At 45.7% G+C, this 40,671-nt stretch carries 36 protein-coding genes and 3 tRNA genes; 3 read left to right on the top strand and 36 right to left on the bottom strand.

Annotated features, from left to right (window positions below):
- The 14 genes from ACQY6Q_RS13570 to recA form a co-directional block, all read right to left on the bottom strand.
- On the bottom strand, positions 1 to 1,246 hold a 1,246-nt coding region (locus tag ACQY6Q_RS13570), incomplete at its 3' end, for a M16 family metallopeptidase (RefSeq protein ID WP_427982180.1).
- A gap of 17 nt (positions 1,247 to 1,263) precedes the next feature.
- Positions 1,264 to 1,680, bottom strand: a complete 417-nt coding sequence (locus tag ACQY6Q_RS13565) for a YqaA family protein (RefSeq protein ID WP_427982179.1) — start codon at positions 1,678 to 1,680, stop codon at positions 1,264 to 1,266.
- Between the two features lie 20 nt (positions 1,681 to 1,700).
- On the bottom strand, positions 1,701 to 2,312 hold the full coding sequence (locus tag ACQY6Q_RS13560) for a beta-phosphoglucomutase family hydrolase (protein WP_427982178.1): 612 nt from the start codon (positions 2,310 to 2,312) through the stop codon (positions 1,701 to 1,703).
- A 466-nt stretch (positions 2,313 to 2,778) separates the two neighbouring features.
- Positions 2,779 to 3,909, bottom strand: coding sequence for a sodium ion-translocating decarboxylase subunit beta (locus ACQY6Q_RS13555; protein WP_427982177.1), 1,131 nt, complete (start codon positions 3,907 to 3,909; stop codon positions 2,779 to 2,781).
- Between the two features lie 13 nt (positions 3,910 to 3,922).
- Positions 3,923 to 5,710 (bottom strand): sodium-extruding oxaloacetate decarboxylase subunit alpha, encoded by a 1,788-nt coding sequence (gene oadA, locus ACQY6Q_RS13550; protein WP_427982176.1) that lies wholly within the window; start codon positions 5,708 to 5,710, stop codon positions 3,923 to 3,925.
- A gap of 20 nt (positions 5,711 to 5,730) precedes the next feature.
- Positions 5,731 to 5,973 (bottom strand): OadG family protein, encoded by a 243-nt coding sequence (locus ACQY6Q_RS13545; RefSeq protein ID WP_427982174.1) that lies wholly within the window; start codon positions 5,971 to 5,973, stop codon positions 5,731 to 5,733.
- A 338-nt stretch (positions 5,974 to 6,311) separates the two neighbouring features.
- Positions 6,312 to 6,388, bottom strand: a tRNA-Arg gene (locus ACQY6Q_RS13540).
- Positions 6,389 to 6,442: 54 nt separating this feature from the next.
- Positions 6,443 to 6,519, bottom strand: a tRNA-Arg gene (locus ACQY6Q_RS13535).
- A gap of 11 nt (positions 6,520 to 6,530) precedes the next feature.
- Positions 6,531 to 6,623 (bottom strand) — tRNA-Ser (locus ACQY6Q_RS13530).
- Positions 6,624 to 6,835: 212 nt separating this feature from the next.
- Positions 6,836 to 7,015 (bottom strand): carbon storage regulator CsrA, encoded by a 180-nt coding sequence (csrA, locus tag ACQY6Q_RS13525; protein ID WP_016402827.1) that lies wholly within the window; start codon positions 7,013 to 7,015, stop codon positions 6,836 to 6,838.
- Positions 7,016 to 7,124: 109 nt separating this feature from the next.
- Positions 7,125 to 8,339 carry an aspartate kinase gene (locus tag ACQY6Q_RS13520; RefSeq protein WP_427982171.1) on the bottom strand — a complete coding sequence of 405 codons (1,215 nt, stop codon included), beginning with the start codon at positions 8,337 to 8,339 and terminating at the stop codon, positions 7,125 to 7,127.
- A 30-nt stretch (positions 8,340 to 8,369) separates the two neighbouring features.
- A complete protein-coding gene (gene alaS, locus ACQY6Q_RS13515; protein WP_427982170.1) occupies positions 8,370 to 10,994 on the bottom strand; it encodes an alanine--tRNA ligase in 2,625 nt (874 codons plus the stop codon).
- 142 nt (positions 10,995 to 11,136) lie between these two features.
- Positions 11,137 to 11,586 (bottom strand): regulatory protein RecX, encoded by a 450-nt coding sequence (locus tag ACQY6Q_RS13510; RefSeq protein WP_427982168.1) that lies wholly within the window; start codon positions 11,584 to 11,586, stop codon positions 11,137 to 11,139.
- Between the two features lie 37 nt (positions 11,587 to 11,623).
- On the bottom strand, positions 11,624 to 12,670 hold the full coding sequence (recA, locus tag ACQY6Q_RS13505) for a recombinase RecA (protein WP_427982167.1): 1,047 nt from the start codon (positions 12,668 to 12,670) through the stop codon (positions 11,624 to 11,626).
- A 168-nt stretch (positions 12,671 to 12,838) separates the two neighbouring features.
- Between recA and mutS the strand changes: the two genes are divergently transcribed.
- Positions 12,839 to 15,400, top strand: a complete 2,562-nt coding sequence (mutS, locus tag ACQY6Q_RS13500) for a DNA mismatch repair protein MutS (RefSeq protein ID WP_427982166.1) — start codon at positions 12,839 to 12,841, stop codon at positions 15,398 to 15,400.
- A gap of 58 nt (positions 15,401 to 15,458) precedes the next feature.
- Here the strand turns inward: mutS and rpoS are convergent, their stop codons facing one another.
- The 14 genes from rpoS to rlmD form a co-directional block, all read right to left on the bottom strand.
- Positions 15,459 to 16,403 carry an RNA polymerase sigma factor RpoS gene (gene rpoS, locus ACQY6Q_RS13495; protein ID WP_427982165.1) on the bottom strand — a complete coding sequence of 315 codons (945 nt, stop codon included), beginning with the start codon at positions 16,401 to 16,403 and terminating at the stop codon, positions 15,459 to 15,461.
- 56 nt (positions 16,404 to 16,459) lie between these two features.
- Complete coding sequence (locus ACQY6Q_RS13490; protein WP_427982164.1) at positions 16,460 to 17,263, bottom strand: peptidoglycan DD-metalloendopeptidase family protein; 804 nt, start codon at positions 17,261 to 17,263, stop codon at positions 16,460 to 16,462.
- Between the two features lie 4 nt (positions 17,264 to 17,267).
- Positions 17,268 to 17,846 (bottom strand): YqaA family protein, encoded by a 579-nt coding sequence (locus ACQY6Q_RS13485; protein ID WP_427982163.1) that lies wholly within the window; start codon positions 17,844 to 17,846, stop codon positions 17,268 to 17,270.
- Positions 17,843 to 18,478 (bottom strand): protein-L-isoaspartate(D-aspartate) O-methyltransferase, encoded by a 636-nt coding sequence (locus tag ACQY6Q_RS13480; protein WP_427982162.1) that lies wholly within the window; start codon positions 18,476 to 18,478, stop codon positions 17,843 to 17,845. Before ACQY6Q_RS13480 ends, ACQY6Q_RS13485 begins: the two co-directional genes overlap by 4 nt.
- The gene (surE, locus tag ACQY6Q_RS13475) at positions 18,478 to 19,236 is read right to left on the bottom strand and encodes a 5'/3'-nucleotidase SurE (RefSeq protein ID WP_427982182.1); all 759 of its coding nucleotides are present in this window, start codon (positions 19,234 to 19,236) and stop codon (positions 18,478 to 18,480) included. Before surE ends, ACQY6Q_RS13480 begins: the two co-directional genes overlap by 1 nt.
- The gene (gene truD, locus ACQY6Q_RS13470) at positions 19,214 to 20,269 is read right to left on the bottom strand and encodes a tRNA pseudouridine(13) synthase TruD (RefSeq protein WP_427982161.1); all 1,056 of its coding nucleotides are present in this window, start codon (positions 20,267 to 20,269) and stop codon (positions 19,214 to 19,216) included. Before truD ends, surE begins: the two co-directional genes overlap by 23 nt.
- Positions 20,270 to 20,749 carry a 2-C-methyl-D-erythritol 2,4-cyclodiphosphate synthase gene (gene ispF, locus ACQY6Q_RS13465; protein WP_427982159.1) on the bottom strand — a complete coding sequence of 160 codons (480 nt, stop codon included), beginning with the start codon at positions 20,747 to 20,749 and terminating at the stop codon, positions 20,270 to 20,272.
- Positions 20,746 to 21,453, bottom strand: coding sequence for a 2-C-methyl-D-erythritol 4-phosphate cytidylyltransferase (gene ispD, locus ACQY6Q_RS13460; RefSeq protein ID WP_427982158.1), 708 nt, complete (start codon positions 21,451 to 21,453; stop codon positions 20,746 to 20,748). The genes ispF and ispD overlap by 4 nt, the downstream gene beginning before the upstream one ends.
- A gap of 25 nt (positions 21,454 to 21,478) precedes the next feature.
- Positions 21,479 to 21,763, bottom strand: a complete 285-nt coding sequence (gene ftsB / locus ACQY6Q_RS13455; protein ID WP_427982157.1) for a cell division protein FtsB — start codon at positions 21,761 to 21,763, stop codon at positions 21,479 to 21,481.
- Between the two features lie 377 nt (positions 21,764 to 22,140).
- Positions 22,141 to 23,442: a phosphopyruvate hydratase gene (gene eno / locus ACQY6Q_RS13450; protein ID WP_427982155.1), complete on the bottom strand. Its 1,302-nt coding sequence runs from the start codon at positions 23,440 to 23,442 to the stop codon at positions 22,141 to 22,143.
- 61 nt (positions 23,443 to 23,503) lie between these two features.
- Entirely contained in the window at positions 23,504 to 25,135 is a 1,632-nt protein-coding gene (locus ACQY6Q_RS13445) for a CTP synthase (protein ID WP_427982154.1), read from the bottom strand.
- Positions 25,136 to 25,269: 134 nt separating this feature from the next.
- Complete coding sequence (gene mazG, locus ACQY6Q_RS13440) at positions 25,270 to 26,082, bottom strand: nucleoside triphosphate pyrophosphohydrolase (RefSeq protein WP_427982152.1); 813 nt, start codon at positions 26,080 to 26,082, stop codon at positions 25,270 to 25,272.
- A gap of 20 nt (positions 26,083 to 26,102) precedes the next feature.
- On the bottom strand, positions 26,103 to 28,322 hold the full coding sequence (gene relA, locus ACQY6Q_RS13435) for a GTP diphosphokinase (protein ID WP_427982151.1): 2,220 nt from the start codon (positions 28,320 to 28,322) through the stop codon (positions 26,103 to 26,105).
- 49 nt (positions 28,323 to 28,371) lie between these two features.
- Complete coding sequence (gene rlmD / locus ACQY6Q_RS13430; RefSeq protein ID WP_427982149.1) at positions 28,372 to 29,682, bottom strand: 23S rRNA (uracil(1939)-C(5))-methyltransferase RlmD; 1,311 nt, start codon at positions 29,680 to 29,682, stop codon at positions 28,372 to 28,374.
- Positions 29,683 to 29,776: 94 nt separating this feature from the next.
- Here rlmD and barA point away from each other — a divergent pair, with 94 nt between their 5' ends.
- Positions 29,777 to 32,560, top strand: a complete 2,784-nt coding sequence (gene barA, locus ACQY6Q_RS13425) for a two-component sensor histidine kinase BarA (protein WP_427982148.1) — start codon at positions 29,777 to 29,779, stop codon at positions 32,558 to 32,560.
- A gap of 60 nt (positions 32,561 to 32,620) precedes the next feature.
- Here the strand turns inward: barA and ACQY6Q_RS13420 are convergent, their stop codons facing one another.
- The 8 genes from ACQY6Q_RS13420 to lepA are packed head-to-tail and all read right to left on the bottom strand — an operon-like array spanning position 32,621 to position 39,082.
- A complete protein-coding gene (locus ACQY6Q_RS13420; protein ID WP_427982147.1) occupies positions 32,621 to 32,920 on the bottom strand; it encodes a hypothetical protein in 300 nt (99 codons plus the stop codon).
- Between the two features lie 14 nt (positions 32,921 to 32,934).
- Positions 32,935 to 33,309 (bottom strand): holo-ACP synthase, encoded by a 375-nt coding sequence (acpS, locus tag ACQY6Q_RS13415; protein ID WP_427982146.1) that lies wholly within the window; start codon positions 33,307 to 33,309, stop codon positions 32,935 to 32,937.
- A gap of 3 nt (positions 33,310 to 33,312) precedes the next feature.
- Entirely contained in the window at positions 33,313 to 34,053 is a 741-nt protein-coding gene (pdxJ, locus tag ACQY6Q_RS13410) for a pyridoxine 5'-phosphate synthase (RefSeq protein ID WP_427982145.1), read from the bottom strand.
- A gap of 22 nt (positions 34,054 to 34,075) precedes the next feature.
- Positions 34,076 to 34,783: a DNA repair protein RecO gene (gene recO / locus ACQY6Q_RS13405; RefSeq protein WP_427982144.1), complete on the bottom strand. Its 708-nt coding sequence runs from the start codon at positions 34,781 to 34,783 to the stop codon at positions 34,076 to 34,078.
- Between the two features lie 2 nt (positions 34,784 to 34,785).
- A complete protein-coding gene (era, locus tag ACQY6Q_RS13400) occupies positions 34,786 to 35,685 on the bottom strand; it encodes a GTPase Era (protein ID WP_427982143.1) in 900 nt (299 codons plus the stop codon).
- Complete coding sequence (gene rnc, locus ACQY6Q_RS13395) at positions 35,682 to 36,356, bottom strand: ribonuclease III (RefSeq protein WP_427982181.1); 675 nt, start codon at positions 36,354 to 36,356, stop codon at positions 35,682 to 35,684. The genes era and rnc overlap by 4 nt, the downstream gene beginning before the upstream one ends.
- Before the next feature lie 10 nt (positions 36,357 to 36,366).
- Positions 36,367 to 37,281, bottom strand: coding sequence for a signal peptidase I (gene lepB, locus ACQY6Q_RS13390; RefSeq protein ID WP_427982142.1), 915 nt, complete (start codon positions 37,279 to 37,281; stop codon positions 36,367 to 36,369).
- 1 nt (position 37,282) lies between these two features.
- Positions 37,283 to 39,082 carry a translation elongation factor 4 gene (gene lepA, locus ACQY6Q_RS13385; RefSeq protein WP_427982140.1) on the bottom strand — a complete coding sequence of 600 codons (1,800 nt, stop codon included), beginning with the start codon at positions 39,080 to 39,082 and terminating at the stop codon, positions 37,283 to 37,285.
- Between the two features lie 447 nt (positions 39,083 to 39,529).
- Between lepA and ACQY6Q_RS13380 the strand changes: the two genes are divergently transcribed.
- Positions 39,530 to 40,671, top strand: a 1,142-nt coding sequence (locus ACQY6Q_RS13380; protein ID WP_427982139.1) for a cytochrome ubiquinol oxidase subunit I, incomplete at its 3' end; no start/stop codon positions are given.

Below are 40,671 nucleotides of genomic sequence, written 5' to 3'. Positions count from 1 at the left end.
CATAGGCCAACTGAGTAACCACGTCGGCTACGCTTTCTAAACTATAAATGGTTGAAGCCTTAAGAGAAGAGCGTACCCGCTGTAAGTCCGCCTGACTCACACCTCGTGCAGCGAAGTCATCAATGGCTTGATCAACATCCTTCATCAGCTCAGCCAGCGTTAAGCCCGACTGAGGATTCGCTCGAACATAAATAGCCAAGGTACAGGCTATTTCTCGACAATAATGGGAGCTACCAGCCGATAAGGCTTTACCGCTCTCCACTAAAGATTGATGCAATAACGAGCTTTTCCCGCCGCCGAGAATTTCCGAAAACATATCTAAAGCTACTTCATCTTCGGCACCGGCATACACCGTAGGATAACTAATATACAACAATGGAATATGGACTCGGTCTTCCAAGGAGATATAACGTGTTTGCGTTAGCTGGGCTGGCCAAGGGGTAACTTTAGGTACTTCAGGGCCGCTGGGAATAGTGCCGAAATACTTGTTCACCCACTCAAGAGTTTGAGCTTCGTCGATATCACCACCAATGCTAAGCACGGCATTATTTGGGCCATACCAACGTAAGAAGAAAGCCTTCAAATCGTTTACATCAACTCGATTTAAGTCTTCAACATAACCGATGGGTTGCCAAGAGTAAGGATGATCGCGGGGATATAGAGCCTCGCCCACCCGCTCAGACAACAAGCCATAGGGCGCGTTATCAACTCGTTGGGCTCGCTCGTTTTTCACCGTATCACGTTGTATTTCAAATTTCTTCTGACTTACCGCATCAAGCAAGAAGCCCATTCTATCGGCTTCTAGCCAAAGTACTTTTTCCAGCTGATTGGCTGGCACAGTCTGGTAGTAGTTGGTACGGTCTTGAGTGGTGGAGCCATTCATGGTTCCACCGGCTTCGTTAATAATTCGAAAGTGCTCTTGGTCACCAACGTGTTTAGAGCCTTGGAACATCATGTGTTCAAAAAAGTGAGCGAAACCAGATTTACCCTGTTGCTCTCGGCTAGAACCAACATGATAAGTCACATCCACATGGACTAAGGGCGCACTCTGATCTTGATAGAGTAAAACGGTAAGGCCGTTAGCCAGACGGTATTTTTTATAGCCTATCTGCAGTTCACTGCCATTGGCCTCCGCCTGCTCAACCAAACGCATCCCCGAAGGTAAGCTTGGCTCATTAGCTGGGGTAACATAAGCGCAAGCCGCTAAGGCAAGCACTCCTAATAGGCTAAACCACTTCAATCCCATGTTTACTCTTTTTAACATCAATTAACTCCAGCATAGGCATTAGCTAATACCACCAATATTGAATAACGCGCTAATTTCCCAATTAACATCAATAAGCTACTTTGCACTACTGGCAATTTAGCCGCGCCAGCCACAAAACATAACACATCGCCCACTAGCGGCAGCCAACTCAGTAACAATACCCATACACCAAATTTATTCACCCAAGGTTTAGCCTTAGCTTGTTGGGCTAAATCCGGTAGAAAGGCAAAGCGCCGATGGGCAAAATCGAACAAGCCCCAGCCCATAGCAAAGGTAATTAAACCACCTAAGGTATTACCGATACTCGCCACCAATAGCAAACTTAACCACTGCTCAGGATATTGGCTAAGCAGCCCTAACAATAACACTTCAGAACTACCGGGTAAGATGGTGGCCGACGACAGGGCACTCAAAAATAGCGCTAACAGCACCGCTACAAGGGCTCGACGAAATAGTTAGCGGGCCATAGCTCTCTAACATCTACATAGGCCATCCCTGCGGCTTGTGCCGCCGCAATACCCGCATCGGCATCTTCAAAGACTAAGCAGCGCTGTGGTGCCACCTGCATCAGTTCGGCACACTTTAAAAAAGTATCGGGGGCGGGTTTATGCCGAGCCACTAGATCGGCTCCAACAATCGCCTGCAACTGCTCAGCAATACCTAACTTATTCAGCAGCATCTCTGCTTGTTGCTGACTAGCTCCGGTACCTACCGCCATCAGCTTTTCACCTAAGTAATGCTCGAACACTTTTATTAAAGGGGTAACCTGTACCTCTTGATTCACTAGCTGATGATAACGTTGCTCTTTAGTCTCTGAGATTAAAGCCACGTCAAGATCTTGAATATTGGCCTGCTCAGCTAAGATTTCAACCGTTTGCTCGGTGGGTTTACCACTCATAGCCAACATTTGCTGCGCAGTAAAAGGAATATTGAACTTGTTTAAAGCATACACCCAGGCTTTTTGGTGCTGCCCCATAGAATCAATTAAGGTGCCATCCATATCAAAAATGAAGGCATCATATTCGACGTATTGCTCTAGTTGCATAAACACTCTTTGTTAAAAATTTTGGAGGAATAACAATTATTATCAGCATCATAACAATAAGCCCCACCATCAAGCACGAGTTGTTTATGGCTTTTTTGGCTGTTCCCAAGCCGTGATAAGCTGCTTAGCACCGCTATAGACTAAAATAATCTCTGTGAGGCGAGACGAAGTTGCTAAGTAAAGCGCTTCTTTTATCGGTTAATACGAGTAAACTAAATACCATCAATCACTTACGTGAACAGGTAGCGCTATGGTTCGGTTTTTTTTAGTACCTTTAATTCTAACCATTTTATGGACACTGTTTTTGTTTCATTATGGCTTAAGCTTTAAACAGGGTTTGAAGGGTTATTATTGGATCATTGGCGTCAGTTGCGCTTTAATTGGCTTTTTTAGTCTGATGATATGGATAACTCATTAGCAAAAAAAAAAAGCTTGCCGAAGCAAGCTTTTGATTAATCTCTCAAGTTTATCCTACCCAAGAGAGTAGAACCCCGGCCGCTACCGCACTACCTAATACACCAGCCACGTTGGGCCCCATTGCGTGCATCAATAAGAAGTTATGAGGGTTTGATTCTAAACCGACCTTGTTTACCACCCGCGCCGCCATTGGTACAGCAGAAACCCCAGCGGCACCAATTAACGGGTTAATCTTGCCACCACTTAAGCGACTCATTAGCTTAGCCATCAATACCCCAGAAGCAGTACCAATAGCGAAGGCTACCGCGCCTAAAGCAAGAATACCTAGGGTTTCTACGGTTAAGAACTTATCGGCAGAAAGCTTTGAGCCCACCGCAAGACCAAGGAAAATGGTCACCGCATTAATCAACTCATTTTGAGCGGTTTTACTAAGGCGATCCACTACACCACTTTCGCGCATCAAGTTACCTAGGCAGAACATTCCTACTAAAGGAGTTGCCGCAGGTAGGAACAAAATGGTCAAGCCAAGCACTGCAATCGGGAACAAGATTTTCTCGCGCTTACTTACCGGACGCAGTTGCTCCATTTGAATGGCGCGTTCTTCCTTGCTGGTTAGTGCTTTCATGATTGGCGGCTGAATAATTGGCACTAAAGCCATATAAGAGTAAGCCGCCACAGCGATTGCGCCGAGTAGATCAGGTGCCAACTTAGAAGCTAAGAAAATCGCCGTAGGACCATCGGCCCCACCAATAATGGCAATTGCAGATGCGTCAGCCAAGGTGAAATCAAAGCCTGGAATAGTGTTTAGCAAAATAGCCCCAAATAAGGTGGCAAAAATACCAAACTGAGCAGCCGCGCCTAGTAACAACATCCGAGGGTTAGCGATCAAAGCGCCAAAATCGGTCAGCGCCCCCACCCCCATGAAAATCAATAAGGGGAATACGCCGGTTTCAATACCCACATGATAGATGTAGTAAAGTAAGCCACCTTCCTCGGTGAATCCGGCATTGGGAATATTTGCCAGCACCGCACCAAAGCCAATTGGCAGCAGCAACAAGGGCTCGAATTTGCGTACAATTGCCAAATAAAGCAACAGCAAACCCACCGCCATCATCACCAATTGACCGAGCTCGAAATTAGCTAACCCGGTCTCAAGCCATAACTTCTGTAATCCTTCCACTTTTATGGCTCCCTTAAGCGATGCTCAGTAGGACTTCGCCCACTGCAACCGCATCACCTTCTTTAACTAACACCTGCTCAACCACACCGGTTTTTGCAGAACGGATTTCCGTTTCCATTTTCATCGCTTCCATAATCAGCAGCACGTCACCTTCTTGCACTTTAGCACCCGGTTGCACCACCACTTTAAAGATATTTCCGGCTAGCGGGGCTGGAAGCTCTTCAGCACTACCAGAAGCGGCACTGGCGACAGACTCACTGGCAACATTAGCAGAACTTGGAACTGCAGCTACGCCGTCAATTGAGCCTTCAGGACCCACATCAACAGTATAAAGTTGTCCATCTACTCTAACCGAGTAAGTTTCAACGCCACCGGCTTTAGCGGGTTTTGCAGCAACAGCCTTAACATCATCAGCACTAGGTACCGGCTCAAAGGCATCAGGATTGCCACGATTTGCTAAAAACTTCAAACCAATCTGTGGGAACAAAGCATAAGTCAGCGCATCATCGATTTTAGCCTCTGCCAAAGCAAAGCCTTTTTCGTTAGCCAATTGCTCTACTTCGGCTTCCAGGCGCTCCATTTCGGCCTCAAGTAAATCAGCAGGACGACAGGTGATCGCTTCTTCGCCGTTTAATACACGAGCTTGTAGCTCGCGGTTTAGCTCACCCGGCGCTTTACCGTACTGACCACTTAGGATACCAGCAGTTTCTTTGGTGATGGTTTTGTAACGCTCACCAGTAAGAACGTTAATCACTGCCTGAGTACCCACAATTTGTGAGGTGGGGGTGACCAAAGGAATGTAACCAAGATCTTTGCGCACTTTAGGAATTTCAGCCAGTACTTCATCAATCTTATCTGCAGCGCCCTGCTCTTTCAGCTGGCCTTCCATATTGGTAAGCATGCCGCCAGGTACTTGGGCAATGAGAATACGCGAATCCACGCCTTTTAAGCTGCCCTCGAACTTCGCATATTTCTTACGCACTTCTCGGAAGTAGGCTGCGATGGCTTCCAATTTAGTTAAATCCAAGCCGGTATCACGTTCTGTACCTTGGAGCATCGCCACAATAGTTTCTGTTGGGCTATGGCCGTAAGTACAGCTCATTGAAGAAATCGCCGTATCGATAATGTCGATACCCGCTTCAATCGCTTTCATATGAGTCGGTAGACTTAAACCAGTAGTGGCATGGCAGTGCAAAGCTAACTCTACATCGGTTTCGGCTTTCAAGCGTTTGATCAGCGTTTCTGCTTCGTAAGGCTTAAGTAAGCCAGACATGTCTTTAATGGCAATAGAATGACAGCCAATGTCTTCTAGACGCTTCGCTAGGTCTACCCAGTTCTCGATAGTATGGATCGGGCTAGTAGTGTATGAGATGGTTCCCTGAGCATGGGCACCGCAATCTAGCGCCGCTTTAACCGCCGTTTGGAAGTTACGAGGATCATTCATCGCATCAAAGATACGGAATACGTCCATACCATTTTTAACCGCTCGCTCAACGAAACGCTCTACTACGTCATCGGCGTAGTGACGGTAACCCAATAAGTTCTGCCCACGTAACAACATTTGTTGCTTGGTATTGGGCATCGCCTTTTTCAACTCACGCAGGCGCTCCCATGGGTCTTCACCTAAGTAGCGAATGCAGGCATCAAACGTGGCACCGCCCCAAGTTTCTAGAGACCAATAACCAATTTGGTCGAGTTGCTCAGCAATAGGTAACATATCTTCGATGCGAAGACGCGTTGCTAACAATGATTGATGCGCGTCGCGCAATACAACATCAGTTAATGCAAGTGGTTTAGACATTGCCTTAAATCCTCTTTAAGTTATTTGGCCTTCCGGTACTGTTGAACGGCAGCAGAAATTGCGGCTACCACGGCGGCGTTATTGGCAGGTTGGGTCGATTTTGGCGAGGCCGATCTAGGCTCGGCAATTTCTGCAATAGGAGGGGCGATTTTAGCCAAGCCCTTTACCGCAACAATTAATAGCGATAAGAAGCAAAATACGGCGATCATCCCGACCCCCATTAACGTTGCCGCTTCGACTAGCAGCTCGGTCAAATCCATCATAATTTACAATCCACGTCCTTTAAGATTGGCGTAAGAATTACACGCAAATCAATAAAAATCAAACCTGAAAGCTGAATAATTATTCAAATGTATATCATTGTTAACCGGATTATATCGATAAGATGCTCTACCACTACTATCGAAATAATCTTACATCAGTTAAAAATACCAAACCTTAACATTTGCGCAACATACAGTTAACGCACATCAGGTGGCTTTCCAGAAGGACTAATTTATCAGTTCGAAACAACGAAAAGTAGTCTTCGTGATCACAAGTGGAAAAATTCAAGATGAATAAATGATGAATAACAACAAGCGAGTAGTAGATTAAAATAAGATGGCGCGCGTGGAAGGATTCGAACCTCCGACCGCCTGGTTCGTAGCCAGGTACTCTATCCAGCTGAGCTACACGCGCGTGGGGTATAACAAGCCTAGAAGATATTTACCTAAGCTTCAAATAAAAAAGAAATGGCGCGCGTGGAAGGATTCGAACCTCCGACCGCCTGGTTCGTAGCCAGGTACTCTATCCAGCTGAGCTACACGCGCGTTGAAATCGATGGCGGTGAGGGAGGGATTCGAACCCTCGATAGGGCTACAAACCCTATACTCCCTTAGCAGGGGAGCGCCTTCGGCCACTCGGCCACCTCACCGCGATTTCGGATGCAGATATTACTGCTTCAAAAAATATAGTCAAACCTTTTTTGTTACTTTTCTCTCGTTCGTTCAGCTTTCGAACAGTTCGCAAAGTTTTTGACTAATAACTGGCTAATATGCCATCGCTAAACAAATTAGCAGTTAGTAAAAAAACAAAAGGAAGCCAATGGCTTCCTATGTGCTTTAGCATTAAATTGACGATACAGGCTTAAGCACCGGCGCTTTTTTCTGCTTGAATGCGCATATAAATTTCTTCACGGTGAACCGATACTTCTTTCGGTGCATTCACACCAATACGTACCTGATTACCTTTTACACCGAGTACAGTTACGGTTACTTCATCCCCAATCATCAAGGTTTCGCCAACACGGCGAGTCAAAATTAGCATTAATATCTCCTTAAATTGATATTTTTTTGTTCTTTAGTGACTTGTCACTTAGCTACTATTCTGTGGCAATTACTCCATAGACTAGCCTGTTTAAGCTTCAGAGTCATTATTATTGGTCTAGGTTATAGGCGGTATGTAGTGCGCGTACCGCCAGTTCCAAATACTTCTCGTCTACCACTACCGATACTTTGATTTCAGAAGTCGAGATTAGTTGCATATTAATGCCCTCGTTACCTAAAGTTTCAAACATGGTTTTGGCAACACCAGGATGGTTCATCATGCCAACTCCAACAATGGAGATCTTGGCTAAAGAGTCTTTTCCTTGAACGTCACGAGCGCCTAGCTCTTGAGCTGTTTGCTCTAAAAGCTGCTTGGCTCGTTTGTAATCATTACGATGCACCGTAAAAGTAAAGTCTGCGGTATTATCACCCATCGAGTTTTGAATGATCATATCCACATCGATATTTGCGTCGCCAATCGGCGCCAAAATAGATGCCGCTACCGAGGGTTTATCAGGCACACCCAATATGGTTAAGCTTGCTTCATCTCGATTAAACGCGATGCCTGAAATGACCGGTGACTCCATTTTATTTCCCTCGTAACTAATTAAGGTCCCCTGACCTTCGGTAAAACTAGATAATACTCTTAATGGTACGTTGTATTTACCGGCGAATTCTACCGCGCGGATTTGTAGCACCTTGGCCCCTAAGCTAGCCATTTCTAACATTTCTTCAAAAGTAATGCTGTCTAGCCTACGGGCTTTCGGCTCTACTCTTGGGTCTGTGGTATACACACCATCAACGTCAGTGTAGATCTGGCACTCATCGGCCTTTAGGGCAGCAGCAATGGCCACCGCCGTGGTATCTGAACCACCACGCCCCAAGGTAGTAATATAGTTGTCAGGACTACGTCCTTGGAAACCAGCAATTACCACCACTTTGTTTTGTTTTAAGTGGCCGTGAATATTATGATCATCAATATGGGTGATGCGAGCTTTACCATGAGCATCATCGGTATGCATACGAATTTGGTCGCCAGTCATAGATATGGCATCGCAACCTCGTTTCTGCAGCGCAATACTGAGCAGCGCAATGGTGACTTGCTCACCGGTTGATACCAATACGTCCTTTTCACGCTCGCAGGCATTCTCATCGATTTCTTTTGCCAAGCCCAATAAACGGTTAGTTTCACCAGACATAGCCGAAAGCACGACCACAATGTCATCACCCGCTTCCTTACAACGAATAACTCGCTCTGCTACCGCTTCGATACGTTCAAGCGTGCCAACCGAGGTACCACCATATTTTTGAACAATTAGTGCCACTTGCTTTCCTTTTACTTAACACTTAGCCAATTACAACTGCTCACTGAGCCACTGTTTAACGTTTTCCAGAGCTTTAGGTAAACCGTCTGCCTGATTACCACCAGCCTGTGCCATATCAGGTCGACCACCACCTTTACCGCCTACACATTGTGCCGCGATATTAACCATTTCACCGGCTTTCACTCGAGCCGTTAGATCTTTAGTTACCCCGGCCACCAAACTGACCTTGCCATCATTCACTGCGGCCAGAAGAATAACACCACTCTCCAGCTTCACTTTGAGTTCATCGACGCTGCTGCGTAGAGCTTTACCTTCAACGCCTTCGAGGTGGGCCAATAATACTTTCACACCATTAATGGTTTGTATTTGATCTGTCGCATTATTACTCGCTGCACTGGCTAACTTCGCTTTCAGTTGGCTAATATCTTTTTCCAACATTTTATTGCGGTCAACCAATTGCATTACTTTTTCGCCGATGTTGAACTGATCACCTTTTACCAAGTTAGCGGCTTTTTCGGTTTCTTCGGCCAAACGGTGAATCAAATCAATAGCAAATTGGCCAGTCACCGCTTCAATACGGCGAACCCCAGCTGCGATACCCGCTTCACTGGTGATTTTAAAGAAGCCAATGTCGCCGGTATGATTAACGTGAGTGCCGCCGCAAAGTTCTGTGGAGAAATCCCCCATGCTCACTACGCGTACATCGTCGTCATATTTTTCGCCAAACAGTGCCATTGCTCCGGCTTGTTTGGCTTCGTCTAAATTCATCACTTTAGTAATGACCGGTAAATTTCGACGAATTTGCTGGTTAACTAAGTGCTCAACCTGACGAATCGACTTCATCGACACCGCTTCAAAATGAGAGAAGTCAAAACGCAAGCGCGCCGCTTCAACCAACGAGCCCTTCTGCGCAACATGCTCGCCTAAAGTTTGACGCAAGGCGGCGTGTAATAAATGGGTGACCGAGTGGTTTAACGCGGTATTCCAACGACGACGAGAATCAACACTCGCTTTCACTTCCAAAGGCAGGGATAACGCTGCGCCTTGCACATAACCCTTATGTACAAAGGCTTTACCAATCTTAACCGTGTCTTGAACCACAAAGCTTCCGCCCGAGTAAATCAGCTCACCCGCATCACCAGCCTGACCACCAGACTCGGCATAAAATGGGGTTTTATCCAATACTACTATGGCGTGTTCGCCTTCGTTTAACTGGCTTTGTGATTGACCATCACGGTAGATATCAATGATGTTAGCCTGAGCTTCTAAGTGCTGATAGCCCAAAAATTCGGTCTCAGCATCGATCACTAGATTATCGTTATAGTCGGTGCCAAAATTACTCGCTTGTTTGGCTCGCTCGCGTTGCGCCTGCATCGCGGCTTCAAATTGCGCCTCGTCGATGGTCAGCTCGCGCTCTCTGGCAATATCGGCGGTTAAGTCAGCCGGAAAACCATAGGTATCATAAAGCTTAAACACTAACTCACCAGGAATAACCTTACCTTCAAGCTCATTAAGAGCCTCATCCAAGATCATCAAACCGCGATCTAAGGTTTTGGCAAACTGCTCTTCTTCAAGCTTCAGTACTCGCTCAATCACCGGCAACTGCGTTTGCAGTTCTGGGTAAGCTTCGCCCATCTCTTTCACCAATGCTGGCAATAACTTGTAGAAAAAGGCTTCGCTGGCACCGAGTTTATTACCATGGCGAATCGCACGACGAATAATTCGACGTAATACATAGCCACGCCCTTCATTTGCGGGCATCACACCGTCGGCAATCAAGAAACCACAAGAACGAATATGGTCAGCAATCACTCGTAACGATTTGTTCTCTAAATCTTTAGTGCCAATGATCTTAGCCGCCGCCGCGATAAGATTTTGGAAAATATCGATTTCATAATTGGAGTGTACGCCCTGCAAAATGGCAGCAATACGCTCCAAGCCCATCCCGGTATCCACTGAAGGATTAGGTAAAGGATCCATGCGACCGTCGGCTTGACGGTTGAATTGCATGAAAACTACGTTCCATATTTCAATAAAGCGGTCGCCATCTTCCTCGGGACTTCCTGGAGGACCACCCCAGATATGTTCACCGTGATCGTAGAAAATTTCAGTACATGGACCACAAGGACCGGTATCGCCCATCTGCCAAAAGTTATCTGACTCAAACTTCTTATCCGGTGATTTATCGCCGATGCGTACGATGCGATCTTTAGGCACACCAATTTTGTTTGCCCAAATATCGAAGGCTTCATCATCGCTTTGGTAAACCGTTACCAATAGTTTTTCTTTTGGTAGCTTAACGACTTCAGTTAAAAACTCCCAAGCGTAGCCAATCGCGTCTTCTTTGAAGTAGTCGCCAAAGCTAAAGTTACCGAGCATTTCAAAAAAGGTATGATGACGCGCGGTATAACCAACGTTCTCTAAGTCGTTATGTTTACCACCCGCTCGAACACAACGCTGCGAAGTGGTAGCTCGGCTGTAGTTACGCTTATCGATGCCAAGGAAAACATCTTTAAATTGATTCATCCCCGCATTGGTAAACAATAAGGTGGGATCGTCATGGGGAACCAATGAACTACTGGCAACTATCTGGTGATTTTTGCTGTTAAAGAAGCTTAGAAAGGCCTCTCTCACTTCAGCTGAAGTCATCTTCATTAAACTCTTTCCTGGGGGTTCGTAGCAACTCGAGTGCTTAGTCAATACCAAGGCAACTCGTTGATTAACGCTATTAAAGGTGAAATCGTAATTAATCGCGACAATATATCACGCAGACCCTTGCAGGCAAAGTGTTCAGGGCTTATTGCTGAGCTTGTTCACTAAACAAGATATTGATTAAGTCGGCGTCAAAACCGCGACGAAACAGGTAGGCTCGGCATTTTTGCTGTAGCGGACCACGCTCTGGCAGCCCCTGCTTGAATTTTCGACAAAAGCTGAGTTCTAAAGCTTGATACCAGTCCCACTCAGGATCGCTCAGCACTTTAGCCACTAGCTCGCCGCTAATACCCTTTTGCCGTAAATATTGGCGAATATAATTGGGGCCATAACCCTTAGCAAGACGAGCCCGTGTCAATGACTGAGCATAGCTTTCATCATCTAGCCAGGCATTTTGCCGAGCGTAATCTAGCGCATCGCTGATTTCGCTTTCATCGAAACCTTTTTGCTGAAGCTTTTGCGACAATTGCTGCTGGCTATAAGAGCGCCTTGACAGCAAATCGATGGTGGTATGTAGAGCACTTCTCCTGGTCATAACAAAAAGGAGCCTTGCGGCTCCCCTCATGAACTGTTTATGCCTCTTCGTCCACAGGCGCTTCAGCCACTGGAGCTGGCGGCTCGGGAACAACATCTTTATTTAGAAGGTTATTACGAATGGTCATTTCAATTTCTTGAGCAACTTCTGGATGCTCTTTCAGGTAATTAGAGGCATTGGCTTTACCTTGGCCAATTTTATTGCCTTTGTAAGAGAACCAAGCGCCAGCCTTATCAACCAGTTTCTCTTTTACACCTAAATCGATTAACTCACCATAACGGTTAAAACCTTCACCATACATGATTTGGAATTCGGCTTGCTTAAATGGAGGCGCAATTTTATTTTTCACCACTTTAACGCGGGTTTCGTTGCCCACCACTTCATCACCGTTTTTAACCGCACCAATACGACGAATATCTAAACGTACCGAAGCGTAGAACTTAAGCGCATTACCACCAGTGGTCGTTTCTGGGTTACCAAACATTACACCAATTTTCATACGAATTTGGTTAATGAAAATACACATACAATTGGTTTGCTTGAGTGTACCGGTTAACTTACGCAAAGCCTGCGACATTAAGCGAGCTTGTAAGCCTACGTGGCTATCACCCATATCGCCTTCAATTTCTGCTTTAGGTGTTAAAGCTGCCACCGAGTCGATAACAATCATGTCTACAGCACCAGAGCGAGCTAACATGTCGGTAATTTCTAGCGCCTGTTCACCTGTATCCGGCTGAGAAACCAATAAGTTATCAACATCTACACCTAACTTTTTAGCGTAAATAGGATCGAGGGCGTGCTCGGCATCAACAAAGGCACATACCTTACCCGCTTTCTGAGCTTGGGCGATGGCCTCTAAAGTTAATGTGGTTTTACCTGAGCTCTCAGGGCCATAAATCTCAATCACCCGGCCCATAGGTAAGCCGCCAGCGCCCAAGGCGATATCAATAGATAAAGAACCAGTAGAAATAGTTTCTATATCCATGGTACGGTTGTCGCCGAGCTTCATGATTGAGCCTTTACCAAATTGCTTCTCAATTTGGCCTAGGGCCGCAGCTAATGCCTTTTGTTTATTCTGATCCATATCGCCCTCGTAGGTGCTATAAACTATCTTAATGAACAGTAGTATACTGGGTATTCATACAGTATCAAGTTTATTCCATAAAATTCGTAAAAGAGTTTTGCCTAATTCACTAGCAGCTTTTATCCTAGCTGTTTCGTTTTGCCACAACCAATTCATACAACTAGCCTAATGACAGAAACAAATCTAGAAAAACACACACCAATGATGCGCCAATACCTAAGCTTGAAGGCGCAACATCCAGAAATTTTACTATTTTATCGCATGGGTGATTTTTACGAATTGTTTTACGATGATGCCAAACGCGCTTCAGAGCTGATGGACATCTCCCTCACCAAGCGAGGTCAATCCGCAGGCACCCCGATCCCAATGGCTGGCATTCCTTACCATGCCGTCGAGAACTATCTTTCTAGATTAGTACAGCTAGGTGAATCAGTAGCCATTTGCGAACAGGTGGGTGATCCAGCCACCAGCAAAGGGCCGGTTGAACGTAAAGTGGTTAGAATCATCACCCCAGGCACGGTCAGTGATGAGGCTTTGCTCCAAGAAAAACAAGAAAACTTTTTAGTCAGCGTGGTTAACCAACAGCAAAACATTGGTTTGGCCTATTTAGATATTGCCAGCGGCCGCTTCGTGATCAACCAGTTTACTGGAGAACAACAGCTTCAAGCGGAACTACAACGCTTAAATCCTGCCGAGCTACTTTATCCCGATAATTTTGAATACTCGGCTTATTTAGCTAATTACAAAGGCCTACGTCGTCGTGGTGAATGGGAGTTTGACCTTGCCACCGCAGAAAAAGTGCTCAATCAACAGTTTGGTACACAACACTTAGACGGTTTTGGCGTATCTGAATACCCCTTAGCCTTAGCCGCCGCTGGATGTTTGATGCAGTACGTACAAGATACTCAACGCACTGCCTTGCCGCACATCAATGCGATTATCGTAGAAAACCAAAGCCAGTTTATTCAACTGGATGCCGCTAGCCGTAAAAACTTAGAGCTGACTCGCAATCTATCGGGCGGTATCGATAATACCTTAAGTTCTGTGCTTGATCGCAGTTCCACGCCTATGGGCAGCCGTTTGCTTAATCGCTGGATCCATCAGCCTCTGAGAAACCAACAACAGGTAAGTCAGCGCCAAGATTGCATCGCCGAAATTCTCAAGCAAGACCTCTATCTAGAGCTGCAAAGCCAGCTTAGGTCCATCGGTGACATAGAGCGGATCCTTGCTCGTTTAGCTTTGCGTTCGGCTCGACCTCGTGATTTGGCGCGTTTGCGCAATGCCTTTGTGCAACTTCCCCAATTGCAAGCTAGCTTACAAGCTTGCACTGCTTTAAGCCCCTTAGCCAAAGCGATTAGTCAGTTTCCGGAAATTGTCGACTTACTGCAACGCGCCATTATCGATAATCCGCCGGTACTAATCCGTGACGGCGGCGTGATAGCCGAAGGCTACCATCAAGAATTAGACGAGTGGCGAAGCTTAAACGATGGAGCCACTCAATTTTTAAGTGATATTGAACAGCGAGAGCGTGAACAAACTGGCATCGCCAACTTAAAAATTGGCTACAACAAAGTACATGGTTTTTACATTGAAGTAAGCAGAGCGCATTCAGAGCAAGTGCCTGAGCACTACATTCGTCGGCAAACCTTAAAAAATATGGAACGTTACATCATTGCCGAATTAAAAGAGCATGAAGAAAAAGTACTCGCCAGCCAAGGCAAGGCGCTAGCCTTGGAAAAACAGCTTTATGAACAATTACTCGACTTACTGCTCCCTCACTTAAATAGCATGCAACAGAGTGCTCAAGCTATCGCTCAATTAGATGTATTGTGTTGCTTGGCAGAGCGGGCAGAAACCCTTAACTATGTTCGCCCTAATTTTGTCTCTCAACCAAACATTACTATTCAAGCCGGACGCCACCCGGTGGTAGAGCAAGTCAACGATACTCCCTTTATCGCCAACCCACTGGAACTCAATGATCAACGTAAGTTATTGATAGTGACAGGCCCCAATATGGGTGGTAAATCGACTTACATGCGCCAAACCGCCTTAATATGTTTAATGGCCTACATTGGCAGTTACGTTCCAGCAGACAGTGCAGAACTGGGGCCCATAGATAAAATTTTCACCCGCATTGGTGCCTCCGATGACTTAGCGAGTGGCCGTTCTACCTTCATGGTGGAAATGACCGAAACCGCCAACATATTGCACAATGCCACCGCTAACAGTCTGATTTTGATGGATGAAATAGGCCGAGGCACCAGCACTTACGACGGCATGTCGCTAGCATGGGCGGTAGCTCAAGCCTTGAGTAAACTTCATTCACCGACGCTATTTGCTACCCATTATTTTGAACTGACACAATTGCCAGAACTATTAAGCGGCGTTGCCAATGTTCACCTTGATGCGATAGAGCACCAAGATACCATTGCCTTCATGCATCAGGTTCAAGATGGTGCCGCCAGCAAAAGTTATGGTTTACAAGTAGCAGCTCTTGCCGGTATTCCTAAGCCAGTGATCCAACAAGCAAAAGCCAAACTGAAACAGTTAGAATCACTACAGCCAAGTGAGCCCAAGCTTACAACTGAAGAGATGGGTGAGCAATTAACTATCGAGCTAAATGAAGCGGAACATCCCATCGTTGAACAGCTCAAGCAACTTGACCCCAATGAGCTATCTCCAAGGGCGGCGTTAGAACTGCTGTTTCAACTCAAGCAGCAAATTGACTAAGTTCAGTCATAAAAAAAGGAAGCTAGGCTTCCTTTTTTGTTAGGTTTAAACGCTATCGTTATACTTTAAATAAAGAGTCTATTGATAGGTTTTGCAGTGAAAGTATGTCACGTAGACGGCGTAGGGCTTCAACTTGTATTTGTCTTACTCGCTCACGAGTTAGACCAATTTCGCGCCCAACATCTTCTAAAGTAGAGGCTTCGTAGCCCAATAAACCAAAGCGGCGAGCCAACACTTCACGCTGTTTACTGTTTAATTCTTCCAACCAACCAACAATGCTATTTTTCATGTCGTCGTCTTGAGTCTTATGCTCTGGACCGTGGTCGTTTTCATCAGAAATAATATCTAACAGCGCCTTATCGTTATCGCCACCAATTGGTGTATCGACCGAACTGATCCGCTCGTTTAAGCGCAACATCTTAGTCACATCTTCAACAGGACGGTCAAGGGTTTCGGCAATCTCTTCAGCGGTAGGTTCATGGTCGAGACGATGCGCCAACTCACGAGCGGTACGTAAATAAACGTTGAGTTCTTTTACTACATGAATGGGTAAGCGAATAGTACGGGTTTGATTCATTATCGCCCGCTCTATAGTTTGGCGGATCCACCAAGTGGCATAGGTTGAAAAACGGAAGCCACGTTCAGGATCAAATTTCTCTACTGCTCGAATTAGACCGAGATTTCCTTCCTCAATTAAGTCTAACAATGCTAAACCGCGATTATTGTAACGGCGGGCAATTTTCACTACTAAGCGTAGGTTACTTTCAATCATCCTTTTGCGCGCAGCTTCATCGCCTCTTAACGCTCTACGAGCATAGAGAACTTCTTCTTCTGCAGTGAGTAGGGGAGAAAATCCGATTTCGCCAAGATAGAGCTGGGTTGCATCTAAGCTCTTGGACGCATCGGCTTGCATCATGTCATCTTTTTCAACAACGTTGTCTGAATTTTTAGCATCGTCCGTTGAAATACTTTTTAGTTTTACAGCAGTTTTTTCTTGGGTCATAGCATAACCTCCCTGAACAATACCTGATTGCTATTATTATGTGTTTGCAATCTAGGCTAGAGTGCCGGCAGATACTTCTGTGGGTCTACCGACTTTCCTTTGAAACGAATTTCAAAATGTAATCTCGTATCGGTTGTTCCTGTATCGCCCATATCGGCGATATGTTGCCCTACTACTACTTGCTGTTTTTCTTTTACACGTAATCGACTGTTATGAGCATAAGCACTTAAAAAGTCATCGTTATGTTTTATTATTATTAGTTTACCGTAACCCCTTAATGCACTACCGGCATAAACCACTCTACCAGGCGCTGAGGCGACGATTTTTTGCCCTTGCCTACCACGAATATCCAAGCCTTTATTGCCGTTTTCTCGGTCCGAGAACCCTTTGATGACCTTGCCCTTTGTAGGCCATACCCAAGTTTTTACCGGACTAGATGAACTATTCGTTTTAGTCACTGGCGAGGTTTTAGCGTATGCCTTTGTTGACGTTGATTCAAGTTTTTTTGGTGAATTATTGGCCGTATTAACTTGCGGCTTCGCTGTTTTATGCTTGTTGGTTTTGACATTACGAAACTTAACTCCGCTCCCCTTCAAATTAATGGTTTGTCCAACATAGATTGTATAGGGAGCCGAGATATTATTTCTTTTTGCCAATTCTTCGGGGTCGAGCCCAGCTCGCCAAGCAATTGAGTATAAGGTCTCGCCTTTTTTCACTTTGTAAGAAGAACCGCTCAGTACCCCCCGGTTCTCGGCATTATAAGTACCCGCATTTGCCACTGGCGCAGGGCCACCTTCCCGACTACATCCTTGCAGTGAGGAAAGCAACACCATGACAATAACAAAATACAGGTTTTTCATGTGCTTATTTTAGCAACAAGTACGCTACCACAGCTAAAATCACCACCAACCAACCTAACACTTCAACATATTTACGAAGTTGCGCTTCCATTCTAGGCCCACCCCACATCATTAAACCTGCTACTAAATAGAACCGTAGACCACGGCCAACCAAAGAGACTAGCAAGAATGGAAGGAAGGCCATATTTAATACCCCGGCAGTAATGGTAAATACTTTATAGGGAATAGGCGTGAAGCTCGCAACAAAGATGACTAAGACCCCCCAGCGGTCAAACCAGTCAAAAGCAACCTGCATCTTATGCTGATAACCTACCGACTCAACCAATGGAACCACTAGCGGATCATAAAAAAACTGCCCTAGTCCATACCCTAATGCTGCACCTAAAACTGAAAACACCGTGGCTAACATAGCAAAATGTAGTGCTTTACTGGGCCTAGATAAAGCCATTGGCGCCAGCATGACATCTACTGGAATAGGCCAAAAGATAGACTCAATAAAACTCATTCCCGACAAATAACGCTCGGCATGGCGATGCTCAGACCAAATCATCACTTTATCGTATAAGGTACTAAATATTTTCACGCTAACTCACCATTGATTAAAGGAACAAACCGAACCGGTTCTAAATTATGTTGGGTAAATCCTTGAGCTTGTTTTTCAATTAAAATTAGCGATTGTTGTTGCTCACCCACCGGAATAATCATCCGACCGCCAGTATTCAACTGCTCCACCAACGCTTCTGGAATAGCGCTCGCTGCGGCGGTAACAATAATGGCATCAAACGGGCCTTTACTCGCCCATCCCTGCCATCCATCACCATGCTTAGTGGCAACATTATGCAAATCAAGCAATTTCAATCTGCGCTTGGCCTGAAATTGCAGAGTTTTAATCCGTTCAACAGAAAACACCTGCTCCACTAATGAGGCTAGTACTGCGGTTTGGTAGCCGGAGCCAGTACCGATTTCAAGCACTTTACGTGGCGCTCCTTGCATTAAATGCTCGGTCATTTTAGCCACAATATAAGGCTGAGAGAGCGTTTGCCCCTGACCTATCGGCAGGGCGGTATTATCCCAAGCCTGATGGGCTAAAGCTTCATCAATAAAGTACTGCCTTGGCAATTTAGCCATTGCAGTCAATACGGCCTCATTACGAATGCCATGTTGGCGCAACTGCTCAACCAGTCGCAAACTGTTGGGGCTTTCGCCAAATTGCATTACTTTGTCTCCCAATCCTTTATCCAAGTATCTAGTTTGCCAATAAAGCCATGTGCTGTCATATCTATTGTCACCGGAGTAATCGATACGTAAGCCTCTGCAATTGCTGCAAAATCAGTACCCTCTCCAGCGTCTTGCATCTTCCCCGGGGGGCCTAACCAGTAAATATCATGACCACGTGGATCTTGCTGCTTAACCATCACTTCGGCTCGATGGCGACTGCCTAAACGAGTAATCTTAAAACCCTTGAGCTGCTCAAAGGGCAAGTCCGGTACATTCACATTCAATATTTGATTGCTAGGTAACGCGTGTTTGCGCAATTGCTCGACTAGTTTTACCGTCACCTTAGCCGCGCTCTCGTAGTGGCGCCCCTTGCTACCGACCAAAGACACCGCAATAGCAGGTAGTCCTAAGTTGCGCCCTTCCATTGCGGCAGCCACCGTGCCTGAGTACAACACGTCATCGCCGAGATTAGCCCCGGCATTAATCCCTGACACTACCAATTCTGGTGGCTCTGTAACTAACTCATTAATCGCTAAATGAACACAATCGGTAGGCGTGCCTTTAACCGCTATTTTGTTTTCTTCTAGCTTTACAATACGCAGTGGGTTTTCCAACGTTAATGAATTACTTGCACCACTGCAATTACGATCAGGGGCAACCGTTAGAACATCCGACAACTCAGCTAAAGCCTCGGCCAAACAGCGGATGCCTGGAGCATGTACGCCGTCGTCATTACTCACTAATATGGTCATTATTAAGCCCTTCACAATCGACAATTTCTCGTAAAATGCTGGTCGCGTAATTGCCAGCACTAAGATAAAAGCTCAATAGCAAATCAGGCCCGTCTACAGCAACTTTAAATTGCTGCGGTTTAAGCGCTAGAGCACGCCGTTCCATTTTCAAACCCGCATCGCTGAGTCCACTCACTAACTCAGGCAGCTCGGCTATCATACTATTTTCTAGCTCTGCGGCCTCGGCCACACTAGCTAAATCGCCCTTGCCCACCATTGGCGCGGAAAGCTCTAGTTCACCCTGTTCAAAACGTTGCTGAATATCTTCATCTAATTGGTCGGCAACAAAGTAGGCGTTACTGGAGGTGAATTTCATCACATCACCGCTCAGCAGTTGGCTAAACAGCCCCTTCTTGATCCGTTGGCTAACACAATGGTTAAACACCAAGCTGCGCGCGGCCGATAAATACAAACTGCGTTTTTCTCGACTACGGATGCGCCTCCCGGCAAACAGGCTCAAGGCTTGCTCAATATTACCGCCGTCTCGACCAAAGCGCTGCTGACCAAAATAGTTAGGCGCCCCCTGTTCAGCGACCAAATGAGCGCGCGCCACCGCTTGTTCTATATCAGAGACATCACGTAGGCGGATCTCAAAGTTGTTGCCCGACAACGCTCCCCGTTTTAATTTTCGATTATGCCGCTCAATAGCAACAATCTTGACGCCTTCGGCCAAATTTTCGGGTAAGTCAACGTTAGCTTTTCCGGGTAATTGAATGCTGAACCACTGAGTGGTGAGGGCATGGCGGTCTTTTAGCCCAGCGAAACTCACCACCTTAGGACTGACTTGGCAATGCTCGGCTAACAATTTAGCTACCCAAGCGGTATTTTCTCCCCGCTTTTCCACTTTCACCATCATATGCTCACCATCACCGCTAAAGCTAAATGGCAGCACTTCATCAACTTTAAAGTCTTCGTCTTGTTGTTTGAGTATGCCAGTCCATTGCGGTTGGCCATGTAAATACTGTTGTTGCTTAAGAAGTTCTAAATAATGGCTCAATTAAAAGGCCTCCAACAAGACAACCGCATGGCAAGATATGCCCTCTTTGCGACCTTCAAAACCCAACTGTTCTGTAGTCGTCGCCTTCACATTCACTTGGCTAAGTTGAGCATGCAGATCGTCGGCAATATGCTGACGCATAGCTGCGATGTGTGGCGCCATCTTAGGAGCTTGAGCCACAATGCTGACATCAAGATTACCCAACTTATAACCGTGTTGTTGCACCAAGTCTTTTACATGACGTAGCAAGACTCGAGAATCGATGCCAGCATAGCTTGCATCGGTGTCGGGGAAATGATGCCCAATATCCCCTAAAGCCAAGGCTCCCAATAAGGCATCGCAAATGGCATGTAAGGCCACATCGCCATCGGAGTGGGCAATAAAACCTTGCTCATAAGGAATAGTGACACCGGCAATCACTAAGGGACCGGTGCCACCAAAGCGGTGCACATCATAACCATGCCCAATACGAATACTCATGTAATTTCCTCATCTGTTTGTTGGCTTAAGTACCACTGCGCTAAAGCCAAATCTTCTGGATTGGTGACTTTAATATTATCGCTACGTCCTTTTACTAGAGCTACCGAGTAACCGGCCCATTCCATGGCCGAAGCCTCATCAGTTACCGTTTGCCCTTGACTCAAAGCGCTGCTGATATTGTCACGTAGGCTTCCCGCCTGAAACATTTGTGGAGTTAAGGCATGCCACAGTTGTTCTCGAGGAACGGTATTGACGATTTGCTGCTGCGCATTGCCGCGCTTCATCGTATCTTTTACCGGATAAGCTAAAATCGCCCCTTGTTGAGCAGCCTCAACCTGAGCAATCAACTTAGTAATATCTTGATGGCTAATACATGGCCTAGCCGCATCGTGCACTAATACCCATTCATCAGCGGCGAGCTTAGCTAAGCCAGCCAGAACTGAATCAGCACGCTGCTCCCCACCAACGACACATAACACCTTATGTGCTTGTGAGACAGAAAGCGTTTGATACCAGCAATCATCGGGATGAAGAACTAATACCACTTGTTTAATTAAAGGGTGCGCAAGAAAAGTGTCAAGAGTCGTTTGTAAAATCGTCTTTGAGCCTAAACACAAGTATTGCTTGGGAACGCTGGCTTGCATTCGCGAACCAATACCCGCTGCTGGCAGCAAGGCTGTATATTGTTTTGTTGGGGAACTCATTTATTGTTTTACTCAGAGCAAACCATTATTTAGTTGATGAGCTAGGAATCAGGCGATAAAAGGTCTCACCTTGTTTAATCATGCCTAACTCGTTTCGAGCCTGTTCTTCCACTGCATCTAAACCATTACGCAGATCTGCTATATCAGCGACCAATATTGCATTACGCTGCACCAGTTCTTGATTGGCGATTGCTTGTTTAGCGACCTCATCGCGTAAGGCAAAATAATCATTCAAAGAATTTTTGCCAAACCAAAGTTGGTATTGTAACAACATAACAATCAATATAAGTAAAATTTTAAACGAACGCATGGCCCCTCCCCGACACAGATAATCCCACAAAGCAGCGGCTTACTCCATAAGCGCTGGTGTATTTATCAGTATCTCGGCCAAAAAATCCACTAAAGCGACGATTTATTATCAAGTCATTATGTCTTACAACTTTAACAGCGTTGCATAAAAGCAGCTTTATCAGCTAGCGCTTGCCCATTGGCCTTGCAAAGGAACAATACCGACAGACTAGGCTCGCCATCAAACAAGCAAAAAAAATCCCCGCCGGAGCGAGGATTCATTATCAAGTCATTAAGCCTTGCAGCTTACGCTGCAAGCTAATTAAGCTTGACCTTTAAGTTCTTTAAGAACGTTGCATAAATGCAGCTTTATCAGCTAACGCTTATGCTGCAAGCCGATTAAGCTTGACCTTTAACTTCTTTAAGACCGTTGTAAGGAGCTTTATCACCTAGCGCTTCTTCGATACGGATAAGTTGGTTGTACTTAGCGATACGGTCAGAACGGCTCATAGAACCAGTTTTGATTTGGCCAGCAGCAGTACCAACAGCTAGATCAGCAATAGTTGCATCTTCAGTTTCACCTGAACGGTGAGAGATTACAGCGGTGTAGCCTGCGTCTTTCGCCATTTTAATTGCAGCTAAAGTTTCAGTTAAAGAACCGATTTGGTTGAACTTGATTAGGATAGAGTTAGCAATACCTTTCTCAATACCTTCTTTCAAGATCTTAGTGTTAGTAACGAACAAATCGTCACCTACTAATTGGATCTTGTCACCTAGAAGTTCAGTTTGGTGCTTGAAGCCATCCCAATCTGACTCGTCTAGACCGTCTTCAATAGAAACGATTGGGTATTCAGCAACTAGGCCAGCTAGGTAGTGGTTAAACTCTTCAGAAGTGAAAGTTTTGCCTTCACCTTTCATGTTGTAGTTACCCGCTTCTTTGTCGTAGAACTCAGAAGCAGCACAGTCCATAGCTAGAGTTACGTCTTTACCTAATTCGTAACCAGCTAGCTCAACAGCTTCTTTAATAGCAGCAAGAGCAGCAGCGTTAGATTCTAGGTTAGGAGCGAAACCACCTTCATCACCTACAGCAGTGCTCATGCCTTTAGACTTAAGAACTTTAGCTAGGTTGTGGAATACTTCAGCACCAATGCGTAGGCCTTCTTTAAGAGTAGGAGCGCCAACTGGCTGAATCATGAACTCTTGAATGTCTACGTTGTTGTCTGCGTGCTCACCACCGTTGATGATGTTCATCATTGGAAGAGGCATAGAGAATACGCCAGGAGTGCCGTTTAGTTCAGCGATGTGCTCGTATAAAGGCATTTTCTTAGAAGCTGCGGCAGCTTTAGCTGCAGCTAAAGATACGGCTAAGATAGCGTTAGCGCCAAAGTTAGCTTTGTTTTCAGTACCGTCTAGGTCGATCATGATTTGGTCTAGTTCAGCTTGAGCAAGAGCATCTTTACCTACTAGCGCTTCAGCGATTGGACCGTTAACAGCGGCAACTGCTTTAAGTACACCTTTACCTAGAAAACGTGCTTTATCTCCATCACGTAATTCTAGAGCTTCGCGAGAACCAGTTGATGCACCAGAAGGAGCAGCGGCAAGGCCCACAGAACCGTCAGCTAAGTGAACTTCAGCTTCAACAGTTGGGTTACCACGTGAATCAATGATTTCACGACCTAGTACTTTTACGATATTAGCCATTACTAATTTCCTCTATATTAATGAACTTCTAACTCTCAAAAAACATACTCGCTAATTGATTTTAGCGAGCTTTATTAAATTCACCAGCTGCTTTCACAAAGCCCGCAAATAATGGATGCCCATCACGCGGAGTTGAAGTGAACTCAGGGTGGAATTGTGCCGCAATAAACCAAGGGTGGTCTGGATTTTCAATAATTTCTACCAATTTTTTATCGGAGGAAAGACCAGTAACACGCAAACCTTTTGCAGTTATTTTAGGCAGTAAAGTATTGTTTACTTCATAACGGTGGCGGTGACGCTCATAAATCTCCAAGCTGCCGTATAACTCAGCTACTTTAGAACCTTCTGTCAAATGACATAGCTGCGCGCCTAAACGCATCGTTCCGCCCAAATCAGAATCTTCACTGCGAGTTTCTAACTTACCGTCTTCATCGATCCACTCGGTAATCAAACCCACCACAGGGTATTTCGATTTAGCATCAAATTCGCTTGAATGAGCCCCTTTCAAACCCGCCACATTACGGGCGTACTCGATAAGCGCCACTTGCATACCTAAACAGATACCAAGATAAGGTACTTTGTTTTCACGAGCGTACTGAGCGGCTAAAATTTTGCCCTCTACGCCACGTTCACCAAAACCACCTGGAACCAAAATGGCATCGAGATCCTTAAGGATGTCGGTACCCTTAAGCTCAAGATCTTGCGAATCCACATATTGAATTTTCACACTTAAACGGTTCTTTAAACCACCATGTTTAAGTGCTTCGTTGACCGACTTATAAGCATCGGGCAACTCAACATATTTACCCACCATACCAATCACAATTTCATTGGTTGGGTTGGCTTCTTCATAAATGACTTGTTCCCATTCGCTAAGGTCAGCTTCTGGGCAGTCAATGCCAAAACGCTCGGTCACTAAGGCGTCTAGGCCTTGTGAACGTAGTAAGGCTGGAATTTTGTAGATACTGTCAACATCTTTTAGTGAAATAACCGCACGATCAGGCACGTTGGTAAACAAGGCTATCTTAGCCCGCTCGTTAGCAGGAATAGCACGGTCACTACGACAGATCAGAATGTCTGGCTGAATACCAATAGAACGTAACTCTTTCACCGAGTGCTGGGTTGGCTTAGTTTTAACTTCACCCGCAGCACCTAAGAAAGGAACCAAAGTAAGGTGCATGTACATTGCACGCTCACGACCAATTTCGGTGCCTAACTGACGAATTGCTTCAAGGAAAGGTTGAGACTCGATATCACCCACGGTGCCGCCAATTTCAACAATGGCCACATCGACCCCTTCACCACCTGCGACAACGCGCTCTTTAATCGCATTCGTGATATGGGGAATAACCTGAATGGTGGCGCCTAAATAATCGCCACGACGCTCTTTACGTAACACATCTTCATAAACCCGACCCGTTGTAAAGTTGTTACGCTTAGTCATTTTGTTACGAATAAAACGCTCGTAGTGACCTAAATCTAAGTCGGTTTCAGCGCCATCTTCAGTTACAAATACTTCGCCGTGTTGGATCGGACTCATGGTGCCGGGATCAACGTTAATATAAGGGTCTAGCTTCATAATGGTCACATTAAGACCACGAGCTTCAAGGATGGCGGCCAACGATGCTGCGGCAATACCTTTACCCAAAGAGGAGACTACGCCTCCAGTGACGAAAATGTACTTTGTTGTCATGTCTAACCTGAGAAGTTGGATGTGTTAAGGGCGTATCTGCGATACTTGGACGGGGGCATAGTATAGCAAAGCCTCTGTAACACCACAATCTATGTCACTGTATCAAGACTAAGATTTAGCGGTTTTGTTGTAAATCAATTTTTGTAATTTTCTTTCACTTTATCCCAGAGCAAATCCATTTCTTCTAGGCTCATTTGCTCAAGCGACTTGCCTGAAAGCACCGCTAATTGCTCTACACCTTGAAAGCGTTGAGTGAATTTAAGGTTGGCCTGACGCAATAAGTCTTCTGCATCAAACTCTGTCACTCGAGCCAAATTTACGCAAGAAAACAACAAATCACCAATTTCCTCCGCCAGATTTTGTTGGTCTTCCAGCGCTAAAGCCTGCTCAACTTCTGCCAGCTCTTCGCGGATTTTAGCCAGCACGGGGGCCACACTAGGCCAATCAAAGCCCACATGAGCACAACGCTTCTGTAACTTCTGAGCACGACTGAGTGCGGGCAAGGCTAAAGGAACATCGGCCAATACACTAGTTGGCGTAGCGCTTTTACTGGCGCGCTCTTCAGCCTTTAGTTGCTCCCAGTTTCGCCCTATAGCGGCCTCGTCGGCAAACTGTTGCTCGCCAAACACGTGCGGGTGGCGACGGAGCAATTTCTCACAGATCCCGTCAATAACATCGTGGAAATCGAAGCGAGCCTGCTCCTTGGCAAACTGAGCGTAAAACACCACTTGAAATAACAAGTCGCCCAGTTCTAAACGTACCTCAGAAAAATCATCCTCGGCCAGCGCTTGCTCTATCGCATCGGCTAACTCGTAAGCTTCTTCAATGGTGTGAGGAACAATACTTTGCCAGTGTTGTTTTTGGTCCCAAGGACAGCCTTGTTGTGGGTCACGCAATTGTTGCATTATCGCCAGCAAGGTATCGATGGTATAAGGGCGGCTCAACATAAATATTATTCGCTCTTTGCTTAACGTAAACGACGCGCTTCAATAATGTGATTGAGTTGATTAATCTTACTCAATACACGCGTTAGCGTTTCTAGGTTATATACCTCCACTTCCATATCGATGGTGGCCGTTTGGCTCTTCACATCGGAGTGGCTTTGCATCCCTAGCACATTCACTTTGTCGTTGGCTAGCACCGTGGTGATATCACGCAGCAATCCACTACGATCATTAGCAATGATACGAATGGTAAGGTTGTATCCACCGGAATAATCCTCCCCCCAAACCGCATCAATAACTCGCTCTGGCGCTCTACTCTCTAGCTCATTTAATTGCTCACAATCGACACTATGAATAGAAATACCTCGCCCCTGAGTAATAAAACCTTTGATGTCATCACCCGGGATCGGCTGACAACAACGAGCAATATGAGTCATTAAATTACCCACACCATCCACCACTATCGAGTCTTTAGCACGTTTCTTCTTGTGCCCATGGTGTTCGGCTTTTTTGGTAATGGTTTCCAGTGCTTGGCGGTCTTGCTCTTCGGCGCTGGGTTTGTGCAAGGTAGCCTGCAGATGATGAATCAGCTGGCTAAGCTTCACATCACCGGCCCCCACCGCGGCAAGTAAGTCTTCTACGTTTTTTACATTGAAACGTTCAACACAAAGTTCAACGTCACTCAGTTTAAAGCCATGGCGATTTAACTCGGCTTCTACCAAGTCTTTACCGGCTGCTTGGTTCTTATCTTTATCCTGTTTCTTAAACCAGGTCGCAATTTTATTTCTAGCCCGCGAAGACTTAACATAACCCAAGTTAGGGTTTAGCCAATCGCGACTCGGACTAGACTCTTTTTGAGTAATAATTTCAACTTGTTCACCAGTACTAAGCTGATAAGTAAATGGCACGATTCTGCCGCCAACTTTGGCGCCGATGCAACGATGCCCCACTTGGCTATGTACATAATAGGCAAAGTCTAAGGGCGTAGAACCAGCCGGTAGGTCGATAACCTCACCACTGGGGGTAAATACATACACGCGGTCGTCAAACACTTGTGAACGCAGCTCTTCCAACATCGCGCCATTTTCGGCGATGTCATCTTGCCATGCGAGTAATTTACGCAACCAGGCAATTTTGTCTTCAAAATCACTGCGACCACTGCTACCACCCTCTTTGTATTTCCAATGTGCCGCCACCCCCAACTCAGATTCTTCATGCATTTGCTTAGTACGGATCTGTACCTCAATGGCCTTACCTTCTGGACCTATCACCACGGTATGAATAGACTGATAACCGTTGGGCTTGGGGTTAGCTACGTAATCATCAAACTCGCTGGGGATATGGTGCCATGAAGTATGCACGATGCCGAGTATGGCGTAGCAGTCTTGAAGTTTTTCAGCCACGATACGAATAGCGCGCACATCAAATAGCTTATCGAAGGACAGGTCCTTCTTCTGCATTTTTCGCCATATGCTGTAGATGTGCTTGGGCCGCCCGTAGACTTCAGCTTGAATATTAGCGTCGGCAATATCCTGCTGAAGCTTACTAACAAAATTTTCTATATATTGAGTGCGAGCTAGGCGCTTTTCGTCTAGCTGTTTGGCAATTTGCTTATAGGTTTCTGGATGCAGATAACGGAAGGTAAAATCTTCCAACTCCCACTTCAACTGCCCAATACCTAAACGGTTGGCTAAAGGCGCATAAATATCTTGGCTTTCTTTGGCCGCTAGGACTCGAATGTCCTCTTCTTCATTTTTAACCTCGCGTAAGTAACAAATCCGCTCTGCCAGCTTAATCACAATGGCACGTACGTCACCCACCATCGCCAACAACATGCGTCTTACGTTATCTATTTGCGCCGAAGATAGCGTTCTGCTTTTTCCGGTACGCAAAGCTTTCATGCCATCCATCTGCGCCGCGTCAAATTGTAATTTGACCACTTCTTCGGAAAATTGCTGACCCAACTTATCCTGAGTTAATAAGCCCTGTTCAACAAAGGGAAATAATAAGGCTGCTTCTAGCGTGGGCAGATCCATATTTAAGGTGACAAGAATTTCCACCATTTCCTTGCCCTTAGATAAACAGCGATGAATCAGCTGTTTGTCTGCGTCTAAGGCCCGGTAATAGTTACAGGCAGCAAACAGATGCTGTTGGTCCTCTACTGCGATATCTAGGCTCGCGACCCATTGACTTTCATCGAAGAGTAGTTGTTGATTAAGATGAGTTTCTCTGACCGAGACCATACAACTCTGTTCCTTTCTATCTGTGACAAGCGGTAAAGCAAAAAATTGATCAGCGCTCAAACAAGGCCATTGTTTCAATGTGCTCAGTATGAGCAAACATATCCACCAGCGCTAACTTTGTTAAACGGTAACCCGCTTGTTTCATTTCTCTTGCATCTCGAGCAAGCGTAGCAGGATTGCATGAGACATATACTACGGTGCTTGGACTAAGCTTGGCAACCTGTGTGATCGCTTGTTTTGCACCTGCGCGAGCTGGGTCTAATAACACTTTATTAATCTTATAGCCTTGCCAAAGCTGCGCGGTGTCAGGCTGCTCTAAGTCACCGCTAAATGCCACGACATTGGATAAACCATTGGCTATAGCGTTACGTGTTACTTGCTGAGCCATCTCTTTTAGCCCCTCTACCGCCACCAGCTGTTTTACCTGTTGAGCAATCGCCAAACTAAAGTTGCCAATTCCAGAATACAGATCTAACACACTATCGTTGGCTTGCAGGTCTAACCAATCCAGCGCAGTGCTTACTAAACGTTGATTCATTTCGCCATTTACTTGAATGAAATTACCCGGGGTAAACCCCAAGTTTAGCCCTTGTTCATCAAGCGAGTAGTAGCAAGCATCGCCACACAACCAAGATTGTTGGTCATTACTTGCCAACACTATGGCTAACTGCTGGGCTTGAGCAAACTCGAGTAGTTGCTGCTGAAGCGTTGGATTCAAATCCTGAGTCAGCCTAATTCGACACACCGTTTGCGGCTGACAGGCGATCAGCTCAATATGGCCTAAACCGACTTTTTTCGGCCAAGATGAAACCAGTGTTTGTAATGGCGCAATTAACGCCGATAATTGAGGCTCTAACACGGGGCATTCACTCACCGCCACCAAATTTTTACTGGCTTTTTGGCGAAAGCCCAACTGCCAACCGGCGTTTTTATCAAACCAAGAACTTAAGCGACATACGCGACGATAAGCCCATTCACTAGCAAATAAGCTGTCTATTTCGGGTAGCTGAGAATAAGTCGACAGACGAGACAACAGCTCTGTCACCGCCTGTTGCTTATAGTCGCGCTGTCTTTGCACCGACAAATGTTGAGCACTGCAGCCGCCGCACTGCTGATAAAAGCCACAGGCTGGCTCAATCCGCTCTGGCGATGAACTCAAACGTTTTAATAATTTAGCAGGGCCAGACTTAGCACTAGGCAAAATGTCCACTCGCTCGCCGGGCAATACACCATCGACAAAATAAGTTTGTCCTTGGCATTTCACCACCCCTTTTAAATGATGGTCTAAGTCGAGAACTTGCTGATCTCGCAAGGCCTTAATTGTGGTAGTTTTGGGTTTAGCTTTAAAAAATTGCGCCATAGATGAGACTTATTTAATCGGTGAATACAAAAAGGACTGGGCTTATGTCATCATAAGCGGTTGGAACCATGTCATTTTCCCATAAGAAACGTTTATGACCAAATATGGCTTACGCGCCCGCGTCTATATTCTCACTATTATACCGACTCTTGTCGTAGGTATCTTGTTAGCGAGCTATTTCACCTTTAATCGAAATCAACAACTCGACAACTTTGTTATTGAACAAGGGGTAAATGTCATCGAGCCGCTAGCCATTGCCGCCGAAATTGGCCTAAGCCGCTATAATCGTGAAAAAGTCAAAGCCTTAATAAGCGTGACCCATCGTAAAATGTCACCCTTGATTAAAAGTATTGCAGTGTATGACAAACACAACCAACTGTTTGTTACCAGTAACTACCACCGTAATATTCGCTTGCTGCAAAGCGATCCTAAACTGCCCTTGCCACAATCCACTCAAGTTGAGATTTATCCAGACAGAATCATCTTACGCGCGCCCATTTGGGCTGAAGCCGAAGGAAGCTTCGCCGCTTTTAGCGATGGCAAACCCGAGCTACTGGGTTACATCTCGATGCAATACAACAAAGACCGAGCCTTATTATTGCAATTTAGGGATACCACCGTAGCGCTGTTTATCGTGCTGTTTGGGGTATTAATCAGCGTCTTGTTTGCTTTTCAACTGAGTAAACAGGTTACCCAACCGATTACCAACATGGTAAAAATTGTTGATAGGATCCGCCAAGGACGCTTAGATGCCCGAGTAGAAGGCAGTTATACCGGTGAATTAGGCTTGCTGAAACACGGTATTAACTCGATGGCAAAATCGTTAGCCGAATACCATGAGGAAATGCACCAAAGTATTGACCAAGCTACGAGTGACTTGCGCGAAACCTTAGAGCAAATCGAAATCCAAAATATTGAATTAGATATCGCTAAAAAAGAAGCTCAGCAAGGAGCCAAAGCCAAATCTGAATTTTTAGCTAACATGAGTCATGAGTTACGCACGCCGTTGAACGGGGTGATTGGTTTTGCTCGCCAGCTATTAAAAACACCACTGAATAACAATCAAGCCGACTACTTACTGACCATAGAAAAATCGGCCAACAACTTGTTGGCCATCATCAACGACATTCTCGATTTTTCAAAGTTAGAAGCAGGTAAACTGAAGCTGGAGCGGATTGAGTTTAACTTTCGTGACACCATTAATGATGTAGTCACCCTGCTCGCGCCTAGTGCACAGGATAAACACCTAGAACTCAACCTACTCATCGACCCCGATGTGCCCGAAGGCTTACGTGGTGATCCCTTACGCCTACAACAAATATTTACCAACCTGTTAGGTAATGCGATTAAATTCACCCATCAAGGTGAAATCACCGTCACCATCAGTTTGCTGAAAAAACAAGGCCAGCAAGTGGTGTTAAAGGCCAGCGTCCAAGATTCGGGCATTGGCATATCCAAAGAACAGCAAACTCAGCTGTTCCAAGCATTTAAACAAGCCGATACCAGCATCAACCGAGAATATGGCGGCACTGGCCTTGGCCTAGTGATTACCCAGAAACTGGTACAGCAAATGGGCGGTGACATTACCCTTGAGTCAGAGCCTGAACAAGGTTCGAGCTTTAGCTTCGATGTACATTTAGAACTCGCCAACATGGTATTGGGGGCCCCTCTGCCGCTAAAAGCGCTACGCAAGCTGTCACTGCTGAGTTACGAGCCTCATCACCTTAGCCAAAAAGTCATTACCGGGCTGGCCAAACAGTGGCAACTCAATCTGCAAAGCGCCTCAACTCCAGAGCAGTGGCAACAGGCCTTGGCACAGTTTAACGGCATTGCTGTGATTGGCCATAGTGATTGGAACTCGCTAGAGCCACTTTACCAAAAGATCACTCAAGCCAAACAAAAGGAGCTGGAGGTGATTGTATTAATTAACTCCAGTGACCCAGATGTACATCAAGCCATTATTGATGCCGGAGCCAAATACTGCTTAAGCAAACCGCTCAACCACCGTAAGTTCGCGCAGGCCTTAGTCGATGACTTACAAGAGGATGTGCGAGTTATCTCGCCCATCTCCCGCGCTTCTAGAGCGAAGCTACAACTGAAAGTACTAGCGGTGGATGATAATGCGGCCAACCTTAAACTCATAACAGCAATGCTAAATGAGTTAGTTGGCCAAGTAGACACCTGCAGCAATGGCTTGGAAGCGATAACTAAAGCAGAAGAACAGCACTACGACTTGATCTTAATGGACATTCAAATGCCGATTTTAGATGGCATTAGCGCCACTCAGAAAATCCGTAAACAAAGTCGCAATCAGCACACGCCGATTATCGCGGTGACCGCCCATGCGCTCGCGGGAGAAAAGGAACAACTGCTAGCCCAAGGTGTAGACGATTACTTAGCCAAACCGATTGACGAGTCGTCGCTAGAGAAGTTGATCCACCGTTGGCAACCTAACGCTAAGCAGCTCACAACCAACAATAACGGAGTAATGGCAACACCCACTACTAGCCTTGAGTTTGAAAATAGTAGTCTGTCTTGGGAACTCGCCATGCAGCGTGCAAACAATAATCAAAGTCTCGCCTTAGATATGTTTAGCATGCTGCAGGAAAGCTTTGATGAAATTGAGCCGGCGATTCAACAGCTGCTCAATCAGCAACTAGATGTGGATGAGTTTGTGTTGATAATTCATCGTTTTAGAGGAGGCTGTGCCTATAGCGGCTGTCAGCGTCTAGAAGATTTGTCAGCCACCATTGAAGACAGCTTGCGCCAAGCTCATCAAGTGACAGAGATAGAGCCTGAGCTACTGGAGTTAAGCGACGAAATAGACAAGGTAAAACAGGCCGCAATCCAACTCTACCAGCAATTGAATGAGAGCTAATTGCGCAAATTAACATGAAAAAAGCCGCTAGTTGCGGCTTTTTATTGTATTAGTTACGGCTTATATATCCTGTTGGCCCTGTTGTTCCTTTAAGAAACGACCCGTTAAGACTTGCCCGCGATTTCGCTTACAATACCAATTGTAAAAAGGGTAACTCACCAAACCAAATAGCGCTGTCACCAAGGCATTACTAAAAGGAGAGATGATCATCGGCAATAGCGCCTGAAAAATATTTCCCCCTTGCAACACGGTAAAAATCAATAAAGCAAAACCGGCTATCACCCCAACGCCAAAGCCAACTAAAGCCAACAATTTCATTAAACCAAACAGGTCTAACTGAACTCGATACTTTTCAATCAATCTACTTCTCCAAATTAGCGTTCTAATATCACGGTTGCCACCGCGTAATCACGCTCATCACTAATACTAATTAACTGGTTCTTCACACCCAGTTGCTGCGCTAACACTAAAGCTGCGCCGCTGAACTTTAACTCTGGCTTACCTTGGTCATTATTACCAATTTCGATTTGCTGAAAGCCAATGCCTTTAGCAATACCGGTACCCAAAGCCTTAGCGGCTGCTTCTTTTGCCGCAAAACGCTTAGCTAAAAATCGGGCGGGTTCAGCCATTTGTTCATAATGCTGCAGCTCTACAGCAGTTAATACTCGCTTGGCCAAAGCCTGCATTTTCCGACTGCCAGCAATCCGCGAGAGTTGAACAATGTCTGTACCCAAGCCCACTAGCGCCATAGCTTAAGCACAACCTTTACGCGCTTGTATCATCAGCGTTTTCATTTCGCTCACGGCTTTTTCCATACCCACGATCACTGCTTTAGCAATAATGGCATGGCCAATATTCAGTTCGATAATTTCTGGCAAAGCGGCAATTGGCGATACGTTGTGATAATGCAAGCCATGACCAGCATTCACCTTTAAGCCTTTATCAGCAGCGTAACTCGCTGCGGCAGCGATTTTCTTCAGCTCGGACTGCTGCTCTGCCTCGTTTTCTGCATCAGCGTAATGACCGGTGTGCAGCTCAATAAATGGGGCACCAGTAGCAATAGCGGCATCGATCTGGTCGTAATCGGGGTCAATAAATAAGGAAACATGAATCCCCGCCTCATTCAACTTAGTGACCGCTTGAGTGATTTTTTCCACATGAGTAACCACATCCAATCCACCTTCAGTGGTCAGTTCTTCACGCTTTTCAGGCACTAGACAAACAAAATGCGGCTGATGCTGGCAAGCGATTGCAACCATTTCATCGGTTACTGCCATTTCCAAATTTAAACGAGTTTGTACCGTCTGGCTCATCACAGCCACATCACGATCGATAATATGACGGCGGTCTTCGCGCAAATGAATGGTAATCCCATCAGCCCCTGAGAGCTCGGCAATACCCGCTGCAAGTACTGGGTCAGGATAGCTAGTTCCGCGCGCTTGGCGCAGAGTGGCGATATGGTCAACATTAACGCCTAATAATATATCACTCACGTGTTTTCCTTCTTCAATGGGGTCATTCATTACCCCGATTGGTCGTTTTAACTTGATTAAATAGTTTTCGGCTCTTTAGCTCTTTGCCATTTAATAGCTGAGCTATGGCAATTCGACAAAAGCGTTTAGCACATAATAAGTGTTCTGGCTGCTGCGGGTCAAAGTCCAGCAACATTTGCAATTCGCGATGATTGAATTCCACCTTCGCCGTATTCGCGCGGCTCGGCACAAAACCCCGATTCAGCTGGTACTGATACGCTTGCTGCTCCACTAACGGGTCGGGTAAGGCAATGGCAAAACCCAATTCGGCCATTAACAACAACTCAAACTCACGTAAACAGGCTTCCAAAGGTTGTTGCTTAGCCAGTGCCATTAAACTGTTTTGGTACTGCTCGTACAACACAGGGTAAGCATTATTATCTTCCAGCAAGTAATACAGCAGTTCATTGAGATACAGCGCACTGTATAAGTAATTACCAAACAATGGTAAAGCCAAGTTGGCGGCCTCGGCTTGCTTAAAATTACGCAAGCTGCCTCGCCCGGAGAATTCCACTAATAATGGCACCGCTGGCTGCAAGATACCCCGCCATTTAGAATTTTTAGCCCTTGCCCCTCTGGCAACAGCACTGACTTTGCCGTATTCGAGACTAAATAAATAAACCAATAAGCTGGTCTCTCTATAAGGCCGCGTATGTAAAACGAAGGCGGGGCTTAGGGCCGCTTGGGGCAAGTTTATTCGTCTCCGTAACCAAGACTACGTAAGGCGCGCTCATCATCAGCCCAGCCCGACTTCACTTTAACCCACATTTCTAAAAACACTTTGTTATCAAATAAGCGCTCCATATCTAAGCGCGCTTCTTTACCAATGGTTTTAAGTTTTTCACCTTTATTGCCAATAATCATCCGTTTTTGGCTAGGGCGCTCCACCAAAATTAAGGCATTAATTTGATAAACACCATTTTCCTGCATCTTAAACTGTTCAATCTCTACCGTGGTGGAGTAAGGCAGCTCTTGACCGGTAAAACGCATCAGTTTTTCACGAACAATTTCTGCCGCCATGAAGCGTGATGAACGATCGGTAATGTAATCTTCAGGAAAGAAGTGCACGTTTTCCGGCAGACTTTGTTGTGCCCATTCACGTAACTGCTCTACATTTTTTCCGTGCTTAGCAGCAATCGGTAAAATATGAGAAAAGTCGAATTTATCCTGCATCATCTGCATGTGCGGAAATAGCACTTCTTTTTCTTGCACGTTATCGACTTTATTTATCGCTAATACCACTGGCACTTTTAGATGGCGCAACTTGCCTAATACCAGCTCATCATCGGCCGTCCACTTGGTGCCTTCCACCACAAATATCACCATTGATACGTCACCCAAAGAGCTAGTGGCGGCGCGATTCATTAAGCGGTTAATCGCTCGCTGCTCCTCAATATGTAGCCCAGGAGTATCAACAAAAATGGTTTGGTAAATACCATCGGTATCGATGCCTAAGATCCGATGCCGAGTGGTTTGGGGTTTCTTTGAAGTAATGCTGACCTTTTGCCCTAAAATGGCATTGAGCAGGGTCGATTTTCCCACATTGGGTCGCCCAACAATGGCCACAAAACCACAACGAGTATCATAATTCATAGCAAACGCTCCAGTACCAATTCGGCTGCCACTTGTTCGGCTTTACGACGACTGGTGCTGGTACCCACCAGCGGTTCATCTAAACCTTCTACGTAACAGCTCACGGTAAATTGCTGGTTATGCGCCTCACCTTTGATTGCCACCACCTGATAGTCAGGTAATGCTTGTTTACGCGCTTGCAGGATTTCCTGTAAGCGTGTCTTGGGATCTTTTTGACTAAGCCCAGGCTTAATGGTGTCTAAACGTTGTTGATACCAGGTCAACAACATGGCTTTAACGGTATCGTTGCCACTATCTAAATAAACCGCACCAATAATCGCTTCTACCGCGTCAGCTAAGATTGACTCTCGACGAAAACCGCCGCTTTTAAGCTCACCAGGACCCAATTTAATGTAGTCCCCTAGCTCAAAGTTACGGGCCAACTCCGCCAAGGTTTTGCCTTTTACTAAGGTAGAACGCATCGGACTTAAATCGCCTTCCGACACCTCGGGAAAACGCCGATATAACTCATCGGCAATCACCCAGCTCAGAACAGCATCGCCAAGAAACTCAAGGCGCTCATTATGCACCCCTCCAGCGCTGCGATGAGTTAAGGCCAAATTCAATAAACTCTCGTCTTTGAAGGTATAACCAATTGCTCGCTGTAGTCGTTGTGGATTTACACTATTCATCATTTACCTACTAGTTGATTGCACCGATGCGATTAAAGCGCACCCCTGTTGGTACCCATCCTGGTAAAATTGAATCTTCCCCACGCTCAAATTCAAAGCTGATCCAAATTGCTACAGCTTTACCGACCAAATGCTCCTCAGAAACAAAGCCCCAGTAGCGACTATCGGTACTGTTGTCACGGTTATCACCAAAGGCTAAATAGTGGCCAGCAGGCACAATCCACTCGTCTCGCTCAGTGCCCGCTTGCTGATAAAAGTACTGCACTCTGTCTGGTGCAGCTGGATTAATCAGCACTTCGTGGGTCACTTCACCCAATTGCTCACGGTAATTTTCCAGTGGCATAGAGCCTTGTTTAAAACGTCCAGAGACTTCAAAGTCTAGTGGCACGGCGGCCAATTCAGGACAAGGTTCGGCTTCACACTTAGGTTGAATAAATAGCTGCTTACCACGATAAATAATCCGGTCGCCGGGCAGTCCCACTACGCGCTTAATGTAATCAATACGGGTATCTTGTGGGTACTTAAACACCACCACATCACCGCGCTTAGGCGAGCCAGTTTCCAATAAAGTTGTGCGAGTTACCGGGTCTTTTAAACCGTAAGCAAACTTCTCCACCAAAATGAAATCGCCCACTAGCAGCGTTGGCATCATTGAACCCGATGGAATTTGAAAAGGCTCATAAATAAACGAGCGTAATACCAACACGATGGCAATTACCGGAAATACCGAACGGCCATTCTCTACCCAGCTTGGCGCACTGGTAATTTTTTGCTCTGCATCACTAGGCAATTCACCACCGGCAGCCACTCTTGCGTCCTCTAGCTTAAGGGCGCGTTGCTTTTCCCAGCGAAATTTATCCATTACCCAAATCACACCCGTGATAAACGTTGCAATAACCAGTAATAGCGGAAATAGAGTTGCCATGTTAATCCTTACCTATGTGTAGTACGGCTAAAAACGCAGACTGAGGCACTTCCACGTTACCTACTTGCTTCATCCGTTTCTTACCTTCTTTCTGTTTCGCTAACAGTTTCTTCTTACGGCTTACGTCACCGCCATAACACTTGGCGATTACGTTTTTACGCAATTGTTTAACCGTTGAGCGAGCAATAATGTGCATGCCGATAGAAGCTTGAATAGCAATATCAAACATCTGCCGAGGGATCAGCTCCTTCATTTTATCCACCACTTGGCGACCACGGGTTTCAGAATGGTCTTTGTGGGTAATCAAGGCTAAGGCATCCACCCGATCGCCGTTAATCATAATATCCACACGCACCATGTTAGCGGCTTGGAAATGCTTAAAGTTGTAATCTAAAGATGCATAACCACGGCTGGTTGATTTCAACTTATCGAAGAAATCTAACACCACTTCGGCCATGGGTACTTCATAAGTGAGCGCCACTTGTTTACCGTGATAAGCCATGTTCTTTTGCAAGCCACGTTTTTCCACACATAGAGTAATTACATTACCTAGGTATTCTTGTGGTACCAAAATATTCACTTCGGCGATCGGTTCACGAATTTCCGCTATGTTATTGGTTGGCGGCAATTTGGCCGGGCTATCAACGTAAATAACCTCACCATTGTTCATTTCCACTTCATAAATAACCGTGGGCGCAGTGGTAATCAAATCCAGATCGTATTCACGCTCCAGACGCTCCTGAATGATTTCCATATGTAACATACCAAGGAAACCACAGCGGAAACCAAAACCTAAGGCGGTTGAGTTTTCTGGCTCATAAAACAATGAGGCGTCGTTTAGGCTCAATTTAGCCAGCGCGTCACGGAAGTTTTCATACTCATCAGAACTGGTAGGGAACAAACCGGCATATACCTGCGGCTTCACCTTTTTAAAACCCGGCAAAGCTTTAGTCGCACCATTTTTTTGCGTGGTTAAGGTATCCCCTACTGGCGCCCCCAAAATTTCTTTAATTCCCGCTACGACATAGCCCACTTCACCGGTTCTTAATATTCCGGTATTGGTTTGCTTAGGTGTGAATATACCCACCTCATTTACCACATAGGACTGACCGGTTGACATTACCATCATTCGTTCGCCGGATTTTAATTGCCCATTCTTGATTCGCACCAAAGACACCACGCCTTGGTAGTTATCGAACCAAGAGTCGATGATCAAGGCTTGCAGCGGCGCATCGGAATCACCTTCTGGCGGCGGCACATCGCGTACAATGGTTTCTAATACATCTTCAATGCCTAAGCCAGTTTTGGCCGAACATACGGTAGCATCGGTGGCATCAATACCTACAATATCTTCGATTTCTTCTGCTACGCGGTCGGGGTCGGCCTGAGGTAAGTCAATTTTATTGAGAACCGGAATAACTTCTAAGTCCATTTCCATCGCGGTATAGCAGTTTGCTAGTGTTTGCGCTTCTACCCCTTGGGCTGCGTCAACTACCAGTAAAGCACCTTCACAAGCCGCCAAAGAGCGCGAGACTTCATAAGTAAAATCTACATGCCCTGGGGTATCAATAAAGTTAAGCTGATAGGTTTCACCGTCTTTGGCGGTGTAATCCAAGGTGACACTTTGTGCTTTAATGGTAATTCCGCGTTCACGTTCTAGATCCATCGAGTCTAAAACTTGCGCTTCCATTTCTCGGTTGCTTAATCCGCCACAATGTTGAATTAGCCGATCTGACAGGGTCGATTTGCCATGGTCAATATGAGCAATAATCGAGAAGTTACGAATGTTCTTATTTATCAAGATATTACCTTTGTAAAATCATCAATGAGCGAAGCAAAGCTCAGCTTTCTAAAAAATGCAGCAATCGCGCATTATATCGTTGCTGCGGATACTAGCACAATCCATGCTGAACCAAAAAAAAAGCGTGATTATTTAAGCAAATTTCAGCACTGCCTAATTTCAGCCAAAAGCCCACAACGGTTAACCTTGAACCAGAGATGAACGTGATAAATCCTTTTATGTTTGATTTATCAATTTGTGCTACAGCTATAAGCCGGATTGAGCTAAACTGGGTACGCGTTTTTAGCTCATCAAATCAAAATAAACAGATTGAATTTTTTACGAAAAACGCAGCCAAAATGATCTAGATCAATTAATTCAATCGCAACAAGATAGCTAATTCTCTAGCAAACCGATAAATTAGGTAACCCTAATACAAAGGACTCAATTCACCCTCGGAGTTGATTTATGGATATTGTTGAACTCTCGCGTTTGCAGTTTGCTTTTACTGCAATGTACCACTTCCTGTTTGTCCCACTCACCTTAGGCATGACCTTTCTGCTCGCCATTATGGAATCCGTTTACGTGATGACCGGCAAGCAGATTTACCGCGACATGACCAAGTTTTGGGGTAAATTGTTCGGAATTAACTTCGCCTTAGGTGTAACTACCGGTTTAGCCATGGAGTTTCAATTTGGCACCAACTGGTCTTACTACTCCCATTATGTGGGTGATATCTTTGGTGCGCCTTTGGCCATTGAAGGTTTAATGGCATTTTTCCTTGAGTCCACCTTGGTGGGCTTATTCTTCTTTGGCTGGGACCGCCTATCGAAAGTGCAACACTTAGCGGTCACTTGGCTAGTAGCACTGGGCTCTAATCTATCGGCGCTGTGGATCCTGATCGCTAATGGTTGGATGCAAAACCCCGTGGGTGCCGAGTTCAACTACGATACCATGCGCATGGAGATGACCAGCTTCGCCGAAGTGGTATTTAACCCAGTAGCACAGGTGAAATTTGTCCATACCGTATCAGCGGGTTATGTCACCGGCTCAATGTTCGTATTAGCGATTTCCGCTTGGTACATGCTAAAAGGGCGTGATTTGGCTTTTGCCCGCCGCAGCTTCGCCATTGCTTCGGCCTTTGGCCTAGCATCGGCAGTTTCGGTGATAGTGTTAGGTGATGAATCAGGCTACGAGTTGGGTGATGTACAGCAAGTAAAACTGGCGGCAGTAGAAGCGGAATGGGACACGCATCCAGCCCCAGCAGCCTTCACTTTGTTTGGTTTACCCAATAGCGAAACCGAAACTACCGATTATGCAATTAAAATCCCTTATGCCCTCGGCTTAATTGCCACTCGCTCCATCGACGAAGAAGTGACTGGCTTAAAAGACTTAAAAGCCATTCACCGTGAGCGCATCGTGAATGGGCAAACCGCCTATGGCTTGTTACTGAAACTGCGTGCAGGTGATAAGAGTGAAGCCACGGTAGCCGCCTTTGAACAAGTGAAACAAGATTTAGGCTACGGCTTATTACTCACCGCCTATACCGACAACCCAGCCACTGCTACCGAACAGCAAGTCCAAATGGCGGTGGATAACAGCATTCCTAA

This window comes from Agarivorans sp., assembly GCF_050295395.1.
Taxonomy (GTDB): domain Bacteria; phylum Pseudomonadota; class Gammaproteobacteria; order Enterobacterales; family Celerinatantimonadaceae; genus Agarivorans.
Note: the sequence above shows the minus strand (reverse complement) of the source record. Positions and strands in the feature narration are given on the sequence as shown.

What these genes read in the sequence shown, in the direction of transcription:
- ispD (WP_427982158.1), bottom strand. Translation starts at nt 21,453, where the DNA reads ATGAGTTCCCCAACAAAACAATATACAGCCTTGCTGCCAGCAGCGGGT.
- ACQY6Q_RS13480 (WP_427982162.1), bottom strand. Translation starts at nt 18,478, where the DNA reads ATGCAATTTGGCGAAAGCCCCAACAGTTTGCGACTGGTTGAGCAGTTG.
- era (WP_427982143.1), bottom strand. Translation starts at nt 35,685, where the DNA reads ATGAATTATGATACTCGTTGTGGTTTTGTGGCCATTGTTGGGCGACCC.
- ACQY6Q_RS13560 (WP_427982178.1), bottom strand. Translation starts at nt 2,312, where the DNA reads ATGCAACTAGAGCAATACGTCGAATATGATGCCTTCATTTTTGATATG.
- relA (WP_427982151.1), bottom strand. Translation starts at nt 28,322, where the DNA reads ATGGTCTCGGTCAGAGAAACTCATCTTAATCAACAACTACTCTTCGAT.
- oadA (WP_427982176.1), bottom strand. Translation starts at nt 5,710, where the DNA reads ATGTCTAAACCACTTGCATTAACTGATGTTGTATTGCGCGACGCGCAT.
- rlmD (WP_427982149.1), bottom strand. Translation starts at nt 29,682, where the DNA reads ATGGCGCAATTTTTTAAAGCTAAACCCAAAACTACCACAATTAAGGCC.
- ACQY6Q_RS13445 (WP_427982154.1), bottom strand. Translation starts at nt 25,135, where the DNA reads ATGACAACAAAGTACATTTTCGTCACTGGAGGCGTAGTCTCCTCTTTG.
- acpS (WP_427982146.1), bottom strand. Translation starts at nt 33,309, where the DNA reads ATGGCGCTAGTGGGCTTGGGTACAGACATTGTTCAACTCTCGCGGATT.
- ACQY6Q_RS13490 (WP_427982164.1), bottom strand. Translation starts at nt 17,263, where the DNA reads ATGAAAAACCTGTATTTTGTTATTGTCATGGTGTTGCTTTCCTCACTG.
- lepB (WP_427982142.1), bottom strand. Translation starts at nt 37,281, where the DNA reads ATGGCAACTCTATTTCCGCTATTACTGGTTATTGCAACGTTTATCACG.
- rpoS (WP_427982165.1), bottom strand. Translation starts at nt 16,403, where the DNA reads ATGACCCAAGAAAAAACTGCTGTAAAACTAAAAAGTATTTCAACGGAC.
- barA (WP_427982148.1), top strand. Translation starts at nt 29,777, where the DNA reads ATGACCAAATATGGCTTACGCGCCCGCGTCTATATTCTCACTATTATA.
- ACQY6Q_RS13510 (WP_427982168.1), bottom strand. Translation starts at nt 11,586, where the DNA reads ATGACCAGGAGAAGTGCTCTACATACCACCATCGATTTGCTGTCAAGG.
- recA (WP_427982167.1), bottom strand. Translation starts at nt 12,670, where the DNA reads ATGGATCAGAATAAACAAAAGGCATTAGCTGCGGCCCTAGGCCAAATT.
- eno (WP_427982155.1), bottom strand. Translation starts at nt 23,442, where the DNA reads ATGGCTAATATCGTAAAAGTACTAGGTCGTGAAATCATTGATTCACGT.
- ACQY6Q_RS13545 (WP_427982174.1), bottom strand. Translation starts at nt 5,973, where the DNA reads ATGATGGATTTGACCGAGCTGCTAGTCGAAGCGGCAACGTTAATGGGG.
- mutS (WP_427982166.1), top strand. Translation starts at nt 12,839, where the DNA reads ATGACAGAAACAAATCTAGAAAAACACACACCAATGATGCGCCAATAC.
- ispF (WP_427982159.1), bottom strand. Translation starts at nt 20,749, where the DNA reads ATGAGTATTCGTATTGGGCATGGTTATGATGTGCACCGCTTTGGTGGC.
- csrA (WP_016402827.1), bottom strand. Translation starts at nt 7,015, where the DNA reads ATGCTAATTTTGACTCGCCGTGTTGGCGAAACCTTGATGATTGGGGAT.
- rnc (WP_427982181.1), bottom strand. Translation starts at nt 36,356, where the DNA reads ATGAATAGTGTAAATCCACAACGACTACAGCGAGCAATTGGTTATACC.
- alaS (WP_427982170.1), bottom strand. Translation starts at nt 10,994, where the DNA reads ATGAAGATGACTTCAGCTGAAGTGAGAGAGGCCTTTCTAAGCTTCTTT.
- mazG (WP_427982152.1), bottom strand. Translation starts at nt 26,082, where the DNA reads ATGTTGAGCCGCCCTTATACCATCGATACCTTGCTGGCGATAATGCAA.
- ftsB (WP_427982157.1), bottom strand. Translation starts at nt 21,763, where the DNA reads ATGCGTTCGTTTAAAATTTTACTTATATTGATTGTTATGTTGTTACAA.